Below are 57671 nucleotides of genomic sequence, written 5' to 3'. Positions count from 1 at the left end.
TGACCGCGTCGCTGCTGCTGTTGGCAGCACCGTTCAGCAGGGCCAGCGCGTCCTGATCGCCGCGCTCCTTCAGCACCTCGACGGCGGCGATCTTGTCGGCGTCGGGCGCGTCCCCGGCCAGCAGGACGGCGGCCCGCGCCTGGGTCATCGCGCGGCGCACGCGCTCGTCGGATTCCTTGGCCAGCGCCGTGTTGAGCGCGTCCAGCGCGTTGGCGTCGCGGCTCTTGAACACCGCCTCGGCGGCCTGCCGGCGCGTGTTGGCGTCGGGGCTCATCAGGGTGAGCGCGCCGAGCGTCGCGCTGATCGTGCGGCGCAGGGCGTTGTTGATCTTGATCTTCTCGACCGCGTTGCGGTCCGCCTCGCCGATGACGGCGCCCGTCAGCGGGTCGGTCAGGGCGAAGCCGTTCCCGGCGCGCTTTGCCACGACCACGGCGCCGTCCGCCTTGCGGACGTGCAGGTCGCCGGCCTGAAGGGCCTCGATCACCGGCACGGCGGCGGGATCGCCCGTCTCGGCCAGCTTGGCGAGGGCCTTTTCGGTGTCGGCGTAGCTGCCCGCACCCAGACCGCGGACCAGCGGGGCCAGATCGGCGGCGAAAGCGGACGGTGCGGCCAGCGCCAGAAACGCGGCCAGCAGCCAGCAGAGTGCGCGGTGCATCGCGGTTCCCGTGATGTGTCGGAAGTCGTTTTTCTAGAAGAGGGCGTTGCCCCCACCCTTCCCGCTTCGCGGGCCCCTTCCCTCCCCCGCCTTCGGCAAGGGAGGGAACAATCCCCTCCCCTGCGTTAGCGGGGGAGGGTTAGGGAGGGGGCATCACGCAGTCAGAACCACCAGGAGACGTTCAAACGATCCTCACGACCCCTTGCCGCCGCACTTGCCGGTCTTCACGTTGAAGTTGCCGCAGGACATCGGTGCGCGCCAATCGGAGATCAGGTCCTTGCTGTCCGGCAGGAAGTCCGACCACTCGTCGCCGACCACGAGGCCCGGCGTCTTGGAGACGGTCTCGAACTGGCCGTTCTCCTGCACTTCGCCGATCAGGACCGGCTTGGTGATGTGGTGGTTCGGCAGCATGGCCGAATAGCCGCCGGTCAGGTTCGGCACGGCGACGCCGACGAGGCTGTCGATCACGGCGTTGCTGTCGATGGTGCCGGCCTTCTCGACCGCCTTCACCCACATGTTGAAGCCGATGTAGTGGGCTTCCATCGGATCGTTGGTGACGCGCTTGTCGTTCTTGGTGAAGGCCTGCCACTTCTTGATGAAGTCGCCGTTCTCCGGCGTGTCCACCGACATGAAGTAGTTCCAGGCGGCCAGATGCCCGACCAGCGGCTTCGTGTCGATGCCGGCCAGTTCCTCCTCACCCACGGAGAAGGCGACGACAGGGATGTCCTGCGCCTTAATGCCCTGGTTGCCCAGCTCCTTGTAGAAGGGAACGTTGGCGTCGCCGTTGATGGTGGAGACGACGGCGGTCTTCTTGCCGGCGGAGCCGAACTTCTTGATGTCGGCGACGATGTTCTGCCAGTCCGAATGGCCGAACGGGGTGTAGTTGATCATGATGTCCTCGGACTTCACGCCCTTGGACTTCAGGTAGGTTTCCAGAATCTTGTTGGTCGTGCGCGGGTAGACGTAGTCGGTGCCGGCCAGCACCCAGCGCTTCACGCCTTCCTTTTCCGCCAGATAGTCGACGGCGGGAATCGCCTGCTGGTTCGGAGCGGCGCCGGTGTAGAAGACGTTGCGCGAGGACTCCTCGCCCTCATACTGCACCGGGTAGAACAGGATGCTGTTCAGCTCCTCGAACACCGGCAGGACCGACTTGCGGCTGACCGAGGTCCAGCAGCCGAACACCGCGGCCACCTTGTCCTTGGTGATCAGCTCGCGCGCCTTCTCGGCGAACAGGGGCCAGTTGGAGGCGGGATCGACGACGACCGGTTCCAGCTTCTTGCCGAGAACGCCACCCTTCTTGTTCTGCTCTTCGATCAGCATCAGCATGACGTCCTTCAGCGTGGTCTCGCTGATCGCCATGGTGCCGGACAGGGAATGGAGGATGCCGACCTTGATGGTGTCCTGGGCCGCCGCGGGGGCTGCGAAGCCCGCGGTGAACGTGACGGCAAGGCCGGCGGCCGCCGCAAGGGTGCGACCGGTCTTGAAGCCCGACTTGAACCCCGACTTGAACATTGTGAATACCCCCCGTTCTTTGGTCTGACGCCCGCCTCAGGCGCCACGGGGGACTGCTTCGCAAATGTGATGCCACGAGGCGCCGGGCGGTCGCCGGCCCAGGGAATCCGCGTGGGGCCGCGGCCCGGTATACGCTTACGAATTATGCACGCCGCGGCTTGATGCCCAGATTTCGCGCATTTCTAACAAAGTGGCTTGTTTTTAGGCAGAGCCTCACACCGAAGACCGATGCCGTTCAACACAGACCGGCAGCACTTCATCCAGAGGTCGTGCCCACCAGCGGCGCGAGAATATTTCGACCTCGGAATAGCCCTGGAATCCGCAAGCCTCGACCCAGCCGCGGATGGTCGGGATGTCGATCACGCCGTCGCCCATCATGCCGCGGTCCTCCAGCAGGTCCGTGGTCGGCACCAGCCAGTCGCACACATGGAAGGCACACAGCCGGCTTCTGCCCGCCCGGCGGATTTGCGCCTCCAGCTCCGGGTCCCACCAGACATGGTAGACGTCCACCGCCACGCCCAGCGCGCCGGTTCCCGGCGGGTCCAGCCGGTCGCAGAGGTCCAGCGCGTGGCGCATCGTGTTCACGCAGGCGCGGTCGGCAGCGTACATGGGATGGAGCGGCTCGATGGCCAACGGCATTCCGGCGGCGCGGGCGTGCTCCAGCAGGTCGGCGATGCCGTCCTCCACCTGCGCGCGGGCCAGCGCGATGTCCTTGGACGGCGGGGAGCCGGGACGGGAGAACTGCGGCAGCCCGCCGACCACCAGCACGAGGCAAGGCGCGCCCAGGGCCACGGCCTCGTCCACGGCGCGGCGGTTGTCGTCGCGCACCTCGGCCCGGCGGTCGGGGTCGGCGGGGAACATGCCGCCCCGGCAATAGCCGGACAGTTCCAGCCCCAGCGTTTTCACGGCCCGAACCGCGCGGTCCAGCCCCACCGCGGCCACCTGATCCCGCCAGGGGGAAACGGCGCGGATGCCGTGGCGGGCGCAGGCGTCGAGAATTTGCAGAAGGTCGCCCTGCTTGCGCACCGTGGCCGTGTTGATGGACAGCCAGCGATGATCGCCGGAGAAGTCGCGCATGATCTCGTGGTCCTTCAGAATTCCAGAAAAGCCGCCGCACAAGCCCTCTCCCCCCTGGGGAGAGGGTTGGGTGAGGGGGCGCTTACGCCCGGCAGGGCGGAGCGAAAACAATGTCGTGCACAATGGACCGCCTTCGGCGCCCCCTCATCCTGACCTTCTCCCCAGGGGGGAGAAGGAATAGGCGTCCTCACACCGCCTCGATGCCGCGGACGGCCAGGACGTCGGCCATGCGCCACACCGCCTCTTCCGGGTCGCGCAGCAGGCCGGCCTTGTCGGCCAGCCGGAAGATGTCCGCCAGATGCAGGGTGGAGCGCGCGCTCTCCTGCCCGCCGATCATGGTGAAATGGTCCTGATGGCCGTTCAGGTAGGCCATGAAGACCACCCCGGTCTTGTAGAAGCGCGTCGGCGCCTTGAAGATGTGGCGGGACAGCGGCACCGTCGGCGCCAGGATGTCGTGGAAGCGCCCCTCCTCCCCCGCCGCCAGCTCGGCCAAGGCCGCCGCCGCCGCCGGGGCGATGGCGTCGAAGATGCCCAGCAGCGCGTCGGAATGCCCCTCCGCGTCGCCGGCGATCAGCTCCGCGTAGTTGAAGTCGTCGCCGGTGTACATCCGCACGCCGGGGGCCAGACGGCGGCGCATGACGATCTCCTTGTCCTTGTCGAGCAGGGAAATCTTCACCCCGTCCACCTTGGACGCGAAGTCGTCGATGATGCCCACCGCCGTGTCGAGCGCCACCGGGAAATCGTTCGTCCCCCAATAGCCGGCCAGCGCCGGGTCGAACATCTCGCCCAGCCAATGAATGATCACCGGGCTTCGCACCTGGGAGAGAATGCGGCTGTAGACGCGGACATAATCCTCCGGTCCCTTTGCCACGCGGGCCAGGGCGCGCGACGCCATCAGGATCACCCGCCCCCCGAGGTCCTCGACCGCCGCCACCTGCGTCTCATAGGCGCGGATCACGTCGTCCAGCGAGCGCGCGTCCTCCGGCGCCAGATGGTCGGTGCCCGCCCCGCAGGCGATCAGCGCCCCTTCCCGCGCCTTCGCCGCGGTCAGCGAACGCCGGATCAGCTCCAGCGAGGCGTTCCAGTCCAGCCCCATGCCGCGCTGGGCGGTGTCCATCGCCTCGGCCACGCCGAAGCCCAGGTCCCACAGATGCTCGCGGAAGGCGATGGTCCGGTCCCAGTCGATGGCCGGGGTCAGCCACGGATCGTTGTCGGCCAGCGGGTCCGCCACCATGTGCGCGGCGGCGTAGGCCACGCGGTTCAGGGGCCGTTCGGTGCGGGCGGGGAAGCCCCGCGCGGGGGCGACCTCGTAGGTCTCCAGCGACCGGTCGGCGCGCGGCAGTTTGATGGTCGTTGCCATGGACGAAGCCTCCGGTCAGGCGGTCAAAGACGGAACGTCGATCCAGCGGCGCTCCTTCCAGCTCTTCAGCGCGGCCTCGACCAGTTGCACGCCCTTGGCGCCCTCGATCAGGCCGTGGTTGAAGGGGGCGTCCTCCACGACATGGCGGATGAAGGCCTCCCACTGGGTCTTGAAGCCGTTGTCGGTCGGCTGGTTGTCGGGCACCGGCTGCCAGGTCTCGTAGAAGTCGATGGTCTGCTTCTGGTCCGGGTTCCACACCGGGCGCGGCGTGCCCTGGCGCGGCTGGATCACGCAGTCGGTCAGGCCGGCGACCGCCGAGCCGTGGGTGCCGTCCACCTGGAAAGTCACCAGATCGTCGCGGTACACCCGCGTCGCCCAGGAGGAGTTGATGTGGGCGATGACCCCGCCCTCCAGCTCGAAGGTGGCGTAGGCCGCGTCGTCGGCGGTGGCCTCATAGCGCTTGCCTTGCTCGTCCCAACGTTCCGGGATGTGGATGGCGCCCAGGCAGGAGACGCTCTTCACGGGACCGAACAGGTTGTCGAGCACGTAGCGCCAATGGCAGACCATGTCGAGGATGATACCGCCGCCGTCCTCCTCCCGGTAATTCCAGGAGGGACGCTGCGCCGGCTGCCAGTCGCCCTCGAACACCCAATAGCCGAACTCGCCGCGCACCGACAGCATGCGCCCGAAGAAGCCGCTGTCGCGCAGCATCTTCAGCTTCTGCAGGCCGGGCAGGAACAGCTTGTCCTGCACGGTGCCGTTCTTCACCCCGGCCTCCCCGGCCAGCCGGACGACGCGCAACGCCTCCTCCAGGTTGGTGGCGATGGGCTTCTCGCAATAGACGTGCTTGCCGGCGCGGATCGCCGCCTCCAGAAGCGTCGGGCGCATCTGGGTGGTGCCGGCGTCGAAGAAGACGGTGTCGTTCGGATTGGCCAGAGCGGACTCCAGATCGTCGGTCCAGCGTTCCACCCCGTGGCGCTGGGCGAGGCCGCGGATCTTATCGGCGTTGCGGCCGACCAGGATGGGGTCCGGCATGACGCGGGAGCCGTCGGACAGCGCGACGCCGCCCTGCGCCCGGATGGCGAGGATCGACCGGATCAGGTGCTGGTTCATGCCCATGCGGCCGGTCACGCCATGCATGATGATCCCAAGGCGCTTCGTGCTCATGTCGGGGTCTCCCTGAGGGATTATTCGTTCTGAAGGGGAGAGAGGCGGTCCCACCGGGGTTGCGCCGCGCTGGCGAAGCCGGGAACGGCCAGGGTTCCGGTCGGCAGGCTGCCGCCCGCCGTGGCGAGGCGGACGGCGCCGTCCCGCCGGGTGTAGAAGCCGGGATGCGCGTCGAGGAAGGCGTCGGCCTCCGGCGCTCCGTCGAAGCCGTTGCCGTACTGGTGTCCGTTGCGCTCCGCGTCGGCGATGCCGAGCAGCGCGACCAGGGCCGTGTCCTGCTGCACCGCCAGCCCGGCCTGACAGGTCAGGTCCTCCGCCGAAACGAAGTGCGGCGCGCCCCAGACGGCGCAGCGCGCCCGGTTCAGGACGGCCTTGTAGAGGCCCTTGCAGGACTTCGACGACACGCCGCGGTAGCCGGCGGCGCGGGCGCGCGGGAAGGCGTCGTAGCCGTCGTCGGACTCGTCGATGATGAAGGGGATGCGCCCGGCCACCGCACCCAGCGGCACCTCCAGCGCGCGCTCCCGCGCCACCGGCTGTTCGATGTAGAGCAGGCGCCCGCGGAACCCCGCCAGCGCCGGGTCGCGCTCCAGCCCCGCGACGAAGGCGTCGAGGGCCGCCGCGTCCGCGTATTGCTCGTTGCCGTCCAGCGTGGCGCGGTAATCGCCCGCAACCGCGTCCAGCACACGGGCGATCTCCGCCAGCCGCGCGAGGTCCGTGGACGGATCGCCGCCCAGCTTGATCTTGAAGCGGGTCAGCCGCTCCCGCCCCAGCAGGTCGCGCAGGGACTCCGGCTCGTCCAGCAGCCCGACCGTGTGACGGAGCGCCACGGACGGTAGCGGCTCCAGACCGGCGAGGAAGCCGTCCAGGTCGAAGCCCGCCAGATCGGGCGTCAGCCGCGCGTCGACGCCGGCGTGGTTCGCCCGCATGCCGGTGAAGAAATCCGTATCCAGGGCGCGCAGCAGCCCGTCCAGCACCGCCTTGTCGATCAGCGCCGGCCCGTAGGCGGCGGTCAGGTCGGGCAGCCCGGCGGAACGGCAAGCCATCCGCTGCGTCTCGTAGGCCGCGGCGTGGTGACCGAAAGCGGTGTCGGTCCGGTCCGTCCGGTAGGCGTCGCGGGCGAGGCGCAGGGAGCGGCGCAGACCGTTCACCGTCCCGTTCGGGCTTCGGGCCGGGCTTTTGTCGAACCACTTCGGCATCATCATCTCGGCGGTGCCGCCCCACGCCTCGCCCACGCCGTCCACATGGACCAGGGCGCGGACGAAGGCCTGGGGAGCGGCTTCCACCGTCACGTTGCCGAAGCGGAAGGGCTTCACGAAGCGGACGGGGTGTTCGAAGAGGTCGATGGCGCGGATCGTGAGGAGGGGTGCATTGCCCCCACCCTTCCCGCTTCGCGGGCCCCTTCCCTCCCCCGCTGGGCGGGGGAGGGACAATTCCCCTCCCCCGCCCAGCGGGGGAGGGTCAGGGTGGGGGAAATCCTTCTCCATCACCACTCCCCCCTCAATCCAAATGCCCCTGGGCGTTGAAATGCGCCCGGATGCGCTGGGTCAGCTCGATGAAGACCGGGTGCCCCATCACGTCCAGGGTCCGCGGGCGGGGCAGCGGGACCTCGTAGGTCGCGGCGATGGCGCCGGGGCGTTCCGTCATCACCATCACGCGGTCGGCCAGGAACACCGCCTCCGGGATCGAGTGGGTGATGAGCAGCACCGTCTTGCCCGTCTCGTGCTGGATGCGTTGCAGTTCCACGTTCATGCGCTCCCGCGTCATGGCGTCGAGCGCGCCGAACGGCTCGTCCATCAGCAGGATCTTCGGATCGTGGACCAGCGCCCGGCAGAGCGCGGCGCGCTGCTGCATGCCGCCGGAGAGTTGCCAGGGGTATTTGGTCTCGAATCCCTCCAGCCCGGTCATGCGGATCAGCGCGCGGGCGCGTTCCAGATATGTGTCGCGCGGCAGGCCGCGCACCTCCACCGGCATCATGATGTTGCGCAGCACCGACCGCCAGGCGAGCAGCACCGGGCTTTGGAACACGATGCCCACGTCGTCGTGCGGCTCCGTCACGGTGGTGTCTTCGATGGTGATGCCGCCATCGGTCACCGGCAGCAGCCCGGCCACCAGCTTCAGCAGGGTGGACTTGCCGCAGCCGGACGGGCCGACGACCACCAGGAACTCCCCGTCCCGCACGTCGAAGGTGATCGGGCGCAGGGACGGCACCTCCCCGTCGCGGGTGCGGTAGGTCTTGGTCACGCCGTCGATCCGGATCAGGGTCTGTTGCGACAGGCGGGCCGTTTCGGCCGAACCGACGACTTTCAACTGGGGCTGCGCCATCGTCCTGCTCTCCCTTCTCCGTCTGTCCTTACTGGCTGCTGCCGGTCATCGCCGGGGCCGGATCGGGAAGGAAATCGCGGGTGTAGAAGGCCTTCGGGTTCCTGGCCGCCGCCGCGTCCAGCCCGCCATACTCGACCAGCAGGTTGACCGTCTCGGCCATGTTGGCGTCGGTGACGCGGAAGGGCCGCTGGTCCCTGGTCTCCGCCGTGCGGTAGAGCGGCGTGGTCAGCTCGAAGCCTTCCAGCAGGGTGGCTTCCTGACCGGCCTTGGGGTTCGCCTTCAGGATGGCGGCCACGGCCTCCTTCGGGTTGCGCTCCGCTCCCTCGACCGCCTTGGTCGTCGCGGCCATGAAGCGCTTCACGAGGTCCGGCTTGTCCTGAAGCGTGCCGGTGTGGGCGATGATGCCGGAGGACACCATGTTGACGCCGTAATCGGCGAAGCGGATCGGCGTCACCGACTTGCCGGTGGCGTCCTTGATCTTCATGCTCTGGTCCATGACGTAGCCCAGCAGCAGGTCCGCCTGACCGTTGATGACGGCGTTCAGCTTGGTCTGGGCGTCGCCCGACACGACGCGGAAGTCGCTCTCCTTCAGGCCGGTCTTCCTCAGGAACAGCGGCCAGATCTGGGACATGCTGTCGCCCGGCGTCATGGCGACGGTCTTGCCCTTGATGTCCTCCGGCTTGCGGATGTTCTTGTCGGTGAAGCCCATGGCCGACATCGGGCTGGTCTGGAGCAGCACGCCGGGCGAGGTGACCGGCGCGCCCTTCGCCGCCGCCTTCATCATCGTCGGCACGTCGACATAGCCGAAATCCACCGTCTTCGCGGCCACCGCCTGGGTCGTCACGGCGGACCCGCGGCCCTCCTGGATTTCCAGGTCGATGCCCTCGGCCTCGTACAGGCCCTTGTCCTTGCCGTAATAGAAGGGGGCGTGCTCGCCATAGACGTACCAGTTCAGCATCAGCACGACCTTGTCCGCGGCCTGGGCCGGAAGAGTCGTGGCCGTAAGGGCGCAGAGCGCCGCGAAGAGCGTCCGTTTCATCTCGTCTCCTCCCGAAGGGTATCCGGCCGAAATCTGTCCGGCGTCGCTGTTGTTTTCTTGGCGCTACGACGTCGCGGTGAAATTGTGGCGTTGGCTCGCGTGCCAGGGGATGGCGAGCCGTTCGATCACGTCGATGACCCAGAAAAGCACCACCCCGATCAGCGCCAGCACCACCAGCGCCGCGAACATCAGGGGAAGTTCGAAATTGCCGATGGAGCGTTGCAGGACGAAGCCGATGCCGGAATTCGCCCCCACGAACTCGCCCACCACGGCGCCCACCACGGCCAGCGTGATCGACACCTTCAGGCCGGCGAAGATGGCCGGCAGGGCGTGCGGCAGGCTGACCATGCGGAAGGTCTGAAGGCGCGTGGCCTTCATCGACCTGGCGAGGTCCATCATGTCGCCGTCCACCGACTTGAAGCCCTGCACCGCCGACACGACGATGGGAAAGAAGGCCAGCAGGAAGGCGGAGATCACCTTGGGCAGCAGCCCGAAGCCGAACCACACCACGAACAGCGGCGCGATGGCGACCTTCGGGATCGACTGCGAGAAGACCAGCAGCGGGTAGACGTAGGACTCCACCGTCTTCGACCCGGCGATCAGCATGGCGATGGGAATGCCGAAGGCCACCGACAGGGCGAAGCCGCCCAAGGTCGCCAGCGTGGTCGGCACCGACGCCGCCAGAAGCTGGTCCCAATCCGCGGCGAGCGCCAGGATGACGTCGCCCGGCTTCGGTATCAGATAGGGCGGGATCGCGAAGATCCGCACCGACAGGTCCCACAGGACGGTCAGGACCAGCAGGAACAGCACCGGCCGGAACCAGCCGGAATTGAGCAGACGCAGCAGCGAGGCACCGGCCCCGCCCTTGCCGCGCGCCGCCGTTCCCGAAGCGGGACCGCCACGGGACGTTTTCCCGTGGGCCGCCGCATCGACAGCCATCGCTCCTCCTCCCCCGGTCGTTGCGGCGCCATCGCGAAGCGCTCTTTTAACCGGCTGGTTAAAAGTACGCCCGCGCGGGCGAACCGGTCAACATTGCCAAAGGGGTATAGCGGATGGTCAGTGCATCGAATTGTTTTGCCTGAAACGATATCCGGGCCGGCTCACGCCCGCAGCGACGACAGGACGAGTTCCACCATGTGCTCCAGCCGCGCCGCCTTGGCCTCCTCCGCCAGCAGATCGCGCCCGAAGATGACCGACAGGGTGTGGACGTTGGACAGGTAGAAATAGGACAGCCCGGCGATGGAAATGTAGAGCTGCACCGGGTCCACCCCCGTCCGGAAGGTCCCGGCGGCGACGCCGCGAGCCAGCACGTCGGCAATCATCTGCACGAAGGGCGAGTGCATGGCGTGCACCTTGCCGGACGTCTTCAGCAACTCCGCCCGGTGCAGGTTCTCGATGTTCAGCAGCGCCATGAACTCCGGATGGTCCAGGAAATACTGCCAGGTGAAATGGATCAGCCGCGCGATGGCCGCGGGCGGGTCCAGCGTCTCCAGGCTCAGCGTGCGCTCTGTGGCGCGGATGTGCGCGTAGGCTCCCTCCAGCACCGCCAGATACAGGCTCTCCTTGTTGCCGACATGGTAGTACAGCATGCGCTTGTTGGTGCCGGCGACCTCGGCGATCCGCTCGACGCGCGCACCGCCCAGCCCATGGCGCGCGAACTCCTCCGTCGCGGCGGCGAGGATGCGCGCGCGCGTGCCCTCCGGGTCGCGGGTGGCCTTGAGAGGCTTGTCGGGGAGAGGCTTGTCGGGGGCGGGCGTCGCGTCCGTCTTCTTCTTCGGGTCGGTCAGCGTGTCCATCCAGGCCGGTCCTCGCATGGCGCGGCCGGAGGGCAAGACGCAATACCCTCCGCCGCAATACGCTCCAATGTGGGGCATATCAGCCGAAACGGAAAGACGAAGCGGCTCTATCGGCTGAGCAGCGTCGCGCCGCGCCAGATGCCGGGCTGCATCGCGCCGGCGGGGTCGATGGCCGCTCCCGGACCGTCCTGGATGCCGGCGCGGAACTGCCCGACATGGCGGGTGCCGCCGCGCATGGACAGTTCTCCCGGTCCCGCCGGAAGCCGGTCGACCACCACGCCGCTGAAACGCTCGCCGTTGGTGAAGGCCAGTTCGCCATGGCCGTCCACGCGGCCCTGACGAATCTCGCCCGCGTAGGAGTCGCCGTTGGCGAAGCGGTAGACACCCGGCCCGTTCGGCACGTTGCCGGCGAAGGTGCCTTCATAGCGGTCGCCGGACGGGAAGGTCAGCACGCCCTGCCCGGCCATCCGGTCGTCCTTCCATTCCCCCTCATAGACCTGACCGTTGGCGAAACGGTAGGTGCCCACGCCGTTCCGGCTGATCGTGCCCTGGAGGGAGAAATTGCCCAGGCCGCGGTTCCAGCTCCCCTCGTAGACGTCCCCGTTGGGGAAGCGATGAACCCCATAGCCGGATTCCCCGCCGCGGGCCTGCCCGGCGGCGCGGCGGGCGGCGGCCTGGGCCTCGCGCGCCTTCGCCTCCGCCCCGCGCGCGGCGGTGGCGGCGCGGGAGGCGCGGGAGGCGGCGTTGCGGCCCGCCTGCACGGCGTCCCGATAGGGCTCGGCCAGTCCGGCGGCGACCGGGTCCGCGCTGAGGGCGGACCGGCCCACGCCGCTCTCCCCGCTACCTTCCGGAAGGGCGGCGAGCTTCGCCGGGCCGGTCGTGCCGGACAGCGGGCCGGCCATCGGATCGGCGTCGGGAAGAACGGCGCCGCGGACCACCGCCGGCGGCGGATAGGCGCTGGGCGCCGCGCCGCCCATGGACACCGTCTCCCCGGACCGTCCCGCGAGCGTTCCGGCGGTGACGTAGCCCTCCTGCCCCGACGAATCCCGCACCAGGACCCAGCCGGAGTCGGGCGCCGCCTGGATCAGCGTCACGCGCTGCCCCTGTTCCAGATCGCGCAGGCTGCGGGCGCCCAGAACCGGGCGGGCGAACAGGTTGGCGTCGCGCGCCACCGTGTAGACACCCGGCACCAGCGTCGCGGTCTGGGCCTGCGGAGCCTGCCGGGGCGGCGTCTCCGGCTGGGCGGACGCCACCGGGACCTCCTCCGGCCTGGCGAGGTTGCCGGAGAAGGCGAAGCCGGTCTTCCCGTCCTGCTCGATCCGCAGCCAGCCGCCGTTCCGCCGGGTCCGCCCGGTGACCGCGACCTCGCTGTCCCGGCGCAGCGTGCCGACCACCGCCGCCTTGGTGTCGGGACCGGCGCGCAGGTTGGTGTCGCGCGTCACCACCCGCTTCTCGTTCAGCGGGTCCACCTCGACCTCGGCGACCGCCGGGGCCGCCGGCTTCTCCTCGGGCCGTTGCGGCAGCGGTTTGGGCTCGACGACGTTCGGTTCGGCCGCCTTCGGCTCCGCCGTCATCGGTTCCGCCGTCGTCGGTTCCGTGGTGAGCGGAGGCTCCTCCGCCCGGGCAATGGCGGCGGACGGCGCGCGCGGGCCGGGCACCAGGACGAGATCCGCGCCCAGCCGGTCCTGGAGCCAGGGGTGCTGCGCCCCGCGCGTGCGCCCGACGACGGAGCGCGCGACCTCGGCCAGCGCGTCGCGCAGCGGCACGCCGGGCTTGACCATCTCCTGCGCCAGGGCGGCGGAGAAGGCGTCCGCCCCCTTGCCGGACGGGGCGGCGGGCGGCGTGCCGGGCCGGTGCGAGTAGACGACGAACAGGTTGTCCAGCGCCGCCGGGGCCGCCAGGGCCGGCTTCACGGAGCGTCCCTCCTCGCCCATGGCGGCGGCCAGCCGGTCGGCCAGCGGGTGGGCGGGCACCGGGTCGAACACGGCGACGGCCTTGCGCCCGCTGCGCTGGATCTCCTTCAGCGCGTAATCCAGCTCGATGGTGTCGAAGATCACGTCGTATTCGGAGGCGAGCTTGGCGTCCACCGGCACCAGGAAGCCCTTGGCCGACAGGCTCAGCGCCACGCCGGAGTAATAGAGGAAGCCCAGATCGGCCTCGCCCAGCGCGTCCTGGAAGCGGGTCAGCGCCGCGATCATGCCGCGGTGGTCGAGATTCTCGGCGGCGGTGACCGTGAAGCCGGCCCGGCGCAGCGCGTCCGTGACGATGGCCGTGTTGGCGCCCACCCCCGCGGCGGGGCCGCCTTCCTGATACTGGGCGTTGCCGATCACCAGCGCGACGCGCTTGTCCTCGGCCAAGGCGGCGGCAACAAAGGCGGTATTTGCCGTCACCAGGACCAGCGCAACACTCCAAACGGCGCCATGGGGCCAGCGCAACACGTCGATACCCTCCACCTGATCTTCTCTTTGACCACCCCTTTAGGGAGTCCCGGGACGCCGCGGCTGTAACGATTTTGGTCGAAGCCTCCACCGGCCCACGGTTCGCCAAGCCTTTGAACGGTCAAGTCTAGCGCACCGGTCCGGCGCCCCTTTCTGCAATTTCGGAGGCCGCGCGGTCCCATCCGCAGACGGTGCGTCCCACCAACGAACGGCGCGCCGATCAGCGCCAGCCGGGTCAGTTCAGGTCGCGGGCCACGCGCAGACCGTCCGCGACGTAGCGCACGTCGGCGTCGTAGCCGATGCGGGCGGTGACGGCGATGGCGTCCTGCCCGTCCCGCCAGGAACCGCCGCGCAGCACCCGCTTGCGGCAGTCTCCCTCCGTCCAGGCGCGGCCGTCCGCCGGGGCGCCCTTGTAGCCGGGGTTCCAGCAGTCGGCGACCCACTCCGCCACGCCGCCGCTGGTGTCGTAGAGCCCGAAGGCGTTGGGCTGGAAGCTGCCCACCGGCGCCGGCAGCGACCGGTCGAAGGAGCCGCCGCAGTCCCGGCAATTGGCCAGCCGGGCGCCGGGCGTCAGGCTGTCCCCCCAAGCGAAGCGCGCCGCGCTGCCGCCGCGCGCCGCGTATTCCCACTCCGCCTCGCTCGGCAGGCGATAGCGCTGGCCGGTCTTGCGGCTGAGCCAGTCCGTGTAGGCCAGCGCGTCCTCCACATGGATGTTGTGGACCGGCGTGTCGTCGGCGGCGTTGCGCATGCGCGGCATGGCGGCACAGCCGCCGCCCTCCACGCAGGCCCGCCAGTTGGCGACCGTCACCTCGTAGACCCCGATGGCGAAGGGCCGCGCGAAGGTGACGCGGCGCTGCGGTCGCTGGGCCGGGTCGCCGCGGTCGCTGCCCATGACGAAGCTGCCGGCGGGGATGCGCATCATCGGCGGGCATTCCGGGCAGTCCTGGAAGCTGTTGCCGTTGCCCTGCGCCCGCCCCTGCGACCCTCCCGGCTGGGCGGGTGCTGCGAGCGCCAGCCGCTGGCGGTCCTCCGGCCCGGCGGGGCGCAGCGCGGGGCCACGCACGAAGCCCTGAACCCCATCGTCCAGGGACACCCGGTACCAATCGGCGTCGGCCACCCGGCCCAGCACCCGGACCGGGCCGTCCTTGGCGAGGTTGCCCACCCGGTCCGACCGCGCGTCCGGCCCGGCGCGCAGCTCCGCGTCGGCGACCGCCACATACATGCCCTCCCCGGCGGTGTCGAGTTGCAGCTCCGGCGGCGGTGCGGCCTTCCCATTGGACGCCCCGCCGCCCGACGATCCGCTGCTTCCCGCTCCGGCGGCGGGGGATGCCCCCGCGATCTTCGCCGATTCGGCGCGCAGCCGGTTCAGCCGGTCCCGCGCCGGGCCGGCGAAGGGGCCGGTGCCGAACAGCCGCAGGAAAGCGTCCAGCGCGTCGGCGTCGCGGCTGTCGCGCACGCGGCGCCACAGCGACTCCTCCAGATCGGCCTGCGGCGGAGCGGCGCCGGCCTCCTCCACCTCCAGAAGCGCGCTCATGGTGGTCCGCCCGCCGCGCCCGTCCTCGACCAGCACGCTGAACACCCCGGCGCGGCCAGCGGGCGCCCGCTCCGGATCAAAGGTCAGGGCGGTCAGCCGCTCCGGAGCCAATTGGTCGCCGGGCTTCAGCGGGGTGGTGCCGTCGCGGACCTGACCGCGTTCCGGAACGGCGCTGACGGTGAAGGTCAGCGGGTCGCCGTCCGGGTCGGTCGGCACCTCCAGACGCAAGCTGTTGACCACGGCGCGCACGCTGCGCTCCGCGACGGCGACGGGCGGGCGGTTGCTCGGCTTGATCAGGATCGGGACGGCGCCCCGCGCCACCCCGCCGCGCCCGTCCATCACCGCGAACTCGAAACTGCCGGCGTCGCCCAGATGGGTGGCGTCGGGCCGGAAGGTGGCCGCGGCGAGCTGGTCCACCGTCAGGTAATCGCCGATCAGCACCACCCGGTCTCCGATGCGCACCCCGCCGCCGCGCGGCAGGCCGGTCACCTGGGCGAAGAGCTGGTCGTTGTCGGGGTCGCTGGGCCGCGCGATGCTCAGCCCCTCCGTCCCGCCGCGGTCCAGCACCTCCAGCGTCCGGACGGCGCCGAGCTGCGGCGGGCGGTTTTCCGGCAGCGGGTTGAAGTAGAAGGGTGCCGCCCCCAGCGAGCCGTAGAGGAACGGCTCCTGCCGGCCCTGGGTGAGATGCATCACGTCGTCGCGCACCCGGCGGAAGAACAGGCTGAGCTCCAGCCCCGGCACCTCGAAATTCTTCAGCAGGGACGCGGTGTAGGGGCTGTGGTCGCCCTGCCCGTCCTCGGCCACCGCGTCGGCACGCGTCGCCATGGCGACCAGCGTGTCGGTCGGCGTGTCGTCCACGCGGGCGAAGCCGGAATGCACCTCCGTCCGCTTGGTCCCGGACCGCACCAGACGGTCGGCGAAGGGGTTGTTGCGGCAGGCGTCCAGGATCAGGATGCCCAGCTTGCGCGCCTGGGCCAGCTCGCCCATCGGCAGGTTCAGGGGCAGCGCCTCGTAGACCAGATCGCGCTCGCGCTCCAGCCGGGCATCGGAGGGGATCAGGAAGTTGGTGCCGCCCACCTGCATCCCGTGGCCGGCGAAATACAGCAGCGCCACGTCGGCCTGCGCCGCCTGGATGCCGAAGCCGCGCAACGCCTCCGCCATGCCGCGGTTGTCGAGGTCGTAGCGCTCCTCCACCGTGAAGCCCATCTTGCGCAGCGCCGCCGACATGGCGCGGGCGTCGTTGCGGGGGTTGGGCAGTTCCGGCGCGTGGCGGTAGGCGCCGACGCCGATGACCAGAGCGATGCGCTGTTCCGGCGTGTTGGCCGCCAGACCGGGCGTCCCCCACGCCGCCACGGCCAGCAGGAGACCGGCGGTCACAGCCCGGGCAGTCACGGCCCGGATCACCGCCACGAGAAGGCGGCACAGGACAAGACGGCAAAGGCGCACACCCATGGTCACCTCATGCCATGGTCACCGGACGGTGGAACGTGGTACTCCACCTTCCATTTCGTTCAGTATTTGATCGCGGCGCCAGGGACAAGGGGGCAAAACAGGGTAATGCATCTCTACAGATGAGGGCATGACCACCCGCGCTAAGGACGCGGCTCCTTTCCAACTCTATTTGGGAGGGGTGACGGTCATCGCTCGACCTTTCGCGTTTTCCTCACGCACCATGGCGCATCGGGCGCCGCCCCGTCCCCCGGCGGGAGGGGAACGGCTTCGGCGAATGCACGATCCGTGGCGATGTTGTGCTTTCCCTTTGCCCGAAAGATTTCTATATGACCCCTTCGACAACACAGGGATCATGCCATGCCGCCCGCCAAGCCGACGGTCGCGAAGATGACCGAAACCGAAATCGCCCGTGTGCAGACCTATCTGCGCAAGACGCTCGGCAACGACAAGATCATCATCCAGCCGCCCGAAAAGGCCGGCCAGTCCGCGGAGGTCATGCTGGGCGACGAGTTCGTCGGCACTCTCCACCGCGACGTGGACGAGGGTGAAGTCTCCTACGCCCTGCACGTCGTCATCCTGGAAGAAGACCTTCCGGCCGCTCCGGCGGCCCGCCGCTAAAGCGGGTCGCCCGGGCACACCGCCGAGCCACGCCGCTTCGGCGCGGACCTCTCCCGTCCTGCGGCGGGAGGGGCGTTTCCGCGCGGCCCGGGGTCAGCCCGGGGTCAGTTCGGACGGCTGTGACGCCGCAACTCCGCGGCCAGCCCGGCCATCAGCGTCTCCCCGCCCGACAGGGTCAGGCCGCGCACCAGGACCAGGGCCGGAAGATGGTTGCGGCGCAGAAGAAGCAGCCGGTAGCCGGCGCGCCGCCGACGCCCCTTGCCCGGCCTGCCCTCCTCCGCATCCACATCCCCGCCGGCCAGCGCCAGTTCCTTCTCGTGCTGCTGCTGGGTCATCGTCTGGACGCGGGCCACGAACAGCGGACGCTTGCCCTGCGGCGGATAGAGCGCCACGCCGCGGATGGTGTTGTGCGGGATGAGTTGCCCGTGGGCGGTCAGCCCCTCCGGGGCGACGACCAGCCGGACCGCGCTGCGCCGCGCCGCCCGCAGCAGCGTGATGACCCACATCAACAGAAGCGGAACCGCGCACAGCATGCCCAGCCAGCGCATCATGGACGCCGTCGGCTCCAGCATCAGTTCGGCCACCACCACGAAACCGGCCAGCAGGATCGCGGCGTAGAGCAGATGGGCGTAGCGCTGGGGCGGCACGCTGGACGGCGACGCCTCGAACACCGCCGCCTGCCCTGTGTCCTCACGGGAGATCTCGACCTCGGGCATCCCGTCCGCATCCTTTCCACGCCGCCGCACACCGCCCTATACAGCCGGCACGCGCAACATGCCAGAGCGGCGGCGCCGGAGGAGCGGCATCCGGACCGTCCGCCATTCCAGTCACCTGTCCGGACATCCGGACAGGGGCGGCCCGAACGAGCCTTCCCCAAAGGGCGGAAAATGGACCTTTGCGGCAGCGGTGACGCTTGGCACGGGCGTTGCTTTCCGTTGCAACGAAGCGTCCCTTGGCTGCGCCGTTCCCTGTGGCCTCGGTGGCGATTCCTCCAAAGCATCTGGCCGGCCGCGTCTCGCGGCCGGCACTTTTTTGCGGGACGCGGCCTCAGGGTCTCGCGGGCGGTTCCGCGCCCTCGGTCGGGAAGTCGGCGGGAAGCGTGATCTCCAGCATTTCCAGATCGTCGGAATGCGCGATCTCCACATGCCGGATGCCCGGCGGCTGGTGCACGCAGGAGCCGGCCTGCAACAGAACCTCCCCCACGCCTTCATAGGCGAACTTCACCCAGCCCTTCAGCACATAGACCATCTGGAAATCCAGCGCGTGCCGGTGCCAGCCGCCATGCGAGGGCTCGCCGGGACGGGCGCGGATGACGTGGGCGTTCGCCTTGCCCGCCGTGGCCGCCCGGATGCCGAGGTCGCGGTACTCGAAGAAGGGCCGCAGCCCGTCGCGCTTGAAGTCCGCCGGATCGGCGTGGCTGACCGCGAAGGTCATCGAATCGGTCGCGGACGTGTCGTTTTCCGACATGCTCTTTCCTCCCAACGTCTTTGATTGCACCGAGTATGACCGAAAGCCGCGCACACGGCATACCCCGGCCGCGCACGGCGCCATTGCGGCCCATGCAGGGCGGCGCGCTATAGTGATGCACGCGCCAAAAGAAGAAGCGCCCGATCGGGAGGAAACCATGGATCACGCCGTCGCGGAGTCCGCCGGACAGCCGCCGCTGCCGCAGGACGTCGCCGTCAACCCCATCCGCTCCGCCGGGGACTGGCAGAGCCAGCGCGCCGCCTGCGAAGCCGATCCCGGCGCCTTCCACGGCTCCATCGCGGCGGAAACCATCCACTGGTTCGACGGCGCGAATTGGCTGATGCGCGATGCGGACGGCGTCTGGCGCGGCTGGAACGCCGCGACCGGCGAGGCCGCGGAGCGGGCGGACTGGACGCCCTGGACCCAGGCTTTCGACGGGTCGGAGGCGCCCTTCTACCGCTGGTTCGCGGGCGGACTGACCAACGCCGCCTTCAACGAGGTGGACCGCCATGTGCTGTCCGGCCATGGGGCCGAGACCGCCTACTGGTACGAGGGCGACCGCTGGGACGCCGCCGCCAACGGCGGGCGCGGCGGCCCGGTCCATCACATCACCCTGACCCGGCGCGAGTTGCTGATCCGCTCCGCTCTGGCCGCGCTGGCTCTGCAAGGTCTCGGCCTGCGTCCAGGCGACCGCATCGCGCTGAACATGCCCAACATCCTCGACCAGATCGTCTGGACGGAGGGGGCGAAGCGCATCGGCGTCATCTACACGGCGGTGTTCGGCGGCTTTTCCGACAAGACCCTGTCCGACCGCATCGAGAACGCGGGCGCCCGCGTCGTCATCACCGCCGACGGCGCCAGCCGCAACGCGGAGATGGCCCCCTTCAAGGAAGCCTACAGCGATCCGGCGCTCGACCGTTTCGTCGCCCTGCCTACGGCGCTGCGCATCACGGAGGAGGTGCTGCGCGCCAAGCTGGGCGACGCCGCCCTGATGGAGCCGGTGCGCCGCGGGCTGGAGGGCGAAATCACCGTCGCCCCCGCCGACGTGATGCGGGAGCTTGGCCGCGCGCTGGACCGCGACGGCACGCTCGACGCCGCCACCGTGGCCGACCTGCGCGCCAGCGTGGCGGAGGCGCTGACCGCCGCCCCGCCGCGGGTGGAGGCGGTGATCGTCGTCCGCCACGCCGGGCTTCCCGACATCCCCTGGACCGAGGGCCGCGACGTCTGGGCGCACGATCTGCTGGCGAAGGCCGAGGCGACGCTCTGCGCCGCCGCCGGCCTGTCGGACATGGGTCTGCCCGGCATGGACGCGCTGCGCGCCTTGGACGACCGGGCGCTCTGCGCCGCCGTGGCGCGGGCCGTTCCCTGCCGCCCGGTGGACGCCGAATACCCGCTGTTCATCATCTACACCTCCGGCTCCACCGGAAAGCCGAAGGGCGTGGTGCATGTCCATGGCGGCTACGTCGCCGGGCTCGCCCACACCATGAAGGTCAGCTTCGACGCCCTGCCGGGCCGCGACGTGATCTACGTCGTCGCCGATCCGGGCTGGATCACCGGGCAGAGCTACCTGATCACCGCCAGCCTCGCCGCCCGCATCCCCGGCATCGTGACGGAGGGAGCACCCGTCTTCCCCAACGCCGGGCGCTTCGCCTCGATCATCGAGCGGCACAAGGTGACCATCTTCAAGGCGGGCGTGACCTTCCTGAAGACGGTCATGACCCACCCGGAGAACCGGGCCGACGTGGAGCGTTACGACCGCGGCAGCTTGCGGGTCGCCACCTTCTGCGCGGAGCCGACCAGCCCCGCCGTCCAGGCTTTCGGCATGGCGGTGATGACGCCGCAATACATCAACAGCTATTGGGCGACGGAGCATGGCGGCATCGTCTGGACCCACCCCTACGGCAACCCCGACCAGCCGCTGCGCGCCGACGCCCACACCTACCCGCTGCCCTGGGTGCTGGGCGACGTCTGGATTCCCGAGAGCGAGCCGGACGCCGCGGGCCGCGTCGCCTTCCGCCCCGCCGAGGCGGAGGAGAAGGGCGAGATCGTCGTCACCGCCCCCTACCCCTACCTGACCCGCACCATCTGGGGCGACGCGGAGCGTGTCGGCAAACCGGGCTGGAAGGGCGACTTCGACCGCTTCGTGAAGACCTATTTCGGGCGCTTCCGCGACGCGGACGGCAAGCCGGTCTGGGCCTATCTGCAAGGCGACTTCGCGCGGCGCTACGAGGACGGCAGCTTCAGCCTGCACGGGCGGTCCGATGACGTCATCAACGTGTCCGGCCACCGCATGGGAACGGAGGAGATCGAAGGCGCGATCCTGCGCGACAAGCAGATCAACCCCGACAGCCCGGTCGGCAACGTCATCGTGGTCGGCGCCCCCCACCGCGAGAAGGGGCTGACGCCGGTCGCCTTCGTCCTGCCCGCCAAGGGCCGCGACATCACCGCCGACGACGAGCGCCGTTTGAAGGATCTGGTGCGGCAGGAGAAGGGTGCGGTCGCCGTCCCCTCCGACATCCTCGCCGTTCCGGCCTTTCCGGAGACGCGCTCCGGCAAATACATGCGCCGCTTCCTGACGGCGATGATGAACGGGGAGCCGCTGGGCGACACCTCCACGCTCCGCAACCCGGAATGCCTGACCGACCTCGGCACCCGCATCGACGCCTGGAAGCGCGGCCAGCAACGCGCCGAGGAACAGACCCTCATCGAGCGGCAGCGCTTCCTGTCCGTTCAGTACGACCGGCTGGCCGACGGCGTGCGGATGGCGACCGTGACCATCGACAACCCGCCGGTCAACGCCCTGTCCGACCGCCTGCTCGACGAGCTGGACACGCTGGTCGCCCATCTCGCACGGCGGGCGGATGTGCGCGCCGTGGTGATCACCGGCACGGGCCGCAACTTCGTGGCCGGCGCCGACATCCGCCAGCTTCTCGACGAGGTGCAGGACGAGAGCGAGGCCCGCGCGCTGCCGGCGAAGGCCCACGCCGTCTTCCGCGCCATCGAGGTGATGGACAAGCCGGTGTTCGCCGCGATCCGCGGCGTGGCTCTGGGCGGCGGTTGCGAACTGGCCATGGCCTGCCACGTCCGGGTGGCCGATCCCCGCGCCCGGCTGGGCCAGCCCGAGATCAACCTGTTCCTGCCGCCGGGCTATGGCGGCACGCAGCGCTTGCCGCGCCTGCTGATTCGGAAAGACCCGGAGCGGGGGTATGGGCGGGCGCTGGAGATCCTGCTGTCGGGGCGGCAGATCGACGCCGGGACGGCGCTTGAGTATGGCTTGGTCGATGTGGTGGCCCGCGGGGCGGACGACGCGCTGACGCTGGCGAAGGCGATGGCAAGGGAGGCCGCTCTTGCCCCCACGAGCGCTCTTGCCCCCACCCTTACCCTCCCCCGCTGGGCGGGGGAGGGAACTCCGCCGCATTCCCCGCAAGCTTCTCTCCCTCCCCCGCCCAGCGGGGGAGGGCCGGGGTGGGGGCAAGTGTCCTCCAACACCGCCCTCCTCCTCCGCCAAGCCCACAGCGTCGGCCGCGGCCCCGTCGCCGACACCATCGTCCAACTCGTGGACACCGGCCTCGGCGACGGCTTCGAGGCCGGCACCAAAGCCGAGATCGACGCTTTCGCCCGCTTCCTCCTGGATTCCGAGAACGGCGCCAAGAAGGGCATCGCCCTGTTCCTGGAGAAGAAATCCCCGCCCCTGCCCGCCCGTCCGCGGCGCGAGGACCGCGACGGTACGCTTCCCATCGGAAGCCCCTTCTTCCCCGGCGCCACGCCCCTGCCCCGCTGGCAGCTCGCCCAGGCCGTCGTCCGCGACCTGGAGACGGGAGCCGCCGCCCATGGCGACCCGGCCCAGGCCGAAACGGAAGTCGTCATCCCCGTCCCCGAGCCCGGTCCCAACCAGGCGCTCGTCTACGTCCTGGCCTCCGAGGTCAATTACAACGATGTCTGGGCGCTGACCGGCATCCCCATCTCGCTGTTCGACGAGCATGACGAGGACGTGCACGTCACCGGCTCCGGCGGGGTCGGCATGGTCGTGCGCATGGGCGAGGCGTTGCAGGCCCAGGGGCGGCTGGCGGTCGGCGATCTGGTCGCCGTCTATTCCGGCGTCTCCGACCTGCTGGACCCGGAGGCCGGGGCCGATCCCATGTTCACCGACTTCCACATCCAGGGCTACCAGTCGCCGGACGGCAGCCACCAGCAATTCATGCTGGCCGACGGGCCGCAGCTCTTCCCCCTGCCTCCCGGCCTCGCGCTGGAGGAGGCGGGCAGCTACATGCTCGCCGCCGGCACCGGCTACCGCGCGCTGTTCACGGCGCTCGACGTGCAGCCGGGCAAGCGCTTGCTGGTCGAAGGCGCGGCGGGCGGAACCGGCGCCTGGACGGTGGAACTGGCGCTGGCCCGGCGCATGAAGGTGACCGGCATGGTGTCGTCGGAGCGCCGCGCCGCCTCCATCCGCGCCCGCGGGGCGGAGGCGGTGGACCGCTCCGTCGCCGAAACCGCCTTCACCCGCATCCCCGCCGATCCAGACCAATGGGCGGCGTGGGAGGAGGCCGGACGTCCCTACCTCGACGCGCTCCGCACCGCCAACGGCGGCAACCTCGTGGACTACGCGGTCAGCCACGCGGGCGAGGCGACCTTCCCGCGCACCTTCCAATCGCTGGCCGAGGGCGGCGCGCTGACCTTCTTCGGCGCCTCCAGCGGCTACCACATGACCTTCCTCGGCAAGCCCGGCGCCGCCGAGCCGGCGGAGATGCTGCGCCGTGCCCGCTTGCGCCCAGGCGAAGCCGTGCTGGTCTTCTACGGCGCCGGGGCGGTAGGGCTGCGCGACGACATGGCGCTGTCCGCCATCGAGGCGGCGCGCGAGTCCGGCGCCCGTGTCTGCGTCGTCACCGACCGGGATTCCGAACGCGACTTCGTGCTGTCGCTCGGCTACGGGGAAGCTCTGGCCGGGGCGGTGTCGCTGGCCGAGATCAAGCGCCGCGTGCCGCATTTCGACTGGCCCGACACCATGCCGGACCTGCCCGACCCGCAACGCGAGACCGCCGCCTTCAAGGAGGCCGTGCGCCTGTTCACCGAGGACACGTTCAAGCCGCTGGGCCAAGCAGTGGGCCGCATCCTGCGCTCCGCCGACAACCCGCGCGGCATGCCGGGTGTGGTGGTGGAGCGGGCGCGGCGCGACACGCTGGCCGTCTCCACCATGATCGTGAAGCCGCACACGGGGCGCGTCGTCTATTGCGGCGATATGGCCCCAAATGGAAATGGTCGGCGCTACAGCTTCTACGCGCCGCAGGTGTGGATGCGCCAGCGCCGCATCCTGATGCCATCCGCATCCATCGTCGGGACTCATCTTTCGAACGCTGCGGAAATCGCAGGGCTGAACCGCGTCATTGCCTCCGGGGCGGTTCGTGTGCCAACGACATACCTCGGCGCCTGGGACGAGCTGCCCACGCTCCATCAGGCCATGTGGGAGAACCGCCTGCCGGAAGCGACCGGCGGCGCCGCCAAGGCCGTCGTCAACCACGCGCTGCCGGAAGCGGGCCTGACCTCCCGGGACGAGCTGCTGATCGCCTGGGCCGGGGCAAGTCCCGGAAAGGCCATTGGAAAGGAACAATGAGGCTTATCATCAAGGACCTGTGCCACCGCTACGACGACCTCGTCGTGCTGGACGGCATCGACCTGACGGTGCAGGAGGGGGAGGTTCTGGCCGTCATCGGCCCGTCGGGCTGCGGCAAGTCCACCCTGCTCGGCATCGCCGGCGGCATCGTGGCGCCCACCTCCGGCACCATCGCGGTGGCGGGCGAGGCGCCGGACGGCTGCCTGAACCCGATCACCTTCATCTTCCAGGACTTCGCCCTGCTGCCCTGGCGCAGCGTCGAGGACAACCTCTCCCTCGTCCTCGAACATCACCCGCTGTCGGCGGCGGAGCGGCGGGAGCGCATCGAGTCCGGCCTGCGCCGCATGGGTCTGTGGGACTTCCGCAAGGCGCTGCCCAAGCAGTTGTCCGGCGGCATGCGCCAGCGCGTCGGCATCGCCCGCGCGCTGGCCGTGCGCCCGGCCATGCTGCTGCTGGACGAGCCGCTGTCGGCGCTCGACGCCCAGACGCGCGAGTTGCTGATGGAAGACTTCCTCTCGCTCTGGCAGCGCGAGCGGACGACCGCCGTCTACGTCACCCACAATCTGGACGAGGCGCTGCGGCTGGCTGACCGGGTCGCCGTTCTCAGCCGCCGTCCGGGCCGCCTGCGCGAGATCGTGACCATCGAGGAGCCGCGCGATCAAAGGCTGGAGCCCTCCGCCCAGGCCCATCTGGCGGAGGTTCGCGACCGGCTGTGGCACCTGATCCGGGCCGAGGCCCAACTGGCCGACCGGGAGATCGCCGATGCCTGACACCAGTCTCCCCATGACCGATCGCACCAAAGCGCCGTCCCAGCCCGTCCGCTTCCGTGGCGGAGGTTTCACGGTCAGGGCGCACCGCTGGGCGGCGCTGCTCGCCTTCGTGCTGCTGATCGCGGTGTGGGAATCCACCAACCGCTTCGGCCTCGTCAGCGACCTGTTCCTGCCGCCACCGAGCGCGGTCGCCTCCGCGCTCGCAGCCATGGCGCAGGACGGGACGCTCTGGCAGCACCTGAAGGCGTCGCTGATGCGCATCGGCGTCGGCTGGGCCATGGGCACGGTGGCGGGCATGGCCGTGGGCTTCGCGATGGGCATCGGCTCGGTGGCGCGGGCGGTCGGCGTGCCGCTGGTCTCAGCCTTCTTCCCGATCCCGAAGATCGCGCTTCTGCCGCTGTTCATCCTGTGGTTCGGCATCGGCGAGCCGTCGAAGTTCGCCACCATCGGCTTCGGCGTCTTCTTCCCCACCGTGATCGCCACCTACAGCGCCATCGATTCGGTGCCGCGCAACCTGATCCGCATGGCGCAGAGCTTCGGCCTGCCCTGGGCGTCGATCCTGCGCAAGATCGTGCTTCCCGGCGCCCTGCCCGGCATCCTCGCCGGCTTCCGCATCACCGCCTCCATCGCGCTGATCCTGGTGGTCGCGGCGGAGATGATCGGGGCGGAATACGGCATCGGCGCCTTCGTCCTGACCGCCGGCAACCTGATGCTGACCGACCAGCTTCTGGCCGGCGTGCTGGTGCTGTCGCTGCTCGGGCTCGCCATCGGGACCGTGCTGTCCGTCCTGGAACGCCGCCTGCTGAAATGGCGGTGAGAAAAATGACTGCTGATAGAGGGAGACTGAGAATGACCGTCGTGCGTTGGAGCCGCCGTTTGGTTCTGGGTGCAATGGGCGCTGCGGCCCTGGCGCTGGCCGGAACGCCCGCCGCCGAGGCGCAAGGGTTGGAGAAGACCTCCATCGGCGTGCTGGCGCTGGCCTCCTCCGGCCCGATCTTCATCGCCAAGTCGAAGGGCTATTTCGAGAAGGAAGGGCTGGACGTCGAACTGAAGATGTTCACTTCGGCCCAGCAGGTGCCGGTGGCGGTAGCCTCGGGCGACGTGGATTTCGGCGTCACCGGCCTGACCGCGGGCTTCTACAACCTCGCGGCCAAGGGCGCCGTCACCATGATCGCCGCGCAGAGCCGCGACGAGCCGGGCTTCCAGCTCAGCGCCTATGTGGCGACCAAGGCGGCGCATGACGCCGGGCTGACCAAGCCGGCGGACCTCAAGGGCAAGCGCATCGCCATCACCACCGTGGGCTCCACCTTCCATTACATGGTCGGCCTGCTCGGCCAGAAGCACGGCTTCACGGTCAAGGACGTGACGATGGTGCCGATGCAGGACGTGCCGAAGATGGTCGCCGCCTTCAAGGGCGGTCAGGTGGACGCGGTGATCGCCCCGGTCACGGTGGCCCGCCAGTTGGCCTCCGAAGGCTCGGGCACCATTCTGGGATGGGTCGGCGACGAGACGCCGTGGCAGCTCGGCGCCCTCTTCACCAGCCCGAAGACCGTCGCCCAGCGCCGCCCGCTGGCCGAGAAGTTCGTCGGCGCCTATCTGACCGCTCTGGCCGAATACCACGCCGCCTTCAACGCCAAGGACGCTTCCGGCGCCGTGGTGAAGGGTCCCGGCTACGACGAACTGCTGGCGATCATCGCCGAGGCCACCAAGCAGAAGCCCGAGGTCGTCGCCGCCGGCCTGCCCTATGTGGAGCCGAAGGGCAAGCTGCTGGTCGACGACATCGTCAATCAGGTGAAGTTCTGGCAGTCCGAAGGTCAGGTGGACAAGGCGCTGGACGCCAAGTCCGTCATGGACCTGACCTTCGTTAAGTAAAATGGCGCCTTACCGCTTGCCCGGCCCGTAGACCTTCGGCTGGGAGAAGTTGATGTGGTCGAGAAGCTCCTGCGTCGGACAGCCGTCCACCGGGAGCTTCGCGGCCTTCTGGTAGGCGCGGATGGCGGAGCGGGTGTTGGGACCGATCTTCCCGTCGATCACGCCGGGACGGAAGCCCTGCTCGGTCAGGGTCTTCTGGATGCCTTCCACATAGGCGAAATACATGTCCGGCGTCATGCTGTCGGTCGGACAGGCGGCGTAGGCCGGGGCCGCGAAGGCCGTGGCGGCCAGGAAGGCGGCGAACAGGCTGCGGTTCATGGTCTCTCTCCGTTTCTTGTTGCGGAGATCAACAACGCAGAGGCCGCGTTTCTTCCCAAGGGATAAAAATAGGGGGGTGCTTTGCCCCCACCCTAACCCTCCCCCGCTGGGCGGGGGAGGGAACGGACGCCGCTTCGCGAAAAACTCCCTCCCCCGCCCAGCGGGGGAGGGCCGGGGTGGGGGCAAGACCTAACCCCCACAACCACTCACGCCGCGGCGTCGTCGCTCTGCCCCTTCAGGCGCGAGGCCAGAGCGGCTTCCAGGAACATGTCCAGGTCGCCGTCCAGAACCGCCTGGCTCTGCGAGGTTTCCACCTCCGTCCGCAGGTCCTTCACCATCTGGTAGGGGTGCAGGACGTAGGAACGGATCTGATGGCCCCAGCCGATGTCGCTCTTGGTCGCCTCAAGCGCGGCGGCGGCGTCTTCGCGGATCTTCAACTCCCGCTCGTACAGGCGGGCGCGCAGCATGTCCCACGCCTTGGCGCGGTTCTTGTGCTGCGAGCGCTCCTGCTGGCAGGCCACCACGATGCCCGTGGGCAGGTGGGTGATGCGGATCGCCGAGTCCGTCTTGTTGACGTGCTGGCCACCGGCGCCCGACGCCCGGAAGGTGTCGATGCGGCAGTCCTTCTCGTTGATCTCGATGTTGATCTTGTCGTCGATCACCGGAGACACCGAGACGGCGGCGAAGCTGGTCTGGCGGCGCGCCTGGCTGTCGAAGGGGCTGATGCGCACCAGACGATGCACCCCGGCCTCGGTCTTCAGCCAGCCATAGGCGTTGTGGCCGCTGACCTGCACGGTGGCGGACTTGATGCCGGCCTCTTCGCCGGGGCTTTCCTCAAGCCACTGCGTCTTGTAGCCGTGCTGCTCCGCCCAGCGGGTGTACATGCGCATCAGCATCAGCGCCCAGTCCTGGGCCTCCGTGCCGCCGGCGCCCGCGTTCACCTCGATGAAGCAGTCGTTGGCGTCCGCCTCACCCGAGAGCAGGCTTTCGATCTGGAGCTTCGCCGCGCGGTCGCGGAGCGCGTAGAGCTGGGCTTCGGCATCGGCGACCACGGTCGCGTCGCCCTCGGCCTCGCCCATCTCGATCAGTTCCAGGCTGTCGGACAGGTCGCGCTCAAGCGCACGATAGCCGTTCACCGAGGTTTCGAGCTGGGTGCGCTCGCGCATGATGGTCTGCGCGCGGGACGGGTCGTCCCACAGCTTGGGGTCTTCGGCGTGGGCGTTCAGTTCGTCGAGACGACGCAGCGCGTTATCCCAGTCAAAGATGCCTCCTCAGCAGCGCCAGCGATTCTCTAATCTCGCCGGCGGCCGCTTCGATCTCGGCCCGCATCGCGGTACCTCCTCGTCAGCCAGAGTTGAACCAGTGTCTTGGCCCTTATGTAGCGGGTTGGGCGCGGTGTTGCACCCTCTTATTCCAACGGATCGGGGGCCGCAGGGTCCGGAACGAGGCCTGCCCGCACGGGAGAGGTGGCGCCCAACCCACTCGGATAAAACCGATTTTGCGCCGCAAAACCACTTTCGCGGCGCGAATAGGTGGCAGTTCCCCGTGATAGCGTCACCGACGATCTGTACCCGCCATCCGGCGGGCGCGGGCGGTTGGCGCCCCCCTTTCCGAGAGTATTCTCCAACAACAAGAGCGTGGCCTCCCGATGAACTTCACCAGCCTGGGGTTCCTGCTGTTCATCACGGCCTTCACGGCGGGCTTCATGATGCTCGCCAGGACGCGGCTGTTCACGCCGCTGCTGCTGGTGTCCAGCTACATCTTCTATGGCTTCTGGGATTACCGCTTCTGTCTGCTGCTTGCCGGCACGACGCTGCTCGACTTCTATTGCGGCCTGCGCATCGCCGACGCGCCGAACCGGGCCACCGCCCGCATGTTCATGCAGATCAGCCTGGGCACCAATCTGTCGATCCTGTTCTTTTTCAAATACTTCAATTTTTTCATCGACAGCGCGGAGGTCGCCCTGTCCTCGCTCGGGCTCGATGTCGGGCACCGCACGCTGTCCATCATCCTTCCGGTCGGCATTTCCTTCTACGTCTTCCAGAATCTCAGCTACGCGCTTGACCTCTATCTGGGGCATCTGGAGAAGCCGGAGCGGTCGCTGCTGCGCTACGCGACCTTCGTCGCCTTTTTCCCGCAGCTCGTCGCCGGACCGATCGTCCGGGCGCGCGACCTGTTGCCCCAGATCCAGAACGGCCCCCGCCAGGACGTGCCCTTTGCCTTCCGCTTCGCCGGGCTGGAAAAGGTCATCTGGGGCTATTTCCTGAAGCTGGGGCTGGCCGACAACGCCGCCGCCGTGGTGGATGCGCGCTTCGCCCAGCCGGAGTTCTTCAACGCGCTGAACCACGTCATCGGGCTGATCTGCTTCTCGCTTCAGATCTACGGCGACTTCGCCGGCTACTCGCTGATCGCCATCGGCCTGTCGCAGATCTTCGGCTACACGCTGTGCCAGAACTTCGCCCGCCCCTACTTCGCCATGGGAATGAAGGACTTCTGGCGGCGCTGGCACATCTCGCTGTCCACATGGTTCCGCGACTACGTCTACATCCCGATGGGCGGCGGGCGGACCCAGTGGCTGCGCATCCGCAACCTGACCATCGTGATGCTGGTGTCCGGCCTGTGGCATGGCGCGGCCTGGACCTTCGTCCTGTGGGGCGCCCTGCACGCCGCCCTGATGGCGGCGGAAGACGGGGTGCGCTGGCTGGCCAGGCGCAGCCCCCTGCGCCTCAGCGGCGCGCCGCTGGCGGTAGGGAAGCTGCTGACCGTCGGGCTGGTCTTCCTGCTGGTGACGCTGACCTGGCTGCCCTTCCGCGCCGACGACATGCACACGGTGCGGACCATCCTGGGCATCATCGCCGAGGGCGATTTCAGCCTGCCGCGTGGCATGCAGCAGATGAGCTATCTGGCCCGCGTCGCCCTGTTCGGCCTCGTCGTGCTGATGATCGACGCGATGATCGAGTTCGGGGCCGGGCGCCGCTACGCCGGGGTCAACGTGGTGGCCCGTTCCGCCGGCTGCGCCACGCTGATCCTGATGCTCCTGCTCTTCGGCAACTTCGCCAACCGATCCTTCATCTATTTCCAGTTCTGAGGGAGCCCGAACCATGATCCGCCTTTTGGCCGCCGTCGGACTGATCCTGGGCATGGTGGTCGCGATGGACCGCGCGGTGGCGTCCTGGATGGGCGACGCGCTGCTCCGGTCGTCGGACCGCTTCATGACGGTCTACCGGAAGGGTCCGCCCGCCGACGTGGTGATCCTGGGCAACTCACGCGCCGACAACCATTTCCCGGTGGAGGAGGTGCAGACGCTGACCTGCGGGCGGGTCCTGAACCTCGGCATGGGCGGGGCTCCCACCACGGTGGGCGACCTGCTGTGGGAGGATTATCTGGACCGGCACGGCGCCCCCCGCCTTCTGCTGGTCGAGCCGACGAGCGTGGTGGACGATCCGATGGCGCTCGCCGACCTGCCGCTGCTGGCCTACTATTCGGAGCGGGTGGACGGCTTCATCCGCAAGGCCGACCCCACCATGTGGGCGTCCAACAAGCTGTTCAACACGCTGATCTTCAACAACAACCAGACGATCCGGCTGGCCTTCGACGGGCTGCACCCGACCGGCGACCGGACGCTGAGCGGCACCATGTCGCCCTTCCTCAAGGCCCAGCTCGACAAGGCGCCGGAGGAGCGGATGGAGGGCTTCCAGCCGAACTGGGACGCGCTGGACCGCATCATCGGCACGGCGCGCGATAAGGGCACGCGGGTCGCCGTGGTCATCACGCCCTTCTTTCCCGGCTACATCGAAAAGGTGAGCAATTTCGACGCCTTCTTCGAGGAACTGAAGGCCCGCCTGCCGCCCGACGTGCCGGTCATCGACTCCCGCCGCGAGATCACGGACGAGGCCCATTTCGTCGATGCCCTGCACATCAATCAGGAGGGCGTCCGGTTGATGCTGGCGCGGATGGAGGACCGGCTGCGCCCGCTTGCCGACTGTCCCACCGACACGGCACCCGCCGAGGCCATCGCCGAACTCCGCACGGAAACCCACACCGCCGCGCGGCCCTGAGCCACCGACGATCGCACTTGGAATCCCCTCTCCCGTCCCGGGAGAGGGAAGGGGCCCACGCGAAGCGTGGGAAGGGTGAGGGTCGGCCAAGAATAAGCGCCCCGATCCTTGGCTTCACCCTCACCCGCCCGCTTCGCGGGCACCCTCTCCCGGGGCGGAAGAGGGAATTGATGTGGAACGCTGCGACCCATCCCACCAAGAGAAAGCCGGTCAGTAAAGCCCACCCGTCCCCACCGTCGCCGCAGAGGGAGGAGCCGCCGGAGCGCCCCAGCCCCCCGGCTGCTGCTGGGCCGCCGGGTCGCCGCCGGGCACCCCGCCGGTCCAGCCGGCGTCCGCCGCGTGGGCCGAGCCGTCCAGCACCATCTGCGGCTGGTCGGGGTTCGGTTCCGTGCCGGGGATGAAGGCCTCCCAGATCGCCTTCCGCTCGCCGGGTTGGGCGAGGCGCCCGTTCTCCGGGTTGACGCGGACGAGGCGCAGGCCGCGCGGCACACGGAAGGGCGTGGCCGGCTGGTCCTTCAGCGCCACCTCCATCACGTCCTTGAACACCGGCACCGCCGCCGAACCGCCGGTCTCCTTGGCGCCCAGCGAGCGCGGCTGGTCGAAGCCGATGTAGGTGCCGACCACGAGGTTGGGCGAGAAGCCCATGAACCACGCATCGTGGCTGTCGTTGGTCGTGCCGGTCTTGCCGGCCAGCGGCTTGCCCAGCGACAGCAGCCGCGTGGCGGTGCCGCGCTGCACGACGCCTTCCAGCATTGAGACCATCTGATAGACGGTGCGCGGGTCGTTCACCTGCTCGCGCGTGTCGGGCACCGCGGGCACGGCCAGCCCGTCGTTCCAGGGCACTTGGTTGCAGGTGCCGCAAGGGCGGGTGTCGTGGCGGAAGATGGTCTTGCCGTTGCGGTCCTGCACCCGGTCGATGAAGGTGGGGTTCACCCGCTTGCCGCCGTTGGCCAGCATGGCGTAGGCGGTGGCCATGCGCAGCACCGTCGTCTCCCCCGCCCCCAGCGACATCGGCAGGTAGGGCTGGAGGTTGTCGGTGATGCCGAAATTCTGGGCCAGCGCCTTCACCTTGTCCATGCCGACGGCCTGGGCCAGACGGACGGTCATGACGTTCCGCGACTTCTCGATGCCGGCGCGCAGCGGCGTTGGACCGTAGAACTCGTGGCTGTAGTTCTCCGGCTTCCAGATCGGCTGGCCGTGGCCGGGGTCGTATTCGAACGGAGCGTCCATCACCAGCGAGGACGGGGTGAAGCCCTGGTTCAGCGCCGCCAGATAGACGAAGGGCTTGAAGGAGGAGCCCGGCTGCCGCATCGCCTGGGTGGCGCGGTTGAAGGAACTCATCTGCGGCGAGAAGCCGCCGACCATGGCGAGCACGCGGCCCGTGTGCGGGTCGAGCGCGACCAGACCGCCCTGCACCGCCGGCACCTGACGCAGCGCGTAGGTGCCCGGAGGCGGCTCCTTGCCCTTGTCGTCCTTGCCGGCGGCCTCCACCAGGATCAGGTCGCCCAGCTTGGCGACGTCGGAGGGGCGGCGGATCTCCGGACCGAGGCGGTTGTCGTCCCGCTGAGCCCGCGCCCAGCGCAATTCGGCCAGCGGCACGCGCCCGCGCGACCCGTCCGGCAGGCCGATGTCGAGCGCCGCCGCGTCGTCATCCTTCAGCACCACGGCCAGATGCCAGCCCTCCGACCCCGGGGGAGGCGCCATGGAGGCGAGCTTCTTCGCCCAGTTGTCGAAATTCTCCATCTTGCCGACCGGCCCGCGGTAGCCGTGGCGGCGGTCGTACTGGACCAGACCGGTGCGCAGGGCCTTCGTCGCCGCCTGCTGGAGCACCGGGTCCATGGAGGCGCGGACCGACAGGCCGCCCTCGTAGAGCGACTGCTCGCCGTAGAGCTTCACCAGCTCGCGCCGGACCTCCTCGGCGAAATATTCGGAGGTCACATACTCCTGCTCGTCGCGCTTGCGCACCAGCAGCGGCTTGGACTGGGCGATCTTCGCCTCTTCCGGCGTGATGTGCCCGTCCTCGGCCATGCGCCCGATGACCCAGTTGCGGCGGGCCATGGCGGCGTCGCGCTGGCGCTCCGGATGGTAGTTGCTGGGCGCCTTGGGAAGGGCCGCCAGATAGGCCGCCTCCTCGATGTCCAACTCGTCCAGCGCCTTGTTGAAATAGTTCAGCGCCGCCGCCGCCACGCCGTAGGAGCGGTATCCCAGGAAGATCTCGTTCAGGTAAAGCTCGAGGATGCGGTCCTTGGTGAAGGCCCGCTCGATGCGGATCGCCAGGATCGCTTCCTTGATCTTCCGGGAGAAGGACACCTCGTTGGTCAGCAGCATGTTCTTGGCGACCTGCTGCGTGATGGTCGAGGCGCCCATGGGCCGGCGGTCGCGGCCCAGATTCTCCACGTTGGTCAGGATGGCGCGGGCGATGCCGACGGGGTCGATGCCCTTGTGATCGTAGAAGTTCTTGTCCTCGGCGGACAGGAAGGCGTTGGTGACGCGCTTCGGCATGGCGTCGATGGGGACGAACACGCGCTTTTCCGACGCGAACTCAGCCAACAGGCGTCCGTCGCCCGCATGGACGCGGGTGGTCACCGGCGGTTCGTAGTTGGCGAGCTTTTTGTAGTCCGGCAGTTCGTGGTCGTAATGGTCCAGCATGTAGACCAGCACCCCCGCCCCGGCCAGGGCGAGCATCACGAAGGCCATCAGGACGGACAGAATAAGGCGCATGACGGTTCCCAGACAGGCATGGCGGTGGCCCCGCCGCCTTCATCCGGGAAGAGGCCGGGAAGGAGCGGAGCCATCCGAAGGGCGGCATCCTACACCGCGAGGGGCGGCAGTCCGACTCCCTCGCAGCCATGTCAGGAAAATGTGACGGCCACGAGGCGCATGCAAGAAAGTGGTGACCGGGCGGGACGAATGCCCGCCAGCCCCCACCCGCATGGCTGGCACCGGGCGGCGGCGCCCGACCCTGTGCGCCTCAACTTTTCTGCGCCGCACCCAGCCACTTGAAGTAGGCGTCGATGGTCCGCACCATGCCGCGGCCCAGCTTTTCCCTGTGGGCCGATTTGGTCAGCAGATTGGCATCCTGCGGGCTGGACAGATAGCCCATCTCCACCAGGGCCGAGGGCATGTCGGGCGCGGTCAGAACGGCGAAGCCCGCCTGCCGGTGCGGCCGGTTGGGAATCAGCTTCACCTCGCGGCCCAGATGCTCCAGCGCCATGTTGGCGAAGCGCTTGGAGTGGTTCTTCGTGTCCCGCTGGGCGAGGTCGATCAGGATCGAGGCCACCAGATCGTTTTCGGAGGACAGGTCGATCCCGGCCAGGGCGTCGGCCCGGTTCTCCTTGGCGGCCAGCATTTCCGCCTCGCGGTCCGACGCCTTGTCCGACAGGGTGTAGATGGACAGGCCGCGCATGTCGGCGGTTCCGATGCTGTCGGCGTGGAGCGACAGGAACAGGTCGGCGTTGGCCTCGCGCGCGATGGCGACGCGGTCGCGCAGGCGGACGAACACGTCCTTGTCGCGGGTCAGCCGCACCCGGTAGCGGCCCGACCCTTCCAACTGGCGCTTCAGCTCCCGCGCCATGGCCAGCGTGATGTCCTTCTCGTAGACACCGCCGACCCCGACCGCGCCCGGATCGACGCCGCCATGGCCGGGATCGACGACGATCATCGGCTTTTCCGGAACGGGCGCCGCCCGCGGCGGCACCGGCGGCGGCAGGGCCGCGGCCACCGGCACGATGGGGTCCTTCTTCGCCGGCGGACGGGCCGCCTCGCGGATCGCCGAAGCGGCGCCGCCCCCATGTCCGGGTCCGGTGGTGGCGGCGACCGGGGCGGCGGCGGCGAACTGCGCCGGGGTGGTGCGGGCGATGTCCAGGACGAAGCGCGGCTTGAACCCGTCGCGCGGCGGGATGAGGTAGGACTCCACCACCCGCACCGGCCCGTCGGTCTCCACCACGAGGCGGGAGGCGCCGCCGTCGCGCCCCTCGAATCGGTAGCGGGCGACCAGGCCCTTGCCGGGCATCACGGCGTTGCCGCCCGGCCAGCCCACGTCCGGCAGATCGACCACGACGCGGTAGGGGGAGCCGTGCACCGACACCGTGAAGGGCACCGAGTCGCTGAGTTCCAGGACCAGCCGCGTCTTGTCGGGGTGCAGGCCCAGCCGCGCGTTCAGAACGGACACCCGGTCCTGCACCGGCGCCGCGAAGGGCAGCGCCGCGGTGGTCTGGGCCTGCGCCGGGGCGCACGGCAGGGCGGCCGCCCCCAGAAGGGCGCCCAGCGCAGCGACAATCGCGAGCATTCGGGGCATCCGCTCCACCAGAAACCGTCAATCGTCCAAGCCAGCCGTCAGCTATAGCTTGGTGAAATCGAGGCGCTCAACGACGGCATCCGGGGGCGTGGCGGAATTGTCGGCAAGGGTGCCGTTCCTGCAACACTCCCGCGGCACCGCCGCATCCAGACGCGATGCCGCCGAACCGGATGCGGCGGAGCGCAACTTTCGCCGAATTCCACGTTGTGCAAGGTTTCGTGCTTGTCTATGGTAGCTCTGCGACATACCGCGACCCACCAGCCCACTCTTGCGAGAGGTTCCTCTCCGGGGTGACTGTGGGCGTCGCCCGCGGACCTCCACGACCGAAATCTAGATCATCGGGCGCGGTCCGGGGCGTGACGCTTCTGGGTTGCCGGTGGATTGGGACGAAACCTCGAAGCTGGTGCCGGCCGCAAGGCCGTAACCCGGAGGCCGAAGCCCGGCCCGTCCTGGCTGCTTCGTCAGCGCCGTTCGACGGGTTAGGGGCCGGTTCCGCAGGCTTCGCTCACAACGATGACGCGCCCTGGCGGCTTGTCCGTCGCGCGGGCGGCCTGGGGCGTCATGGGGATCTTGTATGGCCAAGCGCATGCTGGTGGACGCCACGCACCCGGAAGAAACCCGGGTCGCCGTGGTCAATGGAAACAGACTCGAAGATCTCGACTTCGAAATCGCGACCCGGAAGCAACTCAAGGGCAACATCTACCTTGCCAAGGTGACCCGGGTCGAGCCGTCGCTCCAGGCGGCCTTCGTGGAATATGGCGGAAACCGGCACGGTTTCCTGGCCTTCTCGGAAATCCATCCCGACTATTACCGCATCCCGGTCGCCGACCGTGAGGCCCTGCTGGCCGAGGAGCGCCGGCTGGAGGAGCAGGCCGAGGCCCGCGCCGAGGCCGCCGCCGACGGCGCGGTGATGGCCGAGCCGATCCGCCCGGAACAGGTGGTCGAGGAATTCTCCCCCATGCCCGGCTCCTACGCCGAGACCGAGGGCGAGGGCTTCGAAGGCGATGCCCCGGCCTTCGCCACGGACGGCGACTCCGCGGAGGCCGCCGATCCGGAGGAGGCTCCGGAGGGCGCCGCCCAGGCCGAGAGCCCGGACGTCATCGGCGGGGACGAGGTCGAGGAGGCGCACCGCCGCCGCCCCCGCCCGTTGCGCAGCTACAAGATCCAGGAAGTCATCAAGCGCCGGCAGGTCATGCTGGTCCAGGTGACCAAGGAGGAGCGCGGCAACAAGGGCGCCGCCCTGACCACCTACCTGTCGCTGCCGGGCCGCTACTGCGTGCTGATGCCCAACACCGGGCGCGGCGGCGGGATTTCCCGCAAGATCACCAACCCCGCCGACCGCAAGCGCCTGAAGGACATCCTGTCCGACCTGGACGTTCCGGAAGGCATGGCGGTCATCCTGCGCACCGCGGGGCTGGAACGCTCCAAGCCGGAAATCAAGCGCGACCTGGAGTATCTGCTGCGCCTGTGGGACGACATCCGCGTCCAGACGCTGAAGTCCTCCGCCCCCTGCCTCATCTATGAGGAGGCGAACCTCATCAAGCGCTCGATCCGCGATCTCTACACCGACGACATCGACGAGATCTGGGTGGAAGGCAGCGCCGGCTTCAACACCGCGCGCGACTTCATGCGCATGATGATGCCGAGCCACACCAAGCGCGTGATGCAGTACCAGGACGAGACGATCCCGCTGTTCCACCGCTATCAGGTGGAAACCCAGATCGACGCGATCCACAGCCCGGTCGTGCAGCTCCGCTCCGGCGGCTACATCGTCATCAACCCGACCGAGGCGCTGGTCTCCATCGACGTCAACTCGGGCCGCTCCACGCGCGAGCGCAACATCGAGGAGACGGCCTACAAGACCAACCTCGAAGCCGCCGACGAGGTAGCGCGCCAGCTTCGCCTGCGCGACCTCGCGGGCCTCATCGTGATCGATTTCATCGACATGGAGGAGCCCCGCAACAACGCCGCGGTGGAGCGCCGCCTGAAGGAGGCGATGAAGAACGACCGGGCGCGCATCCAGCTCGGCCGCATCTCCGCCTTCGGCCTGCTGGAGCTGTCGCGCCAGCGCCTGCGCCCGTCGCTGCTGGAAACCAACTTCGAGCGCTGCCCGCACTGCTCCGGCACCGGGGTCATCCGCTCGGTCGAGTCCGCCTCCCTGCATGTGCTGCGCGCCATCGAGGAGGAAGGCATCCGCAAGCGGTCCGCGGAGATCACCGTCTTCGTGCCGACCCGCATCGCGCTCTACATCCTCAACCAGAAGCGCGGCGAACTGACCAAGATCGAGGACCGCTACCGGTTCCGCGTCATGGTCCAGGCCGACGACACGCTGATCGCGCCCGACCTGCGGCTTGAGCGCGTCAAGGCCCGCACGCCGGAGGACGACGTGCCGCTGGTCAGCGCCGAGCGGGTGCTGGCCGAGACCGACCGCATCCTGGCCGCCGAAGCCGAGGAGGCCGAGGAAGAGGCGCCCGTCGTGGAGGCCGTCGAGGCCGAGGTGCCGGAGCGCGCCGAAGCCGCCGGGGAGAGCGACGGCGACCGCCGCCGCCGCCGCCGCCGCCGCCGTGGCCGCGGGCGTGACCGCGAGGATGGCCGCGCGCCGTTCGGCGAGGCCGCCGAGGAGGCCGAGGCCGAAGAGGCCGAAGCCGACAGCGCCACCGACGACACCGCGGTCGACGAGGAAGCGATCGAGCGCGCCCAGATCGACGCGCCGGAGTTCGTCATCAACGACGTCGACGTCGGCCCCGCGGAGATCGGCGAGGACGAGGAGGACGAGGAGGAACTGGCCGCGTCCGATGCGGAAGACGGCACCGACGCGTTCGAGCCGAACGGCGAAGGCAACGGCGAGCGCAAGAAGCGCCGCCGCGGCAAGCGCGGCGGCCGGCGCCGGTCCCGCCAGCGCGAGGGCCTGGAGAACGGCACCGAAGGGCTGGAGGCCGGCGAGGGCGAACCCTCCGAGACCGAGTCCTTCCCGACCGCCGTCGAGGCTGGCCGCGCCGTCAACCCGCCGGAACTCCCGGCGGATCTGGAACCGGTCGAGTTCGACTGGGTCCTGACCAGCGCGGTCGCCGCCGAAACCGCTCCGGAGACCACGGCGGACACCGCCGCGGAGGTTCCGGCTGCGGAAGAGGCCGCCCCTGTGGCCGAGGAGGCTCCGGCCCGCAAGCCGCGCCGTGGCCGCGCCAAGGCCAGCGCCGCGGACGCCGCGGACGCCGTGACGGCGGAACCGGAAGCAGCCCCCGCCAAGCCCAAGCGCGCCGCCAAGGGCAAGGCCGCCGCCCAGGCCCCGGCTGAGCCCGCTCCGCAGGCTCCGGCCAAGCCGGCCCGCAGCCGCAAGGCGAAGGCCGAGCCGGTGGCCGAGGCCGCTCCGGCTCCCGCCGCCGCGGAGGAGCCGAAGAAGCGCGCCCCCGCGCGCAAGCGCAAGACCGTGGCGGACGCTCCCGCCGAGGCTGCGCCCGCTCCGGCCCCCACCGCCGCGGAAGAGCCGAAGAAGCGCCCCCCCGCGCGCAAGCGCAAGACCGCGGCGGATGCCCCCGCCGAGGCCGCGCCCGCTCCGGCGGTCACCGAGGCACCGGTCGACAATCCGGCGTCCGGGCCGGCGCCGGAGCCGGCGCCCGAGCCCGCCTCCGCGGAGGACAACGGGTCGGCCAAGCCGCGCCGGGGCTGGTGGAACCGCTGACCGCGCGTTCCATCGCCGAGCAGACTGGAAAAGGCGCCTCGCGGCGCCTTTTCCTTTTCATGAAACCGCGAAGGGTTCCGACCATGAGCAAGGCATTCACGCGGGAAAACGACTCCGCCGGCAACGACGACGAGGCCGACGATCCCAAGCCCTTGCCCAAGGGCGTGAAGAACTACATGACGCCCGAAGGCTTCCAGCGCATGCAGGAGGAGTTGCGCTCGCTGCTGCGCGTCGAGCGCCCGAAGGTGGTCGAGGTGGTGTCCTGGGCCGCCGGCAACGGCGACCGTTCGGAGAACGGCGACTACATCTACGGCAAGAAGCGCCTGCGGGAGATCGACCGGCGCATCCGCTTCCTGACCAAACGCCTGGAATCGGCGGAGGTGGTGGACCCCACGCTCCAGAAGAACCGCGACCGCGTGTTCTTCGGGGCCACGGTGACCTACGCGCGGGAGGACGGCACGGAAAACACCGTCACCATCGTCGGGGCCGACGAGGTGGACATGGACCGCGCCCATGTGAGCTGGATTTCGCCCATCGCCCGCGCCCTGCTGAAGGCGCAGGAAGGCGACCTGGTGGACCTGCGCACCCCCGCCGGGCTGGAGCAGATCGAGGTCGTCGCGATCCGTTATCCGGGCGACGGGGAGTAAAAAAGCTGGGGCTACAGAAGCCCCAGCTCCTCCAGTTCGGTGCGCAGGCTCGCCGCGCCGGAAAAGCGGTGGGCGGTCATGCCGATGTTGCGGGCCGCCTCCACATTGGCGGGGCTGTCGTCGATGAAGAAGCAGTCCGCCGCCCGCAGGCCGTAACGGTCCAGCAGGAGCCGGAAGATCGCCGGGTCCGGCTTCACCAGCTTCTCGTCCCCGGACACGATCATCCCGTCGAAGACGTTCAGGAAGTCGAAGCGCCGGCGGGTCAGCGCCAGCTTGTCCGACGAGAAGTTGGTGATGGAGTAGAGCGGTGTCCCCCGCTGCTTCAGCTCCATCAGGATGTCCGGCGTCCCGGCGACGGGGCCGGGCACCATCTCCTCCCACCGCTCGTGGTAGGCGCGGATCAGCTCGCGGCAGTCCGGATGCTCGGCGGTCAGGACGGCGACCGCCTCGTCCCACGGGCGACCGCGGTCCTGCTCCAGGTTCCAGGCGAGGGTGCAGACGTTGTCGAGGAAATCCTCCATCAGGTCCTCGTACCCGTCGAACAGTTCGCGGTAAAGGTTCCGCGGGTCCCACTCGATGAGCACATGGCCGATGTCGAAGACGACGGTGGTCGGCTTGGTCATCATCACTATTTCTTCGTCTGTTTTGAGCCGGCCGAATTCAGCCCTTGCGGGCCGCTGCGACGAGGTCCTTCATCTGGTCCAGCTTGATCGCGCCGGGGACCAGTTCGTCGCCGATGACGAAGGCCGGGGTGCCGCGGATGCCCAGTTCCTCGGCCAGCGCCTGGTTGGCGGCGATGACCTTCAGCACGTCGGGGCTGTTCATGTCCTTCTTCAGCTTGTCGGTGTCCAGCCCGACCGACTTGGCCAGCCGCTGGATCACGTCGTCGTCGAGTTGGCCGCGATGCGCCATCAGGGCGTTGTGAAGCTCCAGATACTTGCCCTGGTTGCGGGCGGCCAGAGCCGCCTTGGCCGCCGAGAGCGAGGCCGGGCTGAGGATCGGGAATTCCTTGTAGACGAAGCGGACCTTGCCGTCGTCCTTGATGAGACGCTCCGTGTCCGCCTGCACGGCCTTGCAATAGCCGCACTGGTAATCGAAGAACTCGACCACCGTCACGTCGCCCTTCGGGTTGCCGGCCACCGGGTCGGCGGGGTTCTGGAACAGCGCCGCCTTGTTGTCGGCCAGAGCTTGGCGGGCCTTCTGCTCCTCCGCCATCTTCTGGCGTTTTTGCAGGGAATCCACGGCCTCCAGAATGATTTCCGGGTTCTTCAGGATGTAGTCGCGCACCACCCCTTCGATGGCCTTGCGCTGCACGTCGTCCATCGGGCTCTGCGCCTGGAGGGCGGGGGCCAGCAGCCCCGTCGGAAGGGCCAGCGCGGCGGCGAGCGCCAGGGCGGCGGGGCGGAAGCGGGTCATGGCGAACTCTCTCGTGTGGAGCCGGGCCGATGCGGGTCGATCAGACGCGAATCGGGGCGCTACTGTGAACTGGGATGGCGGGATCAGGCAAGACGGCTGTGCGCCGCGGGACCGGAGGACAGTCACTTGCCACCCGCCTGCCCACGGATGTCCTGGGCGCGCAGCCAGCCGGGGGAACCGGCGGGCAGCAGCTTCTCCGCCCGCTCCGCCTGGAAGCGGGCCATCGGCTTGTCGCCGCGGGCGAAGGCTTCCTCCGCGGTGGCGTAGGCGACCATGCCGGCGTTCCCCTTCATGCTCCAGGCCTGGGCCATCAGCCGCCACAGGAAGGCCGACTGCGCCTGCGTCTTGGAGGCCACCTGGAGGTTGCGCAGCGCCTCGTCGGCCAGCCGCTTGTCGTTCTGCTCCAGCAGGGAGTGGGCCAGCGACACGCGGATGCTGCCGGCGTCCGGCTCCAGCTCGATGGCCTTGCGGTAGGGGGCGGCGGCGTCGACCGCCCGCCCGTTCTGAAGCATCAGGTCGCCCTTCATTTCATAGAGGAAAGGATTCTTCGGCTCCTGCGCGATCAGCGCATCGACCAGCGGCAGGGCCTGACGGATCTCGCCGCGCCGGAAATAGGCGTAGGCGCGGCCATAACGCGCCACGAAGGACGGGTCCTCCGCCCGGTAGCGGCGCAGCGCCCCGTTGGGGTCCAGATAGGCGTAGAGCTTGGCCTGGATGCGGCGGAACTCCTCGTTCCACTGCGAGGGAACCGGGCGCTTGCCGGCCCGCGACCGCTCCACGAAATTGCGCACCGTCTCGATGCGCTCGCGGGTCAGGGGGTGGGTGCGGCGGTATCCGGCATCGCGGTCCACCAGCAGCGGATCGTCGGCGGCGCCCAGCTTCTCCAGAAAGGTGACCAACCCTTCCGCCGAAATGCCGGACTGCTCCATGTAGGACAGGCCCGCCTGATCGGCGGAGGATTCCTGGCTGCGCGAGAAGGAGAGGAAGTTCCGCTCCGCCAGATGCTGGCCCAGCATGACGCCCGCCGCGCCGGCCCCGGCGTTGCCCGCGGCGATGCCGCCGACGATGCCGATGCCCATGCCGATCAGCGAGGACAGGAAGGCGTTCTCCATCGCCTCCGACCCGCGGACCAGATGGCCGCCCGCGATGTGGCCGGTTTCGTGGGCGATCACGCCGATCAGTTGGCCGGCGTCCTCCAGCCCCAGCAGCAGGCCGGTGTGCAGGAAGATGTTCTGCCCGCCCGCGACGAAGGCGTTCATGGTGTTGTCATTGACCAGGACGATGTTCACCGCGTCCGGATCGATGCCCGCGGCCTGGAAGATTGGCCGGGCCATGTCGCGGATGATATGTTCGGTCTCGGCGTCGCTCAGGAATTGCATCTCCTGGCGCCGCTGCGCGCCCGCGGGCGGCGACCACGACAGAACCATCACGGCAACCATGGCGATGACCGAAACCAGCCTGCTGGGCTTGCGCACCGTTTCTTCCTCCGCACACCGGGGCACCGGACAGCCGGTCAGGATGCCGGTCCGGGCGCCCCATTCCACCCGCCGAATCTGGCAAGGGTTGGGCGCGATTGCCATAGCGGCGTCGCTGATCGGCGGCTGCGTCAACACGAAATACCGCACGGGCGCCCCGGCGCAGAGCTACGTCGCGGCGGACGAGCCGCGCGCGGCGGAGATCGGGCGCGACATCGTCGCCCAGGGCGGCAAGGCCGGCGACGCCGCCGCCGCCATGGCGATGGCGATGAGCGTCACCCTGCCCTCCCGCGTCGGGCTGACCGGCGGCGGCGTCTGCGTGGTGTTCGACGCGGCGAAGAAGGAAACCCGCACGCTGGACTTCCTGCCCCGTCCCGCCGGCGCCGGTGGCGCCGCCCTGCCCGGCTTCCTACGCGGCGTCTACGCGCTCCAGGCCGCCACGGGCGCGATGCGCTGGGAACAGGCCGTGGTCCCGGCGGAGCAGCTCGCCCGCTCCGTCCCGGTCAGCCGGGCGCTGGCGCGGGATCTCGCCGACTCCGGCGCCCGCCTGTCCGCCGATCCGGAGGCGCGGCGCGTCTTCCTGCCCGCCGGGGCGCCGCTGGCCGAGGGCGCTCCGCTGAGCCAGCCGGAGTTGGCCGCCACCCTGTCGCAGATGCGCCGCAGCGGCATCGCCGCGCTGTATGGCGGGCCGTTGGGCGGCGCGGTGGCCCAGGCCGCCGCCATCGACACCGCCGCGATCCGTGGATTCCAGCCGCGCTGGACCGGCACCGCCGCCATCCCGCTGGGCATCGTGTCGATGCATTTCGCCCAGCTTCCCGAAACCAACAACGGCGCCGCCCTGACAACCGCCTGGAGCGCCGCCGCCGACCTGCCGTCCGACCAGCGCGCTGCCCGCGTCGCCCAGGCGCTGGGCGCCACCGGCAACGGCGGTTCCGCGCCCGGCGCCGGCCTCGTCGTGATCGACCATGAGGAAAACGGGGTCGCCTGCTCCTTCACCATGGGCGCGCCCTTCGGCGCGGGCCGCATGGTGCCGGGCACCGGTATGCTGGCCGCGCGCGGGGTGGATGGCGCCGGCTTCGGCGCGCCGGCCCTGCTGACCAACGCCATCGTCGGACGGACCCAGTTCGCCGGTGCGGCCAGCGCCGCCGGCAACGACGGCCCCGCCGCCGCTCCCGCCGCCCTGCTGACCGCCGCCCTGCCCGCCGCTCTGGACAAGGAGCCGGGCGCCGCCATCCGGGTCAGCCGGGCCGCGAACGGGCCGGGCCGCGCCACCTTCGTCACCTGCCGGACCTCGATGGAGAGCGGCTGGAAGGAATGCCAGATCGCCGCCGACCCGCGCGCCCATGCCCTGGGCATTCTGATCGAAACCGAGCGTTGATGTTCAAAAGTCTGGAATCATGAGCAAAGCACCCAAAGTCTCCAAACGGGGCGCCATCCCGCCCTTCTTCGTCATGGAAGTGATGCGCGCCGCCGCGGAGCGCGAAGCCGCCGGGCTGGAGGTTCTGCACATGGAGGTCGGGCAGCCCTCGACCGGCGCGCCGAAGGGCGTGCTGGAGGCCGCCCACCGCATGCTCGACGCCGACGTGCTGGGCTACACCGGGGCGCTGGGCATCCCGGCGCTGCGGGCGGCCATCGCCGGCTGGTACCGCGAGCGCTATAAGGTGGAGGTGCCGGAGCGGCGCGTGGTGGTCACCACCGGCTCCTCGGGCGCTTTCCAGCTCGGCTTCCTGGCCGCCTTCGATCCCGGCGACCGGGTGGCCATGGCCTCGCCCAGCTACCCGGCCTACCGCCACACGCTGACCGCCATCGGGGTGGAGCCCGTCGAACTGCCGACCGGGCCGGAGCATCGCTTCCAGCCGACCATCGAATTGCTGGAGCGGCTCGATCCGCCCATCCAGGGCCTGATCGTCGCCAGCCCGGCCAACCCGACCGGCACGATGCTGAGCCGCGAGGAGCTGACCGCTCTCGCCGCGTGGTGCGATGCCAAGGGCGTGCGGCTCGTCTCCGACGAGATCTACCACGGCCTGACCTACGGGCAGGAGGCCGTCACCGCCGCCGAGGTCAGCGACAGCGCGCTGGTGGTGAACAGCTTTTCCAAATACTTCTCGATGACCGGCTGGCGGCTCGGCTGGATGATCGTTCCGGACGACCTGATCCGCTCGGTCGAATGCCTTGCCCAGAACCTGTTCATCTCCGCCCCCAGCCTGTCGCAGGCCGCCGCGGTCGCCGCGTTCGGTTGCACCGAGGAGTTGGACGGCCACGTCGCCCGCTACGCCCGCAACCGCGACGTTTTGCTGAGGGAGCTGCCGAAGGCCGGGTTCGACAAGCTGGCTCCGGCGGACGGGGCCTTCTACATCTACGCCGACGTGACGGAGATGACGGACGACAGCGAGGCCTTCTGCAAGCGCATCCTGGCGGAGACGGGCATCGCCTGCACCCCCGGCATCGACTTCGACCCGGCCCGCGGCCACCGCTTCGTGCGCTTCAGCTTCGCCGGTTCGGAGGAGACCATCGCCGAGGCGGCGCGGCGGCTGATCGCGTGGAAGAGGTAAGAAGCGACCACCCTGTTCCTTCTCCCCCCTGGGGAGAAGGTCAGGATGAGGGGGGCGCCGAAGGCGCACGACGTGAACAGGGCAAAGATTTTGTCTCCGCCCTTCCGGGCGTAAATCCCCCTCACCCAACCCTCTCCCCAGGGGGGAGAGGGCTTCTTCTTTGTATCCTCAGTACGCATACTCCTTGAACACCGGGTCCACGCTGCCGCCCCAGGGACCGTTGAACTTCTCCAGAAGCTCGTCGGCGGGGGTCTGGCCGGACTCGGCGATGTCGAGGAGCGTGTTCAGGAAATGCGCCTCGTCGTCGCCCCAGTTGTCGTTGCGGGCGCGCCGCGCCAGACCGCCGCGGGCGATCTCCAGAACCTCCAGCGCGACCTCCCGCACCGTGCGCCCACGGAAAGGGGTGCGCAGGGCGTGGCGCGGCACTTCGGCGCGCAGGTGGGCGCGCTCCTCCGTCGTCCAGCCCTTCACGAGGTCCCAGGCCGCGTCGAGCGCCTGGGTGTCGTAGAGCAGACCGACCCACAGGGCCGGCAGGGCGCACAGGCGGCGCCAGGGACCGCCGTCGGCGCCGCGCATCTCCAGATACTTCTTCAGACGCACCTCGGGGAAGGAGGTGGTCATGTGGTCGGCCCAGTCAGTGATCAGCGGGACCTCGCCCGGCAGAGCCGGCAGGCGGCCCTGCATGAAATCCCGGAAGGACTGGCCGGACGCATCGATGTAGGTGCCGTCGCGGTAGACGAAGTACATCGGCACGTCGAGCAGATAGTCCACATACCGCTCGAACCCGAATCCGTCCTCGAACACGAAGGGCAGATCGCCGGTGCGGTCGGGGTCGGTGTCGGTCCAGATGTGGCTGCGGAAGCTCTGGAAGCCGTTCGGCTTGCCCTCGGTGAAGGGCGAATTGGCGAACAGAGCCGTCGCGATGGGCTGAAGCGCCAGACTGACCCGGAACTTCTTCACCATGTCGGCTTCCGACGCGAAGTCCAGGTTCACCTGCACGGTGCAGGTGCGCGTCATCATGTCCACGCCCAGATTGCCGCGCTTGGGCATGTAGTCGCCCATGATCCGGTAGCGTCCCTTGGGCATCCAGGGGATCTCGTCGCGCCGCCACTTCGGCTGGAAGCCCAGCCCCATCATGGCGATGCCCAGCTCCGCCCCGATCTGCTTCACCTGATCCAGATGGCTGTGAACCTCGGCGCAGGTCTGATGCAGGGTTTCGAGCGGGGCGCCGGACAGTTCCACCTGCCCGCCCGGCTCCAGCGTGATGTTCGCCATGCCCTGGGTCAGGGCGATCAGGTTGCCGTTCTCCTCCACCGGGTCCCAGCCGAACCGCTGCAGGCGGGTCAGCAATTCGCCGATGCCGTCCGGCCCCTCATAGGGCAGCGGGCGGTGGTCGGAGACGCGGTAGGCGAATTTCTCGTGCTCGGTCCCGATGCGCCACTGGTCCGCCGGCTTGCTGCCGGATTCCAGATAGGCCGCCAGTTGCCGGCGGTCGGTGATCGGTTCTCCGCGCGTCTTCGGAGGTGCGGACATGGAAGCTCCCGCTTTCAGAAAATCAAAAAACCCGCCTGGAACAGCGGCGCGTCGAGCGGCCCTTACTCCCCGACAGTGGGGTCGGCCGGCGCGCGGAAGGGCGGTCTCGTGTCGCCGCCGTCCGCCGTCCAGTCCCCCGAAAGGGCCTGCCAGCAGGCGAGCGCCGCGACCACCGCCGTGTCGGCCCGGAGAATGCGGGGCCCCAGACCGACGGGAACAACAAAGGGTAGTTTACAAATTTCGTCAAGTTCCGACTGCGCAAAGCCGCCCTCCGGTCCGATCAGGAAGGCGGCGGGACCGCGCGGACGGGCGCGGACGGCCTCCGCGATGGGGCGTACGTTCCCGGCCTCCGCGCACAGGTACAGCGTACGTTCGACCGGCCAGCCGGCCAGCGCCTTGTCCAGAGGCAGCGGGTCGGCCATCTCCGGAACGGTCAGCCGTTCCGACTGCTCGGCGGCCTCGATGGCGTTGGCGCGCAGCCGGTCGGTGTTGACGCGGTTGGGGTCGGTGCGGCGGGTGAAGACCGGCCACAGGCGCGAAACGCCCATCTCGCTGGCCTTTTCCGCCACGAAGTCGATGCGCCCGCGCTTGATCGGTGCGAACAGCAGCCACAGGTCCGGCCCGTCCGCCTGGGGACGCCGCTGCGCCGACACGGTGAGGGAGCACCAGCCCTTGCCGAACCCGTCGATGGCGGCCAGCCATTCGCCGTCCCGCCCGTTGAAGACCGCCACCACGTCGCCCTTGTCGAGCCGCAGCACATGGCGCAGGAAATGCGCCCGTTCGTGGTCGAGTCCCACCGCCTGCCCCTCGCCGAGGGGGCTGTCCACGTAAAGGCGGGTCTTCGGCTGGCCTGACTTCGGTTGATCTGACATGGTGAAACGTCTCCGGTGTGCGGCGCCGACTATAGCGGGAACGGCCCGGCCTTGCGATGGTCCACCCCCGCCGTTACCTTGCCCGCGGCCTTTCCCCATCCCCGAGTCCGCCATGACCACCCCCGCCTCCCCGGCACCCGCCCCTGGTCCCGCCCCTGGCCCCGGCGCATTCACCGACATCCGGCGCGGCGACTGGATCGACCGCTTCGCCCCGGCGGCGGTCCGTCCCTATCTGCGGCTGGCGCGGCTGGACCGGCCCATCGGCACATGGCTGCTGCTGTTTCCCGGCTGGTGGAGCATCGCGCTGGCCGGACCGGGGCCGCTGCCGGACCTGTGGCTGATGGCCCTGTTCGCGATCGGCGCGGTGGTGATGCGCGGGGCCGGCTGCACCGTGAACGACATCCTGGACCGCGATTTCGACGCGATGGTGGAGCGCACGCGGGCGCGCCCGATCCCCTCCGGGCAGGTGTCGGTGAAACAGGCGCTGGCCTTCCTGATCCTCCAGCTTCTGATCGGGCTGGCGGTGCTGGTTCAATTCAACCCGCTCACCATCGGGTTGGGCGTGCTGTCGCTGGTGCTGGTCTTCACCTACCCGCTGATGAAGCGAATCACATGGTGGCCGCAGGCCTTTCTCGGGCTGACCTTCAACTGGGGCGCGCTGATGGGCTGGACCGCGGTGCGCGGCGAGCTGGAATGGCCGGCGCTGGCGCTCTACGCGGCGGGGATCGTCTGGACGCTGGGCTACGACACCATCTACGCCCACCAGGACAAGGAGGACGACGCGCGCATCGGCGTGAAATCCACCGCCCTGCGGCTGGGCGACCAGAGCAAGATCTGGATCTACGGCTTCTACACGCTGACCTTCGTGGGGATCGGCATCGCCGGGCGTCTGGCCGGGCTGGGCGGGCTGTTCCTGCCGCTGCTTTCCCTGGCCGCGCTGCAGTTGTCCTGGCAGGTGGCGACCTGGAATCCGGACGATCAGACGGATTGCCTGAACAAGTTCCGGTCCAACCGCTGGTTCGGCTGGCTGGTGCTGGCGGCCTTCCTGGCCGGAAAGGTCTAGGCGGGAGGAGGACTCAGCGCGTCGCCAGTTCGGCGACGGTGCTGTCGGCGGAGCCCGGCTTGCGCGGCGGCAGGACGGCGCGGACGCCGTCCGTGGAGGCCACCGTCACGACGTCCTTCTGCGCGGCCGGCAGGGTCGGCTTGCGGGCCGGCATCACGGAAGCGGACAGCACCGGCTGGGACGCCTTCGCGGCGGCGCCCTTGCCGGACAGGGTCAGGGACGCGGTCAGCACCTGCGGCTTGCGGCCCGGAATGGCAACGGCGTGGCCCTTCAGGGAAGCCTCCATCAGGCGCGGCCCGCCGGCGGGCTTGGGCGTGGAACGGCCCTGCGGGGCGACGGAGAAGGTGCTGCCGATGCCGGCACCCCGGGAGTCGGCCTGACGGATCTGCGGCTCGTCATCCTCCGGCAGGATGAAGCCGTAGGTGGTGTAGACCCGCATGCCGAGCTGGTCCGACGGCTCGTGCCAGACGCGGACAGCCGACCAGTCGTTGCGCGGCGACACGTCCACGACGCGCATGTTGCGGCGCAAGCCCCGGCCGTCGAGCCAGGAATGATCGACTTCGATGGTGCGGCGGTCGACGATTTGGCTGACGAGGGAGACATGGCCGCGACCCAGCCGGGGCGACCGCTTGAAGACGAGGACGGAACCGAGCGCCGGGCGCTGGTCGCGCTCGTACTGGCTGGCGGCGGTGTTCCACCACGTCCAGGCATCGCCCCGGATGTCGAAATCCGATATGGAGCGCACCGTGCGGACGCAGTCGCCGTCCTGGGCCTGGGCTTGGGATATGACGAACGGGCTGAGAGCGATGAACGCCGCGAACGAAGCGCAGAGTGCAATCCCTTTCGACCGCATATCGACCCCATGCCCTTTGTTTTTCTCCGTTCGAACGGGTAACACGGGACGGCAGGTGTGTCTACTCCGTTTGAATTATGTAACCGAAACCGGTTGTGGATAGATCATCCACGCCCGCGCACCCCCGCCGGGAGTCCAGTTATGAACAACTTTGCTCAAATCGACTTCATCCGGTCCAACACGGCCGTGACGAGGACTCCTCTGCTGCCCGAAATCGCCTTGCATCTGGCGACGGAGATCACGCCCTTGTGGGAGGCGACTGAGGAATCCTTGAGGGAATCCAATGTCCCTCCGCCCTATTGGGCCTTTGCCTGGCCGGGCGGTCAGGCGGTGGCGCGGCTGGTTCTGGACCGGCCCGAATTGGTGGCGGGCAAGTCGGTGCTGGATTTCGCCGCCGGCACCGGGCTGGTGGGCATCGCCGCCGCGATGGCGGGCGCGGCGCGCGTTCAGTCCTGCGACATCGACCGATTCGCCCTGTCCGCCATCGCCCTGAACGCCGAGACGAACGGGGTGGAGGTCAAGGCGGTCAGCGCCGATCTGGTGGACCGCCCCCTGCCCGGCATCGACGTCGTCCTGGCCGGCGACGTCTGCTACGAAAAGCCGATGGCCGACCGGGTGACCGCCTGGCTGCGCGGAGTCGCCGCGACGGGCACGTTGGTGCTGCTGGGCGATCCGGGCCGCGCCTATGTCCCGACCAGCGGGATCGAGCGGGTCGGACAATACAGCGTTCCGACCTCGCTGGAGTTGGAGGACCGCGAGATGCGCGAGACGGTCATCTGGCGCCTGCTGCCGGAGGCTTGACGCGGCGCGCTCCAGGCCGATGCTAGGCACCCCCCTTGACCCCTCGCTTCCGAACGGACCCTCGACCATGCCTTACACCTCGTTGCGCGACTTCATCGACCGGCTGGAGAAGGCCGGGCGGCTGGTGGTGGTCCGGGAACCGGTGTCCACGGTGCTGGAGATGACCGAGATCCAGACCCGCCTGCTGGCCGAGGGCGGCCCGGCGGTCCTGTTCGAGAACGTCGTCAAGGCCGATGGCACCCGGTCGGAGATGCCGGTGCTGGTCAACCTGTTCGGCACGGTGGAGCGCGTCGCCTGGGGCATGGACCGCGAGCCGCATGAGCTGCGTGGCGTCGGCGAGACGCTGGCCTTCCTGAAGCAGCCGGAACCGCCGGGCGGCTTCCGCGAGGCGCTGGAGCTGATCCCGCTCGCCAAGACCGTGCTGTCGATGAAGCCGAAGACGGTCGGCTCCGCCCCCTGTCAGGAGGTGGTCTTGACCGGCGACCAGATCGACCTCGGACGCCTGCCGGTGCAGAGCTGCTGGCCGGGGGAGCCGGCGCCGCTGATCACTTGGCCGCTGGTCGTCACCAAGGGACCGACCGGCAAGCGCGAGGACGACTTCAACCTCGGCATCTACCGGATGCAGGTGTTGGGGAAGAACAAGACCATCATGCGCTGGCTGAAGCACCGCGGCGGCGCGCAGCACCATCACCGCTGGCAAGAGAGCGGAAAGCGCGAGCCGCTGCCCTGCGCGGTCGTCCTGGGCGCCGACCCCGGCACCATCCTGGCCGCCGTCACGCCGGTGCCGGACACGCTGTCGGAGTACCAGTTCGCCGGCCTGCTGCGCGGCAAGAAGGTGGAGCTGGTGGACTGCAAGACCGTGCCGCTGAAGGTCCCCGCGCAGGCCGAGATCATCCTGGAAGGCCATGTCAGCCTGGACGAATACGCCGACGAGGGGCCGTACGGAGACCACACCGGCTACTACAACTCGGTCGAGCCCTTCCCGGTCTTCACCGTCACGGCGATGACGATGCGGCGCAACCCGATCTATCTCTCCACCTTCACCGGACGCCCGCCCGACGAGCCGTCCGTGCTGGGGGAGGCGCTGAACGAGGTCTTCATCCCCCTGCTGATCCAGCAGTTCCCGGAGATCGTGGATTTCTGGCTGCCGCCGGAAGGCTGCTCCTACCGGATCGCGGTGGTCAGCATGAAGAAGGCCTATCCCGGCCACGCCAAGCGCGTGATGATGGGCGTCTGGTCCTTCCTGCGCCAGTTCATGTACACGAAGTGGGTGATTGTCGTGGACGACGACATCGACGCGCGGAACTGGAAGGACGTCATTTGGGCGATGAGCACCCGCATGGACCCGGCCCGCGACATCACCGTGATCGAGGGCACCCCCATCGACTATCTGGACTTCGCCAGCCCCGAGTCGGGCCTGGGCGGCAAGGTCGGGCTGGACGCCACCAACAAGTGGCCGCCGGAGACCAAGCGCGAATGGGGCCAGAAGATCCGCATGGACCAGGGTGTGGTGGACGAGGTGTCCCGCAAATGGACGTCCTACGGTCTTCCGGGCAGCGGGACCCCGATCTGGAAGTGAGGCGTTAAGGGAAAGTCCGCATCTCCAGGGAGTCCCCGCCATGCCCCGCGACACGGCCCCTAACCTCGCCCGGCCCATCGCCGCCGCCCGGCTGATCTTCCACGACAGCGGCAAGACCGCCGGGGACCTGTCGGTGGCGGAGCGCGCCGGGAACAGCCTGTTCGTGGCGTCGGACGAGGGCGCTCAGGTCGTCCGCATGACCATGGAGGACGGCGGCACCCTCTACCGCGAGGACGCCGTCTTCTCCCTGACCGAGTTCTTCGATTTGCCGGAGACGGAACCGGGCAAGGACGAGGTGGACATCGAAGGCATGGCCGTGACCGGCGGCTGGCTGTGGGTCACCGGCTCCCACGGCCTTGCCCGCAGGAAGCCGGGAAAGGACAGCACCGAAGAGGCGCTGGAGCGGCTGACCGAGGTGCGCTGCGACCCCAACCGCTTTCTGCTGGGCCGCATCCCGCTCCTCACCGGGCCCGACGGGCGCCTCACGCCGGTCCGCAGCGACGGGGACCGGATGGCCCGCTGCCTGAAGTTCCGCAAGGACGGCAGCGCGCTGACCAAGGCGCTGGAACAGGACGAGCATCTCGCCCGCTTCGTCGCCATCCCCGCCAAGGAGAACGGGTTCGACGTCGAAGGGCTGGCCGCCCATGGCGACCGGGTCTGGCTGGGGCTGCGCGGCCCGGTGCTGCGCGGCTGGGCCTGCATCCTGGAGCTGGAGGTGGAGGACCATCCGGACCACGAGGGACGCCTGCGGCTGCGCTCCATCGGGCCGGACGGCGGGAAGTACCGCAAGCATTTCGTCGATCTGGACGGGCTGGGCATCCGCGAACTGACCTTCGATGGGGAGGATCTGGTGATCCTGGCCGGGCCGACCATGGATCTGGACGGTCCGGTCACCGTGTGGCGCTGGACCGATGCCCTGTCCGTCGCCCACCAGACCGTCATCCCGCGCGACCGGCTGGTCCATCTGCTGGACCTGCCCCATGGCAAGGGCGACGACCATGCGGAAGGCATCGCCTGCGTCCGCCGGGACGGCGCTCCTCCGGCCCTTCTGGTGGTCTACGACAGCCCGTCCGAAGCCCGCCTTCAAGGCGCCGGAACGACCGCCGACCTGTTCGCCCTGCCCTCCCGCTACGATCCGGCCAACGCCTTCCGGGCGTGATTTCGTTCTCGGTGAAGCAACAATCAGTGCACAATTGAGCGGATTATCCCGGAAGCGGACATCGCTATTCTTGGCCTCAGACGACAACGGCCCCGACGCGGGGCGCCAAGCTGAGACAAGGAGACCACGCCATGAACGCCAACACCGCCGCCCAAACCGCCGCCATCGACAACCGCACCGCTCCCTATGCCGCCTTCCTGCTGCGCGTCGGCCTGGGCCTTCTGTTCATCGCCCATGGCCTGATCCTGAAGGTCTTCACCTTCGGCGTGGCCGGTACGGTCGGCTATTTCGAAAGCCTCGGCTATCCCGGCTTTTTCGCTTATCTGGTGATCCTCGGCGAGATCGGCGGCGGGCTGCTGCTGGTGGCCGGAGTCTTCACCCGCTGGATCTCGCTGGCCCTGCTGCCGATCATGATCGGCGCGACGCTCCAGCATCTGGGCAGCGGCTGGGTCTTCTCGGCCCCGGGCGGCGGCTGGGAGTTCCCGGCCTTCTGGACGGTGCTGCTGGGCGTGCAGGCCCTGCTGGGTGACGGCGCCTTCGCCCTGAAGCTCCCCACCGCCGGCCGCAACGCCCTTCAGAGCCGGCTCGCCTGACCCCGACGGACGACCAAGAGCGGTGGCGCGGGCGGGCGGAGGCCCCCCGCGCCACCGCTTTTGCGCTGCCGGAAGGCCGGACCTGAGGCGATATGCCCCTTCCTCTTCTTCTCCGCACTCCCATTTGCTAGACAAGCCGGAGACCAAGCGGAGACCGTGATGCCCGTTTCGACCACCTCGCAACCAGACGTGCTGAACCTGCTGGACGACCTGATCCGCAAGGCGAAGGGCGCCGGGGCCGATGCCGCCGACGCCGTGCTGTTCGACAGCGCCTCCCTGTCGCTGAGCCAGCGTTTCGGCAAGACGGAGAAGCTGGAGCGGTCCGAGTCGGGCGATCTGGGGCTGCGCGTCTTCATCGGCAAGCGGCAAGCGATCGTCTCCTCCACCGACCGCAGCGCCAAGGCGCTGGACGAACTGGTGGAGCGCGCCGTCGCCATGGCCCGCGTGGTGCCGGAGGACCCCTTCTGCGGCCTCGCCGATCCGGAGCAGATCTACACCACGATCCCGGAACTCGACGTGTGCGACCCGTCGGAGCCGTCGGCGGAGCTGCTGATCGAACGCGCCCGCATCGCCGAGGAAGCCGCCCTGGCGGTGGAAGGCGTCACCAATTCCGAGGGGGCGGACGCGGGCTGGAGCCGCTCCACCATCGCCATCGCCGCCTCCAACGGCTTTTCCGGCCGCTACGGCGTATCGCGGCAGTCTCTGTCGGCCTCGGTCCTGGCTGGGACGGGCACGGGGATGGAGCGCGACTACGACTACGACAGCAAGGTCTACGGCTCCGACCTGCGCGACCCCGCGTCCATCGGGCGCGAGGCCGGGGAACGCGCCGTCCGCCGCCTGAACCCGCGCCGGGTCAAGAGCTGCAAGGTGCCGGTGGTGTTCGACCCGCGCGTCTCCCGCGGGCTGCTGGGCCATCTGACCGGCTCCATCAGCGGGCCGAGCATCGCGCGCGGCACCAGCTTCCTGAAGGACAAGATGGGCCAGCGCATCTTCGCGGCGGGCATCACCATCGTGGACGACCCGCATGTGAAGCGCGGTCTGCGCTCCCGCCCCTTCGACGCGGAGGGGATCGCCACCACCCGCCGCAACCTGATCGAGGACGGCCACCTGACCACCTGGCTGCTCGACCTGCGTTCGTCCCGCCAGCTTGGGCTGACCACGACCGGCCATGCGGCGCGCGGCACCTCCGGCCCGCCGGGTCCGGCCCCGGCCAACGTCTACATGGCCCCCGGCGCCAAGAGCCGCGACGAGCTGCTGGCCGAAATCCCCAACGGCTTCTACGTGACGGAGCTGATGGGAACGGGCGTCAACGGGGTGACCGGCGACTACAGCCGTGGCGCCGCCGGCTATTGGATCGAGAACGGGCAGATCGCCTACCCGGTCACCGAGTTGACCATCGCCGGCAATCTGAAGGAGATGTTCCTGAACCTGGAGCCGGCCAGCGACCTGGAGCTGCGCTTCGGCATGGACGCCCCGACCATCCGCATCGACGGGCTGACCATCGCGGGCCTGTGATCGGTTCCGCCGCATAAACGAACGGGAGGCGCCTTCGGGCGCCTCTTCGTCGTTCAGGCCCGGCCTGCGTCAAAAGAGCCGAGGGAAAAGGCGAATCGCCTTAAGGGTTTGCGCGCGGGAGATGCGTCGCGCGAAATGGCGCGGCGGACGGGGTGGCGGGTTGGCCACCACCCCCGCCGCACACCGGAGGGTAGAAGGATGAAAGAGATCCTCACTCTCCTGATCCTCGCCCTGGAGATCATCAAGCGGCTGCTTGACCTCCTCGGCTAAGATCGGGCTGGGAGGATGGGGCTGGCACCCCGTCCTCCTTGCCAAAATGTGGAGCCGATCTCTCGTCCTGTCAATTGCACCGATGACGCTCGCCCAGCGTCAGACCGTCACGCTCATCGGGCCACCGCCGCGGACCGACAGGTTGGGCAGGAAGGACTGGAACAGCGACAGGCCTTTCAGGTCCGATACATAGCCCGTGGTCTCCCCGCCGAAGGGCTTCCCGCCCACCGCCTTCAGCGCGTCGGCGGGGCGGGTGCCCTGGGCCTCCAGCGCGTCCTTCAGAACGGAAGCCAGGGCGCTGCCGTAGCCGAGCCGCTGCATCGGCGCGCCGGTCTCCTTCGCCGTCGTCTCGTAACTGTACTGGAGCACGGCCCGCTGGACCGACCAGTTGACGGACGCCTTCTCCTCCTCGCCGGCCTCGTCGAGGAACTTCACCCCGGCGCGGTAGGCGGCGGCCTTGTCGGTGCCGGTTGGATCGGCGGCGTCCATCGCCTCCTTCTGCTGGCGGGCCATGATGGACTGCGCCGCCTTCTGCTCGTTCTTGGAGAACGCCCCGTCGGCGTTGCTGGCGATGGCGTAGAGGCTGCGCCGATCAAACCCGCCGAACAACCGATCCACGTCCTTCCCGGTCGGGTCGGAGTAGTTCACCCCCTTGCCTTCCTTGGCCATGGCCGTATAGGTGGCGTCCAGGGACGAGCGCGCCTCCGCCACGACCTTCGCGAAGCCTTGCAGACCGCTCGTGTCCGTGGCGGTCAGCACCGTGACGGGCACCTGCGGCGGGGGCAGCCCGGCGGCTTCGGCCTCCTCCTTCGCGGAAGGCTCGAACTCCTCGGGCATCGGGCGGTTCGGGTCCAACTGACCGCGCCCGATCCCGGGAATGTTCACATTGGCGGCGTATTCGCTCAGGCCGCGCCCATAGAGTTTCGCCGTGAAGCCGAGTTCGCGCAGTTGATCGGCGGCGGCCTTGCCCTTGGCGTCGTCCGGTTCCAGAAGCCCGCCTTCGCCGCCTTCCGCCTCCGCGCCGAAGTCCAGCTTGCGGAACTCGGTGTCGCCCTTCTTCAGGAAATGGCCGAAGACCTTCCCCATCACCTCGTTCGGGTTGCCACCGGCGGTTTCCATCATTTCCCGATCGATGTCCGCCGTTTCCGCGCGGAAGCGCTCGTGGGCGGGAGCCATGGTCGCCTGGAGGGCTTCAGCGTCCCCGTCCGTCTCGAAGGCGGCCATGGCGGCGGTCCGCACCTCGTTCATCGCCGCCATGGCCTTGTCCATCCGCTCCATCTTGACGCTGATGGCCTTGCTCGCGAGCGCGCCCTTTTCGGCCCAGGCCTGGTCCTCCTCGTCGCGGGGACGCTCCTTCATGAAGCGGTTCTTCACGGCTTCGGTCGCGAGGGAACGCAGCCCCATCGCCACGTCCTCCTCCTTCATCCGGCCGGATTTGACGAGATCGTCCAGCATCGCACGGCCCTTGGAGCCGATGGACGCGAAGACCTTCCCCGCCACGCCGGTCAGCGACTTCGCCAGACCGCTGAGTTCCACGCTGTCCCCATCCGCACCCTTCAGGGCGGCCAGAACGCCCGCGCCCGCCGCCGAACCGGAGGACGGCGACGCCTTCCAGGCCCCCTCCGCCTCGGCGGTGCCGCCGGCGGGCTTCCATTTGGCCGCGGTCGCTGTGGCGCTGGCCGTGGTGGCCGAGAACAGGGCATTGATCGACGCGGACATGGCTTTTCCCCTTCCGGCCTCGCCTGGGCTTCTGGCTCTGATACTTAGATATCTAAGTAATTATATCTTTTTCCTAAGTAATTTTCCCGGCCAATCCCTAATGGACTCTTAAAGCGTCCTTCAAGGCGACCGCACCGCCGGAACCCATGGGGCCAACGCGATTTCCACGGGGAGGCCGCCCACAGCAAGCTCAGCCGCGTATCTTCCCGCTCCACCACGCGGGCATCCAGCCCGGAGCCGGCCATCATGGCGAAGGCGCGGCCATTGGCCACACCCAGATGCACGGGCAGCGCCCGCCCCTCCCCCAGCACCCGCGCGGTCCCTCCGCATCCGGGGACGGGCCGAGGGTCCAGCCTCGAATGTGACCGACAGATTGCGGATTCGATAAGGGTTCAAGTCTTTACTGTTTCAGTAACGAGAAGTCTTACCGAAAACACGGTTATCAACAGGCTCGGCATGACTGAAATATTGTCAAGGGAACCACCGGTGGATATAGGGGAATTGATTTAACGAACCTTTGCCGAAACGGCGATGGAGCGGGGCATGAGCGCATCACGCGACGTCAGGCGATACCGCAGCATCTGG

The 57671-nt window shown here is 69.1% G+C and carries 43 protein-coding genes (2 of these 43 cut by a window edge); 18 read left to right on the top strand and 25 right to left on the bottom strand.

Translation table 11 applies throughout. The features are described from left to right. The 12 genes from urtB to DS843_RS18930 form a co-directional block, all read right to left on the bottom strand. Positions 1-655, bottom strand: the beginning of a protein-coding gene (gene urtB, locus DS843_RS18990; RefSeq protein WP_149470412.1) for an urea ABC transporter permease subunit UrtB. It extends 950 nt beyond the left edge of the window; 655 of the gene's 1605 nt are visible here — the first part of the coding sequence; its start codon is at positions 653-655; its stop codon lies beyond the left edge, outside the window. Between the two features lie 192 nt (positions 656-847). Then, positions 848-2167, bottom strand: a complete 1320-nt coding sequence (urtA, locus tag DS843_RS18985) for an urea ABC transporter substrate-binding protein (RefSeq protein ID WP_149470411.1) — start codon at positions 2165-2167, stop codon at positions 848-850. Positions 2168-2380: 213 nt separating this feature from the next. Then, complete coding sequence (locus DS843_RS18980) at positions 2381-3244, bottom strand: sugar phosphate isomerase/epimerase family protein (protein ID WP_149470410.1); 864 nt, start codon at positions 3242-3244, stop codon at positions 2381-2383. 187 nt (positions 3245-3431) lie between these two features. Then, positions 3432-4604 (bottom strand): dihydrodipicolinate synthase family protein, encoded by a 1173-nt coding sequence (locus DS843_RS18975; protein WP_149470409.1) that lies wholly within the window; start codon positions 4602-4604, stop codon positions 3432-3434. A 15-nt stretch (positions 4605-4619) separates the two neighbouring features. After that, positions 4620-5771: a Gfo/Idh/MocA family protein gene (locus DS843_RS18970; protein ID WP_149470408.1), complete on the bottom strand. Its 1152-nt coding sequence runs from the start codon at positions 5769-5771 to the stop codon at positions 4620-4622. Between the two features lie 20 nt (positions 5772-5791). Then, entirely contained in the window at positions 5792-7084 is a 1293-nt protein-coding gene (locus tag DS843_RS18965; RefSeq protein WP_149470407.1) for an enolase-like domain-containing protein, read from the bottom strand. Positions 7085-7268: 184 nt separating this feature from the next. After that, the gene (locus DS843_RS18955) at positions 7269-8093 is read right to left on the bottom strand and encodes an ABC transporter ATP-binding protein (protein WP_149470406.1); all 825 of its coding nucleotides are present in this window, start codon (positions 8091-8093) and stop codon (positions 7269-7271) included. Positions 8094-8121: 28 nt separating this feature from the next. Then, positions 8122-9132 carry an ABC transporter substrate-binding protein gene (locus tag DS843_RS18950; protein ID WP_149470405.1) on the bottom strand — a complete coding sequence of 337 codons (1011 nt, stop codon included), beginning with the start codon at positions 9130-9132 and terminating at the stop codon, positions 8122-8124. A gap of 63 nt (positions 9133-9195) precedes the next feature. Further along, on the bottom strand, positions 9196-10071 hold the full coding sequence (locus DS843_RS18945) for an ABC transporter permease (RefSeq protein ID WP_208852275.1): 876 nt from the start codon (positions 10069-10071) through the stop codon (positions 9196-9198). Positions 10072-10232: 161 nt separating this feature from the next. Next, complete coding sequence (locus DS843_RS18940) at positions 10233-10928, bottom strand: TetR/AcrR family transcriptional regulator (RefSeq protein ID WP_149470404.1); 696 nt, start codon at positions 10926-10928, stop codon at positions 10233-10235. A gap of 107 nt (positions 10929-11035) precedes the next feature. After that, positions 11036-13381: an SH3 domain-containing protein gene (locus DS843_RS18935; protein ID WP_149470403.1), complete on the bottom strand. Its 2346-nt coding sequence runs from the start codon at positions 13379-13381 to the stop codon at positions 11036-11038. A gap of 220 nt (positions 13382-13601) precedes the next feature. Beyond that, positions 13602-16292, bottom strand: coding sequence for an SUMF1/EgtB/PvdO family nonheme iron enzyme (locus DS843_RS18930; protein ID WP_167525366.1), 2691 nt, complete (start codon positions 16290-16292; stop codon positions 13602-13604). Between the two features lie 417 nt (positions 16293-16709). Between DS843_RS18930 and DS843_RS18925 the strand changes: the two genes are divergently transcribed. After that, a complete protein-coding gene (locus tag DS843_RS18925) occupies positions 16710-16970 on the top strand; it encodes a DUF3126 family protein (RefSeq protein WP_149470401.1) in 261 nt (86 codons plus the stop codon). A 104-nt stretch (positions 16971-17074) separates the two neighbouring features. Here DS843_RS18925 and DS843_RS18920 read toward each other — a convergent pair whose 3' ends face one another. Beyond that, a complete protein-coding gene (locus DS843_RS18920) occupies positions 17075-17686 on the bottom strand; it encodes a hypothetical protein (protein ID WP_149470400.1) in 612 nt (203 codons plus the stop codon). 331 nt (positions 17687-18017) lie between these two features. Further along, positions 18018-18437 carry a cupin domain-containing protein gene (locus tag DS843_RS18915; protein ID WP_149470399.1) on the bottom strand — a complete coding sequence of 140 codons (420 nt, stop codon included), beginning with the start codon at positions 18435-18437 and terminating at the stop codon, positions 18018-18020. A gap of 157 nt (positions 18438-18594) precedes the next feature. Between DS843_RS18915 and DS843_RS18910 the strand changes: the two genes are divergently transcribed. Genes DS843_RS18910 through DS843_RS18895 form a run of 4 tightly spaced genes read left to right on the top strand, consistent with a single transcriptional unit; the run spans position 18595 to position 26687 of the window. Continuing rightward, the gene (locus DS843_RS18910) at positions 18595-24045 is read left to right on the top strand and encodes an AMP-binding protein (RefSeq protein WP_149470398.1); all 5451 of its coding nucleotides are present in this window, start codon (positions 18595-18597) and stop codon (positions 24043-24045) included. After that, positions 24042-24815, top strand: coding sequence for an ABC transporter ATP-binding protein (locus DS843_RS18905; protein WP_149470397.1), 774 nt, complete (start codon positions 24042-24044; stop codon positions 24813-24815). Before DS843_RS18910 ends, DS843_RS18905 begins: the two co-directional genes overlap by 4 nt. Then, a complete protein-coding gene (locus tag DS843_RS18900) occupies positions 24808-25632 on the top strand; it encodes an ABC transporter permease (protein WP_286192186.1) in 825 nt (274 codons plus the stop codon). Before DS843_RS18905 ends, DS843_RS18900 begins: the two co-directional genes overlap by 8 nt. A 32-nt stretch (positions 25633-25664) precedes the next feature. Next, a complete protein-coding gene (locus tag DS843_RS18895; RefSeq protein WP_149470396.1) occupies positions 25665-26687 on the top strand; it encodes an ABC transporter substrate-binding protein in 1023 nt (340 codons plus the stop codon). Between the two features lie 9 nt (positions 26688-26696). On the opposite strand, the gene DS843_RS18890 is transcribed toward DS843_RS18895, so the two are convergent. Further along, the gene (locus tag DS843_RS18890) at positions 26697-27005 is read right to left on the bottom strand and encodes a peptidoglycan-binding domain-containing protein (protein ID WP_038526709.1); all 309 of its coding nucleotides are present in this window, start codon (positions 27003-27005) and stop codon (positions 26697-26699) included. 206 nt (positions 27006-27211) lie between these two features. Continuing rightward, positions 27212-28334 (bottom strand): peptide chain release factor 2 gene (gene prfB / locus DS843_RS18885; protein WP_149470395.1). Its coding sequence is split into 2 segments (ribosomal slippage): positions 27212-28264 and positions 28266-28334, totalling 1122 coding nucleotides; the frame shifts between segments, so codons are not numbered across the junction. 319 nt (positions 28335-28653) lie between these two features. Between prfB and DS843_RS18880 the strand changes: the two genes are divergently transcribed. Both DS843_RS18880 and DS843_RS18875 read left to right on the top strand, forming a co-directional pair. Further along, on the top strand, positions 28654-30093 hold the full coding sequence (locus tag DS843_RS18880; RefSeq protein WP_149470394.1) for an MBOAT family O-acyltransferase: 1440 nt from the start codon (positions 28654-28656) through the stop codon (positions 30091-30093). A gap of 13 nt (positions 30094-30106) precedes the next feature. Next, entirely contained in the window at positions 30107-31063 is a 957-nt protein-coding gene (locus tag DS843_RS18875; RefSeq protein ID WP_149470393.1) for an SGNH/GDSL hydrolase family protein, read from the top strand. Between the two features lie 210 nt (positions 31064-31273). Here DS843_RS18875 and DS843_RS18870 read toward each other — a convergent pair whose 3' ends face one another. Together DS843_RS18870 and DS843_RS18865 are read right to left on the bottom strand one after the other, a co-directional pair. Continuing rightward, positions 31274-33784: a penicillin-binding protein 1A gene (locus tag DS843_RS18870; RefSeq protein WP_149470392.1), complete on the bottom strand. Its 2511-nt coding sequence runs from the start codon at positions 33782-33784 to the stop codon at positions 31274-31276. A gap of 250 nt (positions 33785-34034) precedes the next feature. Next, the gene (locus DS843_RS18865) at positions 34035-35351 is read right to left on the bottom strand and encodes an N-acetylmuramoyl-L-alanine amidase (protein WP_149470391.1); all 1317 of its coding nucleotides are present in this window, start codon (positions 35349-35351) and stop codon (positions 34035-34037) included. Positions 35352-35934: 583 nt separating this feature from the next. On the opposite strand from DS843_RS18865, the gene DS843_RS18860 reads away from it, so the two are divergent. Both DS843_RS18860 and greB read left to right on the top strand, forming a co-directional pair. Then, positions 35935-39039 (top strand): Rne/Rng family ribonuclease, encoded by a 3105-nt coding sequence (locus tag DS843_RS18860; protein ID WP_149470390.1) that lies wholly within the window; start codon positions 35935-35937, stop codon positions 39037-39039. Between the two features lie 83 nt (positions 39040-39122). Next, positions 39123-39686 (top strand): transcription elongation factor GreB, encoded by a 564-nt coding sequence (gene greB, locus DS843_RS18855; RefSeq protein WP_149470389.1) that lies wholly within the window; start codon positions 39123-39125, stop codon positions 39684-39686. A gap of 11 nt (positions 39687-39697) precedes the next feature. Here the strand turns inward: greB and DS843_RS18850 are convergent, their stop codons facing one another. From DS843_RS18850 to DS843_RS18840, 3 genes are all read right to left on the bottom strand, one after another. Then, a complete protein-coding gene (locus tag DS843_RS18850) occupies positions 39698-40312 on the bottom strand; it encodes an HAD family hydrolase (protein WP_286192185.1) in 615 nt (204 codons plus the stop codon). Between the two features lie 34 nt (positions 40313-40346). Further along, complete coding sequence (locus tag DS843_RS18845; protein ID WP_149470388.1) at positions 40347-41102, bottom strand: DsbA family protein; 756 nt, start codon at positions 41100-41102, stop codon at positions 40347-40349. A 122-nt stretch (positions 41103-41224) separates the two neighbouring features. After that, positions 41225-42577 (bottom strand): M48 family metalloprotease, encoded by a 1353-nt coding sequence (locus DS843_RS18840; protein ID WP_286192184.1) that lies wholly within the window; start codon positions 42575-42577, stop codon positions 41225-41227. On the opposite strand from DS843_RS18840, the gene DS843_RS18835 reads away from it, so the two are divergent. Both DS843_RS18835 and DS843_RS18830 read left to right on the top strand, forming a co-directional pair. Beyond that, on the top strand, positions 42546-43955 hold the full coding sequence (locus DS843_RS18835; protein ID WP_286192183.1) for a gamma-glutamyltransferase: 1410 nt from the start codon (positions 42546-42548) through the stop codon (positions 43953-43955). The genes DS843_RS18840 and DS843_RS18835 overlap by 32 nt on opposite strands. A 19-nt stretch (positions 43956-43974) precedes the next feature. Further along, on the top strand, positions 43975-45129 hold the full coding sequence (locus DS843_RS18830; protein WP_149470387.1) for a pyridoxal phosphate-dependent aminotransferase: 1155 nt from the start codon (positions 43975-43977) through the stop codon (positions 45127-45129). A 168-nt stretch (positions 45130-45297) separates the two neighbouring features. On the opposite strand, the gene DS843_RS18825 is transcribed toward DS843_RS18830, so the two are convergent. Together DS843_RS18825 and DS843_RS18820 are read right to left on the bottom strand one after the other, a co-directional pair. Further along, positions 45298-46662 (bottom strand): glutamate--cysteine ligase, encoded by a 1365-nt coding sequence (locus DS843_RS18825; RefSeq protein WP_149470386.1) that lies wholly within the window; start codon positions 46660-46662, stop codon positions 45298-45300. 62 nt (positions 46663-46724) lie between these two features. Further along, positions 46725-47534 carry a 16S rRNA (uracil(1498)-N(3))-methyltransferase gene (locus DS843_RS18820; RefSeq protein ID WP_149470385.1) on the bottom strand — a complete coding sequence of 270 codons (810 nt, stop codon included), beginning with the start codon at positions 47532-47534 and terminating at the stop codon, positions 46725-46727. 112 nt (positions 47535-47646) lie between these two features. Here DS843_RS18820 and ubiA point away from each other — a divergent pair, with 112 nt between their 5' ends. After that, positions 47647-48597 carry a 4-hydroxybenzoate octaprenyltransferase gene (ubiA, locus tag DS843_RS18815; protein WP_149470384.1) on the top strand — a complete coding sequence of 317 codons (951 nt, stop codon included), beginning with the start codon at positions 47647-47649 and terminating at the stop codon, positions 48595-48597. A 13-nt stretch (positions 48598-48610) separates the two neighbouring features. Here the strand turns inward: ubiA and DS843_RS18810 are convergent, their stop codons facing one another. Continuing rightward, positions 48611-49450 carry a CHAP domain-containing protein gene (locus DS843_RS18810; protein ID WP_149470383.1) on the bottom strand — a complete coding sequence of 280 codons (840 nt, stop codon included), beginning with the start codon at positions 49448-49450 and terminating at the stop codon, positions 48611-48613. 141 nt (positions 49451-49591) lie between these two features. Between DS843_RS18810 and DS843_RS18805 the strand changes: the two genes are divergently transcribed. The 5 genes from DS843_RS18805 to DS843_RS18785 all read left to right on the top strand — a co-directional run bounded on the left by DS843_RS18805 (position 49592) and on the right by DS843_RS18785 (position 55097). Continuing rightward, positions 49592-50251 (top strand): class I SAM-dependent methyltransferase, encoded by a 660-nt coding sequence (locus DS843_RS18805; RefSeq protein WP_149470382.1) that lies wholly within the window; start codon positions 49592-49594, stop codon positions 50249-50251. A gap of 67 nt (positions 50252-50318) precedes the next feature. Next, positions 50319-51830 (top strand): UbiD family decarboxylase, encoded by a 1512-nt coding sequence (locus DS843_RS18800; RefSeq protein ID WP_149470381.1) that lies wholly within the window; start codon positions 50319-50321, stop codon positions 51828-51830. Positions 51831-51870: 40 nt separating this feature from the next. After that, positions 51871-52989, top strand: coding sequence for a DUF3616 domain-containing protein (locus DS843_RS18795; RefSeq protein WP_149470380.1), 1119 nt, complete (start codon positions 51871-51873; stop codon positions 52987-52989). Between the two features lie 131 nt (positions 52990-53120). After that, positions 53121-53582 carry a DoxX family protein gene (locus DS843_RS18790; RefSeq protein WP_149470379.1) on the top strand — a complete coding sequence of 154 codons (462 nt, stop codon included), beginning with the start codon at positions 53121-53123 and terminating at the stop codon, positions 53580-53582. 159 nt (positions 53583-53741) lie between these two features. Then, positions 53742-55097: a TldD/PmbA family protein gene (locus DS843_RS18785; RefSeq protein ID WP_149470378.1), complete on the top strand. Its 1356-nt coding sequence runs from the start codon at positions 53742-53744 to the stop codon at positions 55095-55097. A gap of 369 nt (positions 55098-55466) precedes the next feature. Here DS843_RS18785 and DS843_RS18780 read toward each other — a convergent pair whose 3' ends face one another. Next, a complete protein-coding gene (locus DS843_RS18780) occupies positions 55467-57086 on the bottom strand; it encodes a hypothetical protein (RefSeq protein ID WP_149470377.1) in 1620 nt (539 codons plus the stop codon). A gap of 543 nt (positions 57087-57629) precedes the next feature. Between DS843_RS18780 and DS843_RS18770 the strand changes: the two genes are divergently transcribed. Further along, positions 57630-57671: the start of a UDP-2,3-diacylglucosamine diphosphatase gene (locus tag DS843_RS18770; RefSeq protein WP_149470376.1), read on the top strand. 771 nt of this gene lie beyond the right edge of the window; 42 of the gene's 813 nt are visible here — the first part of the coding sequence; its start codon is at positions 57630-57632; its stop codon lies beyond the right edge, outside the window.

The organism is Roseomonas genomospecies 6, from assembly GCF_008365375.1.
GTDB lineage: Bacteria > Pseudomonadota > Alphaproteobacteria > Azospirillales > Azospirillaceae > Azospirillum.
Note: the sequence above shows the minus strand (reverse complement) of the source record. Positions and strands in the feature narration are given on the sequence as shown.

Bases quoted from the DNA above. Each gene is read 5' to 3' on its own strand.
- urtA (WP_149470411.1), bottom strand. From the start codon at position 2,167: ATGTTCAAGTCGGGGTTCAAGTCGGGCTTCAAGACCGGTCGCACCCTT.
- DS843_RS18980 (WP_149470410.1), bottom strand. From the start codon at position 3,244: ATGCGCGACTTCTCCGGCGATCATCGCTGGCTGTCCATCAACACGGCC.
- DS843_RS18975 (WP_149470409.1), bottom strand. From the start codon at position 4,604: ATGGCAACGACCATCAAACTGCCGCGCGCCGACCGGTCGCTGGAGACC.
- DS843_RS18970 (WP_149470408.1), bottom strand. From the start codon at position 5,771: ATGAGCACGAAGCGCCTTGGGATCATCATGCATGGCGTGACCGGCCGC.
- DS843_RS18955 (WP_149470406.1), bottom strand. From the start codon at position 8,093: ATGGCGCAGCCCCAGTTGAAAGTCGTCGGTTCGGCCGAAACGGCCCGC.
- DS843_RS18950 (WP_149470405.1), bottom strand. From the start codon at position 9,132: ATGAAACGGACGCTCTTCGCGGCGCTCTGCGCCCTTACGGCCACGACT.
- DS843_RS18945 (WP_208852275.1), bottom strand. From the start codon at position 10,071: ATGGCTGTCGATGCGGCGGCCCACGGGAAAACGTCCCGTGGCGGTCCC.
- DS843_RS18940 (WP_149470404.1), bottom strand. From the start codon at position 10,928: ATGGACACGCTGACCGACCCGAAGAAGAAGACGGACGCGACGCCCGCC.
- DS843_RS18925 (WP_149470401.1), top strand. From the start codon at position 16,710: ATGCCGCCCGCCAAGCCGACGGTCGCGAAGATGACCGAAACCGAAATC.
- DS843_RS18920 (WP_149470400.1), bottom strand. From the start codon at position 17,686: ATGCCCGAGGTCGAGATCTCCCGTGAGGACACAGGGCAGGCGGCGGTG.
- DS843_RS18915 (WP_149470399.1), bottom strand. From the start codon at position 18,437: ATGTCGGAAAACGACACGTCCGCGACCGATTCGATGACCTTCGCGGTC.
- DS843_RS18910 (WP_149470398.1), top strand. From the start codon at position 18,595: ATGGATCACGCCGTCGCGGAGTCCGCCGGACAGCCGCCGCTGCCGCAG.
- DS843_RS18905 (WP_149470397.1), top strand. From the start codon at position 24,042: ATGAGGCTTATCATCAAGGACCTGTGCCACCGCTACGACGACCTCGTC.
- DS843_RS18900 (WP_286192186.1), top strand. From the start codon at position 24,808: ATGCCTGACACCAGTCTCCCCATGACCGATCGCACCAAAGCGCCGTCC.
- DS843_RS18895 (WP_149470396.1), top strand. From the start codon at position 25,665: ATGACCGTCGTGCGTTGGAGCCGCCGTTTGGTTCTGGGTGCAATGGGC.
- DS843_RS18890 (WP_038526709.1), bottom strand. From the start codon at position 27,005: ATGAACCGCAGCCTGTTCGCCGCCTTCCTGGCCGCCACGGCCTTCGCG.
- DS843_RS18880 (WP_149470394.1), top strand. From the start codon at position 28,654: ATGAACTTCACCAGCCTGGGGTTCCTGCTGTTCATCACGGCCTTCACG.
- DS843_RS18875 (WP_149470393.1), top strand. From the start codon at position 30,107: ATGATCCGCCTTTTGGCCGCCGTCGGACTGATCCTGGGCATGGTGGTC.
- DS843_RS18870 (WP_149470392.1), bottom strand. From the start codon at position 33,784: ATGCGCCTTATTCTGTCCGTCCTGATGGCCTTCGTGATGCTCGCCCTG.
- DS843_RS18865 (WP_149470391.1), bottom strand. From the start codon at position 35,351: ATGCTCGCGATTGTCGCTGCGCTGGGCGCCCTTCTGGGGGCGGCCGCC.
- DS843_RS18860 (WP_149470390.1), top strand. From the start codon at position 35,935: ATGGCCAAGCGCATGCTGGTGGACGCCACGCACCCGGAAGAAACCCGG.
- greB (WP_149470389.1), top strand. From the start codon at position 39,123: ATGAGCAAGGCATTCACGCGGGAAAACGACTCCGCCGGCAACGACGAC.
- DS843_RS18850 (WP_286192185.1), bottom strand. From the start codon at position 40,312: ATGATGACCAAGCCGACCACCGTCGTCTTCGACATCGGCCATGTGCTC.
- DS843_RS18845 (WP_149470388.1), bottom strand. From the start codon at position 41,102: ATGACCCGCTTCCGCCCCGCCGCCCTGGCGCTCGCCGCCGCGCTGGCC.
- DS843_RS18835 (WP_286192183.1), top strand. From the start codon at position 42,546: ATGACCGAAACCAGCCTGCTGGGCTTGCGCACCGTTTCTTCCTCCGCA.
- DS843_RS18830 (WP_149470387.1), top strand. From the start codon at position 43,975: ATGAGCAAAGCACCCAAAGTCTCCAAACGGGGCGCCATCCCGCCCTTC.
- DS843_RS18825 (WP_149470386.1), bottom strand. From the start codon at position 46,662: ATGTCCGCACCTCCGAAGACGCGCGGAGAACCGATCACCGACCGCCGG.
- DS843_RS18820 (WP_149470385.1), bottom strand. From the start codon at position 47,534: ATGTCAGATCAACCGAAGTCAGGCCAGCCGAAGACCCGCCTTTACGTG.
- ubiA (WP_149470384.1), top strand. From the start codon at position 47,647: ATGACCACCCCCGCCTCCCCGGCACCCGCCCCTGGTCCCGCCCCTGGC.
- DS843_RS18810 (WP_149470383.1), bottom strand. From the start codon at position 49,450: ATGCGGTCGAAAGGGATTGCACTCTGCGCTTCGTTCGCGGCGTTCATC.
- DS843_RS18805 (WP_149470382.1), top strand. From the start codon at position 49,592: ATGAACAACTTTGCTCAAATCGACTTCATCCGGTCCAACACGGCCGTG.
- DS843_RS18800 (WP_149470381.1), top strand. From the start codon at position 50,319: ATGCCTTACACCTCGTTGCGCGACTTCATCGACCGGCTGGAGAAGGCC.
- DS843_RS18795 (WP_149470380.1), top strand. From the start codon at position 51,871: ATGCCCCGCGACACGGCCCCTAACCTCGCCCGGCCCATCGCCGCCGCC.
- DS843_RS18790 (WP_149470379.1), top strand. From the start codon at position 53,121: ATGAACGCCAACACCGCCGCCCAAACCGCCGCCATCGACAACCGCACC.
- DS843_RS18785 (WP_149470378.1), top strand. From the start codon at position 53,742: ATGCCCGTTTCGACCACCTCGCAACCAGACGTGCTGAACCTGCTGGAC.
- DS843_RS18780 (WP_149470377.1), bottom strand. From the start codon at position 57,086: ATGTCCGCGTCGATCAATGCCCTGTTCTCGGCCACCACGGCCAGCGCC.